Source organism: Ruegeria sp. AM4 (genome assembly GCF_056540665.1).
The window spans coordinates 900,364-955,634 of the sequence record NZ_JBQFXD010000001.1; the positions used below are offsets into that span (position 1 = coordinate 900,364).

Below are 55,271 nucleotides of genomic sequence, written 5' to 3' on the forward strand. Positions count from 1 at the left end.
CAGGTTCTGCGCGTCTATCGGGCGGAACGCCAGATTCCCAATGACAGCTACATCGCGTTCTCGAACTCGTTCAATCAGCAGTTCTGGCCCGTTGGCATCAACACTTTGGACCGCCCGGCCATAGCCACGCCGGTCACGCCCGAGGAACAACCGCAGGCCAGCTTAACCATCCAGCCGTCAGAGGAAACCCGGGCCGAAGCCCTGCGCGGCGAACGTCTGCTGACCGCGCAAGAACGTAAGGACCTGCAAACCGCATTGCAGGCCGCAGGGTTCTACGCCTCGACCATCGATGGTGCCTTTGGCGCTGGAACCCGTCGGTCCATGCAGGAATGGCAGCGATTTAACGGCTATGAGGCAACCGGTGTTCTAACCACCCTGCAACGCAAGGCGCTGATGGACGATTACAACGCGCCGCTGATCAGCGTCGGGATGGGTCGCTATGCCGACACAGATGCAGGCATTTCGCTGGATCTGCCGCTAGAGGTCCTGGCCTTTGACCGGTACGAAGCCCCGTTTGCCCATTTCAAACCCACTTCGGATCTGGACGCAAAGGCCCTGCTTATCAGCCAAGAAGGGTCCCCGGCCACGCTGCGGGCGCTTTACGACGTGATGCAGTCGCTTGAAATCGTGCCGTTGAACGGCCCCCGCGACCTGCGCGGCAACAGCTTTTCGATCGAGGGGCACGGCAATGGGATCGTTTCATACACGCAGGCAGCGTTGGACGACGGCAAGATCAAAGGGTTCACGCTGGTCTGGCCCGAAGGCGACGACGCGCGCCGGTCCCGGGTTCTGGCCGCGATGCGCGCCAGTTTTGCGACCACCGACGCGGTGCTTGATGACGGCGCAGGAGCTGACGCAGAACAAAGCATCGACCTGATCTCGGGCCTGCAAGTCCGCAAGCCGCGTCTATCACGCTCGGGCTTCTTTGCGGATACCGGAGGCTCCGTCCTGACCGTGGCCGAGGCCGCAAACAACTGCGCCCGCATCACTCTGGATGGCGACCAAGAGGTGCAAGTGGCTTGGGCCGACGCTGACTTGGGGGTTGCGGTGCTGCGTCCGACGCGAACGCTGAGCCCGATCAGCGTGGCCGAGTTTAATTCGGAACAGCCGCGCATTCAGTCGGATGTGGCCGTGTCCGGTTTCTCGTATCAGGGGGCTTTGGGTGCACCGACGCTCAGCTTCGGGCAGGTCGCCGATATTCGCGGCCTGAACGGTGAGGCCGGCGTGAAACGCCTGACCCTGTCGACCCAGCCCGGCGATGCGGGTGGACCGGTTTTTGACGGCAGCGGCAATGTTATCGGAATGGTGCTGCCGACACCTTCGGACGGGCGCAGCCTGCCTGCCAGCGTCAGCCTTGCCGCAAACGTGGATCGGTTGACGGAGATCCTTGGAAAGGCAGGAGTTTCAGGTCAGTCCGGTCAAGGCGCAGCCGACATTTCACCAAACGAGCTCAGCCGACGCGCGACAGGTATGACCGTCCTGGTGCATTGCTGGGACTAAACCAAAAGCCATCAGGTAAACGGCGCTGTATTCAACAGCGCCGTTTTTCTTTGGATCAAAGAATATCCGGCGTTACGCGGATCAGTGTTGGCACAGGTGCCGCAAATGCGTCGCGCAAAGCAATTTGCATCTCGTCGAGATTGCTGGGCGCAGCCGAGCGCGCACCGTAGGCCTCGGCGAGCTTGCAGAAATCGGGATTGCGCGCCACCACAGCGTTCGGCGCGATTTGGCCGCGGACCATGCTGTCTTCGATCTCTTTCAGCTTGCCGTTGTCCCAGAGGATGATCGGTAGCGACAGGCCCAGTTCCACCGCCGTTCCCAATTCTTGCACTGTGTACTGAAACCCGTAATCACCTGCGACTACGGCGGTCGGTTTCCCGCGTCGCGCCACCGCCCCGCCGATAGCTGCGGGCAGCGCATAGCCCAGCGTTCCGAACCCCGTCGGATGGTGCCAATGACCGGGGTAAGCCATATCCCAAACCTCTTTCGCGACATACGCAAATTGGGTCATATCTGAATAGATCATGGCGTCCAAAGGCATAGCAGCCCGCAGCGCATCCAGCACGGGGACAATGCCCGGACGTTCGGCATCAATCTCGGCCCGCCAGCGACTGCGGGCCTGTGCGACCTCCTCAGCGCTCCAACCTGTCGCGGGCTTCACCTGATCAGAAGCGGCAAGCAGAGCATGGGCAAAGCTCTCGCTATCTGCCTGCAATTTGATTGTGGCACGGTGACGATCCGACAGCACTTCGGGGTCCAGATCGACGCGAACAAGATTGGCTGCATGCCCTAAATCGGTGCGCCACAGATCCACCTCGGCCAGTTCCGTCCCGACCGCAACCACCAGATCAGCCGAGGCGATCACTTCGGCGCTGCTTGGCCTGGGCAACATGGCTCCAAAGTCCAAGTGATAGCCGGTACCCGTCAGGCCGCGACCGGCATAGGTCGTGAAACACGCAGCCCCCAACAGAGTCAGAATCTGCCGCCAAAGGTTTGACCGTGCACCACCGCCCAGAATGAACAGCGGACGCTTGGAGATATTCAGCATCGACATGACCGGTGCAACATCCAGCGGCAGAACCTTGGTGCGTAACGCGGGTTGGTTTGGAAACGGCGCGGGGTCGGCTTCGGCTTCGAGCTGCGCGATTGGAACCTGAATATGTTTTGGCCTTGGGCGCGATAGCTCAAACTCTTCGAACGCGCGCTCGATCAGGCTGTACGCAGCTTGCGCAGTTTCGGCCTGACACGACCAGTCGGTAACCGTTTCGGCTGCGACCCTCTGATCCTTCATCTGATGCAATCGGCCGCGCTGCGCCTGCGTCTCATCAAGGCAGGACGAGATCACCAGCATCGGCACAGAGTCGCTATAAGCCTGCCCCATCGGCGTCATCGTATTGCACAACCCCGGCCCGGTTATCACATAGGCAACACCCGGCTTGCCCGTCGCGCGCGCGTAGCCATCCGCCATGAACCCTGCACCCTGCTCGTGCCGCGCCAGAACATGGCTAATCCCAGCCTCTTCGATCCCGCGATACATCTCCTGATTATGCACACCGGGAATGCCAAAGATGACATCCACACCGCGTTCTTTCAGCGCGTGAGAGATTTGCGCGCCAAGGGGTCTTTTCATCAGCCTCTCCAGAATTGGACGGTAAAGATTGCGTAAACGGCCAACAGCTCTAACCGCCCGACCAGCATCCCAATGGTCAGCATCCACTTGGCCGTGTCATTCAACCCGGCAAAGTTGCCAGCCGGACCGATCTGGTCACCCAGGCCCGGTCCCACGTTTGCCAACGCCGTTGCCGCGCCGGAAACGGAAGTGATGAAATCCAGACCGGTCAGCGCCAGCGCCCAGGACAGCACCCCCATCGACAGAACGAAGAACATGAAAAAGCTCATGACCGAGGTCAGAACATCGCGGCTGATCGGGCGACCGTCATAGGTAGGTTCAAAGACCCCATGCGGCGTTCTGATCCGGTTGATTTGGGATTTGATGGACGCAATCAATAGCTGATAGCGGAAGATCTTGATTGAACAGGCGGTCGATCCGGCACACCCGCCGATCAGGCCGATCAGAAAGAACACCATGATCGGGAACCCGCCCCAGCCCATGTAGTCAACGCTTGCATAGCCGGTGCCCGAGATAATCGAGGTGATGTTGAACAGCGACTCGCGGAACGCCTGTTCCCAATGGTGCGGAAACACCGAAGTCAGAAACACTGTCATAACGATGACCAGCACCAGGATTGTCGCCAGAAAGGCCCGGATCTGACTGTCACGCAGCAACGATGTGCTGTGCCCGTTAGCAAGCTGCACATACCGCACGAACGGCAGAGCGGCGAGGATCATGAATACCGAAGCTGCATATTCCGCTGGCCCCGAAAACGTACCAAAAGACGCATCATAATTGGAAAACCCGCCCGTCGATATTGTCGTGAACGCATGCACCACGGCGTCAAAAAAGCTCATACCCAACCCGGCATAGACCAGCGCGCAAACTACTGTCAGAAACACGTAGATAAGTGAGATCTGGCCCGCTATCTCCTGCGCGCGCGGCAGGATTTTTCCCATGGTTTCAAACCCTTCCGAGCGGAAGATCTGCATCCCGCCAACCCGCAATTCGGGCAGGAACACCATCGCGACAACGATGATCCCGATACCGCCGAGCCACTGCAATACGCCGCGCCACAGCAACAGCCCGCGCGGCAGGTCATCCAGACCCGAGATTACGGTGGAACCGGTGGTCGTCAGGCCCGACATGGCCTCGAAATAGGCATCGACGAACCGCAGTTCGGTTTCGCCGAACAGAAAGGGAATCGCGCCGAAAACGGGCAGCGCGACCCAGACGCCGGTGGTCAGCAGAAACGTCTGCCGAATGGTCAGCCCCTCGCCTACGCCGTTCGAACAGGCCATCGCCAGGACGGTGCCCGTCAGCATCGTGATGACCGCGCTTTCAAGGAAAACGTGCCACTCCCCCCGGCCCTCGATCAGGTCCGCAAGCATAGGCAGCAGCATGGTCGCCCCAAGAATGGCGACCAGCAGGCCAATCACATATCCGACCGGGCGAAAGTCCATCATCCCGCGAAGGGTTGGCTTGGCGGCCCGGTGGTGTCAAGCGGGTGGGCTTGTATTAATCCCCGGATTTCTCGGTTTGTGTCGGCATTGCCGGCGGTTTCGAGGGCGCGCGGGTCCGGCGGGCCGGTGTCGTGGGCTCGACTTTGGACTGCACCGGTTGCTCGGGCTTGGTTGCGGCAGGTTTGGCCGGAGCTGCGCGTTGCGCTTGCCGGGGGGCCGGTTTTGCTTCTGGTTTGGGTGCCGGGTCCGCAGGTTTGGGTGCCGTCTTTGCGGCGGCAGCGGTTTTCGCTGCGGCGACTGCTTTGGCGGCGGGTGTTGCTGCCTGCGCGCGTGGTTTGGGCGCAGCTTTACGAGCCGGCGCGGGTTTCGGTGCAGGCGCCTGTGCGCGGGCGACCAGAGCTTTGGGCTGTTCTGCGGCAGCCGGAGCCTTCGGTTTTGGTGCAGCTTTGACTTTCGGCGCGGCATCAACCTTGGGCTTTGCCGCAACAGTCGCTTTCGGTTTCGCAGCAACCGGGGGCTTGGCTTTTGGCGCAACAGCGGGCTTCGCTTTGGCCACCGAATTGGGTTTGGTGGCTGGTTTAGCCACCGAATTGCGTTTGGTGGCTGGTTTAGCAGCCGGGGCAGCTTTGGCTTTCGGTGCGACTTTGCGCTCAGCGGGCTTCGGCTTGACCGGAGCGGGTTCGGACGCTGCGGCGTGCAGGGCGTGAACTGGGGCCATCGGCAATTCGATGGCCGAACGCGCCATGATCTGCATGATTTTCAACTGACTGACCATGGCATACCCGGCGACGCGGAATGCAGCGGCCTGAAACTCAAGCGGTTGGGAAATTGGATTCATTGCATGTCTCTCCTATGAAAGCGATGCAGCGGAAATCGGCAAAAAGAACCCCGCCCAACCCGATCGTTCGGGTGGCTTCACAAAATTGCGGACCTGGGCCTTGCACGTACCGGCTTCCTTTCAGGCTGCACCTTAGAATGTCTTCGTGGGACTTGATCATTCAGCGCATTTTGACCGCGGCGCAGCAGCTGCACTCGGCTCACTCATACGTGAAAAATAACGCGGATGCAGCATTTCCCGCTGCGTTGCGGCAATTTTACGCCAATCACTTAAATTTAAGCCTGATTCCAACCGGTTCCGCCGGTTTTTCAGCCGACGTGAAACAGGGTTGTAAACAATCTAGGGTCAACGCTTGCGGCCTCGAATGTGGGGCCTTCGGTCAGAATCGAGATCGCATCATGGCTGTGCAGGCTTTCCTGATGGCTTGCGATCACCCGGAAATCACCGACATGATGATCGGCCTGCAATTCGGCACAGAACAGACGCACCGCATCTTCGACAAAGATCGGGTTGGCGGCGTTCAATTCCGCAAAGGCCTGCTCGTCCTCGCGCTTGACCATGACCTGCGTTTCGGTGGGCACAGCCCTGCGACACAGGGCAATCAGGTCCTCGAACCACAGGCAATCGGCATCACAATCGACGACCACTGAAATTCGCGCGACCGAGCGTTGCGAATGCGGTGTTGCCAACTGCCCACGCGTCGAACGCGCATGTTCGCTCAATTCCAGCGAACACGGGCAGGTCGAGGAATAAACATAGTCCAGATGCATGATCTTCAGACGTTCGCCGCCCTGTTCGACCAGTTCCAACGCGATGTCATAATACTGATATCCCGACAGGCCGGACCGAAGGCTTTCGACCAGATCGGGATAAGAAAAGCGCATCTGGATACGGGCGTCAAAACTGTCGAGATCGGCCTTATAGTCTTCCAGCGCGGCTTCCATAACCTCGAAACTGAATGTGCTTTCGGCATGCTTGTAAAACGACCGCATGATCCGGGACATGTTGATGCCCTTCTTTTCGGCCTCGAGGCTAACCGAACCGGTCACCGAGGTTTCCAGCGTCAAATCCTCGCCATGCTTGCGGTGGAACCGAATCGGCAGACGGAAATTGGAAATTCCCACGTGCTGAATCTGCTGTTTGGCGCCACGGATCAGACTGGACGGCCCATTCTGCAGATCCGGCAACGAGGCTTTATAGGCATCGTCTACACGAAAATCCGCTGGGTACTCACGTGAGAGCGACGGGTAATTGACAGGCGCCAATCCCGGGATCAGGCGCGCAACTGCCGGATCAAGCTGACTGATTTCCGCATCAGACGCAGACGAGGCCCACTTGCGCAAAACCTTAAGCGCAGCCTCGGCCTCATCACGATCGGGGGTATCGTCCAAAGTGCGTGGATGTACGTTCATACGCCAGTGTCCTTGTTTCGCCGCCGGACTATAGGCGGTTTAGCAACTTGTTCCAGTCCCCTCGGATACGCGTAAGATACCTGATCGGATTGAAAAAATCAGCGCAAATCCGACATTCTCGGGCCATGCACGCCCTGCGCGGGATCGAACCCGCCCACGAGCGACCCCTCCGGCGGTCTTGGTTTATTGCTGCGACGCGGTCAAAGCCTGTTGAATATCGGCCAGCAGGTCCGACGCATCTTCAAGCCCGACCGAGAAGCGTATCAGCCCGGGGGTAATCCCCAACTCATCCCTCTGTGCGTCGCTCAGACGTTGGTGAGTCGTGGTTGCCGGATGCGTCGCGATCGACTTGGCGTCGCCCAGATTGTTCGAAATCACCGGAATCGTCAGCGCATTCAGAAACGCAAATGCCGCCGCCTTTCCACCTTTGATATCCAACGACAAAACCGTGCCGCCTTTGCCGCCAAGCTGAGATTGCACCAGAGCATTCTGCGCGTGGGTTTTCAGCCCGGGGAACAATGTGCGTTCAAGGGCCGGATGCCCCTCCAGCGCTTCGGCAATGGTCTGCGCCGTTTCCGCCTGCGCATTGACCCGCAGGGCAATGGTTTCCAGACCTTTCAGCATGACCCAAGCATTGAACGGGCTGAGCGCGCCGCCTGTGTGCTTGAGATAGGGCTCAACAGTGCCGCGAATAAAGTCTTTGGTGCCGATGATGACACCGCCCAGCGCGCGCCCCTGCCCGTCGATATGTTTGGTGGCCGAGTAGACGACCACATCCGCGCCCTGCTCGATCGCGCGCGAAAATACCGGGGTCGAAAAGACGTTGTCGACAATGACAGTAGCACCGACTGTATGCGCCAGGTTCGAAACCGCCTCGATATCGATAACCTCAAGCGTTGGGTTCGACATGGATTCAAAGAACACAGCCTTGGTGTCGGGTCGGATCGCGGCCTCCCACTGCGCCAGGTCGGTGCCGTCGACAAACGTAACCTCGACCCCATAGCGGGTCAGGATATTCTCGAGAATATAAAGACACGAGCCAAACAGCGCCTTGGCCGAGACCACGTGATCGCCAGCCTTCAACATCGAAGCCAGAGCGCCATTGACCGCCGCCATGCCCGAAGCAGTGGCAAAAGCGTCTTCGCCCCCTTCCAGCGCCGCGATACGCTGTTCGAACATCGATACGGTCGGATTGCCATAGCGGGCATAGATGAATTCATCCGGGCCGGATTCGATGAACCGGGCCTCGGCCTGCTCGGCGTTGTCATAGACAAAGCCCTGGGTCAGAAAGATTGCCTCGCTGACCTCTTTGTATTGGCTGCGGCGAGTGCCGCCATGGACGGCTTGGGTGCGCTTGTTCCAGCTCTTGCTCATCTCAATCCTTTCAGCCCCGGTAAGAGGCAAACAAAAAACCCCAGACGCGGCCAAGCGAAAGGGGTCTTTCATCCTGACCTTTTAGCGGTGTTGTTTAGCGTGGCCCGCAATCCGGTAACAAATCGCCACGTAGCTCTGCGTCGGCAATACGCCTCGCGCCGTATGACGTCAAGCCCGCGCTGCGTGTCCGTCACGCTTTCGTAGGCTGACCTTGCCGTTCCGGCAGAAAACCGCATGATCACCTGAACATCAGGAGGACTCATGGCAGACCCGATCGATCTGTATTTCTGGCCCACGCCGAATGGATGGAAGGCGTCCATCGCTTTGGAAGAGATGGAGCTGCCCTACACAACCCATCTGATCAATATCGGCAAGGGGGACCAGTTCGACCCCGAGTTTCTCAAAATCTCGCCAAACAACCGCATGCCCGCCATCGTTGATCCCAATGGCCCGGATGGCGCGCCGGTTTCCGTATTCGAAAGCGGCGCGATCCTGATGTACCTGGCCCGAAAGACCGGTCGTTTTTACGGCCATACCGAGCGTGACCGGATCGCCATCGAGGAATGGCTGATGTGGCAGATGGGTGGTGTTGGCCCGATGGCCGGACAGGCGCATCATTTTCTGAAATACGCCCCGCAACTGGACCCACCGCAGGACCTGCCCTACCCCAAAGATCGCTATCGGGCTGAAGTCGGGCGCCTATACGGCGTGCTCGACCGGCGGCTGGCTGAAAACGAGTACGTGGCGGGTGACTTCTATTCCATCGCCGACATGTCGATCTGGGGCTGGGCCAGCCTGTGGGAGGGCCAGCAACAGGTGCTGGAAGACAAGCCGCATTTCGCCCGCTGGCTTGAAACAGTCAGCGCCCGCCCCGGCGTTCAGGCCGGTCGCGCGCTAAACGCCGAACTGCGCGGTGATCACAGGGACAAGCAGTCGCAAGGGGTATTGTTTAAGCGGTGACGCAGTCGGAACAGTCGCCGGACCACTTGCAATTGGTGATTGCGGAAATCAGAAGCTCAAAGTCCCTGACAAGGCCTCGAATGCTCTCGCCTGCAAACAAAAAAAGGTCAAATCAGTTGGCGATCACGCCTCCAAAGGCTGAACCGCGCGCCGATAGAGGTGCCAGGTGGTATGGCCCAGAATTGGCAAAGTGAAGATCAGGCCCAGAAATGCCGGTATCAGGGACACCAGCATGGTGACCGAGATGATCGCTGCCCAGGACAGCATGACCACCGGATTTTCCGTTACGACTCGGATCGATGTGAGCATCGCGGAAACGAAATTGGTTTCCCGATCCAGCAGCAGCGGCATTGCGATAACGGTTACCGAGAACAAAACGGCCGACAGAAATGCGCCTATGCAGGTGCCAACAGCCAGAAAGGTCCAGCCCTGTGGCGTGAAGAAAACAGTAGTCAAAAACCCGTCAAAATCCGAGAACGATGCATTCTGCAAGATAATCGCTAGCCAAAGCCGCACCTGATAGATCCATACCCAGAAGATGAACAAGGTGACAAAGGCCATCCATCCCATCTCACGCTTGCGTTGATCGGCCATGACGGTGAGGATTTCAGACCAGCCGAATGTCTCTCCAAGCTGTCGCCGCCGAGACATTTCATACAATCCTGCAGCAGCGAACGGGGCGACCAGCGGAAACCCTACGATGGCGGGAATGATCATCCATATCTTGCCCAGCCAAACCAGACACCAGACCATCAGGATCCCGAAAACTGCATAGAACAGACCAAAGAATCCGCTCATGAGGGGCCGCGACAGAAAATCCGAGACCCCGGCTTTCAACGATGCAACGATATCGCCCGCCGTCACTTTGTTGACCTTGAGCTTGACCTGCGGTTGCGGCGTCAGATCTTCCGGCGGTGTGGAACCTGCGGTTTTGGATGTCATGACACACTCCTGCCAAAGCTGGGCTTAGCACCGGTCCGTTTGCCAACGGACCCGGCAATGAAACAGACATCGCGCTTCCGGCTTCAGTTTTGCATCAGACAGCGCACTAGGGCAAGTGCAGCGCCTTTAATCCAGACCCGCCCCATGCGAGACTTCTGCACGCCAAGATGACCGAGGGCGCCCCGAGTTATTCTCCGCCCAAGACCGTCGTAGGTTTTGCACCTGTCCAAAGAAGGTTGCCCCCGGGACCATTGCGGTCATTCGACAGGCTGACGACCAAACGCCAGAACAAAAAGCGAAAATCTCCGCGGAAAGTCTCAGGGCGGCGTGTCGAGTCGCAAATGACACTGGAAAGACCTATTCGCCTTGACTAAGGAAGAAATCGACAATCGAAAAAGGAAGACGCACGCAATGGCAAAGATCACCTATGTCGAGCACGGCGGTACCGAACATACAGTCGAGGTCGCCAACGGACTGACCGTCATGGAAGGGGCCCGTGACAACAATATTCCCGGCATCGAGGCCGATTGCGGCGGCGCCTGTGCCTGCTCGACCTGCCATGTTTACGTCGACCCCGCCTGGGTCGAGAAAATCCCGGCTAAGGACGACATGGAAGAAGACATGCTGGACTTTGCTTTTGAACCCGACCCTGCGCGCTCGCGCCTGACCTGCCAGATCAAGGTCACCGACGCGTTGGACGGTCTGGTCGTACAGATGCCGGAAAAGCAAATCTGATGTTTCACAAAGCGCCGCATCTGCCCGTCTGCCTGTGGCGAAGTTGGGCACGCGGTGCGCTGCTTATGTTGTGCCTATGGATTGCAGAGGCCGATCCCGCCACAGCCGCAGACACCATCACTTCGGCTCGTTTCATCGAACCGACCAAACGATATGCGCATGGCGTGCTTGGGGATGACATCGAATACGGATCTCTCGAGATTACGATTAACAACTCCGCCCTGCCGAAAGACCCGTACACCGGTAATACCGACTACGTAATCAATCCGGTTATCAAGCGGTCAGTCTTCACGATACGCCTACCTGCAGACCGTGTGTTCGAAGACCTGGAACCCCGATTGGTGGACGTTGACCAAAATGGGACTAACGAAGTTATCGTTGTTGAATCTCAACAAGACACCGGCGCTCAGCTCGCCATCTACGACGTACGCGGAAAAAAAATCGCTGCGACGCCCCATATCGGCACCCCCAATCGCTGGCTCGCCCCTGTTGGCGCCGCCGACCTCGACGGCGATGGCCATGTCGAGATTGCCTATGTAGATCGTCCGCATCTCGCCAAAACCCTGCGCATCTGGCGCTTCAAAAACCATAAGCTCAGCGAAATTGCCGCGATCCCCGGCCTCACCAACCACAAGATCGGCGAAGATTTCATATCCGGTGGTCTACGCTCCTGTCGCGCTCGCCCAGTACTTGTGCTTGCAAGCTCTGATTGGTCCCGAATCATCCGGGTGTCATACAATGACAGATGGCAAACCACCGATCTCGGTCCGCTCCAAAAACGCCAAGACCTGACGGCAGTATTCAGCTGCGGATCCGCATCTTCATCTGACTGAAAATATCATGGGGGTGAGGCCGCAGGCCGAAAGGGCAATGCCCCCTGCCCGATCTGCGCTTAAAGCGCCCGCCAGCCGATATCGCGACGATAGAACCCCTCGGGCCAATCGATGCCATCGACCATCGCATAAGCCCGATCCCGCGCAGCAACCAACGAATCCCCCCGTGCTGTCACGTTCAAAACCCGACCGCCCGACGCCACGATCTGCCCGTCCGATGCCTTTGTGCCCGCATGAAACACCATGTTGCTGCTGTCTTCGGGCAAAGCCGACAAACCGTTGATCGCCGAGCCCTTGTCATACGCCCCCGGATACCCGTTGGCGGCCATGACGACTGTCATTGCGTGATCGTCCGCCCAGTTCACTTGTGCATCGCTCAGACGGCCCTCGGCGGCGGCGTGCATCAAATCCATCGCCTGCGCACCAAGCCGCATCATCAACACCTGACACTCAGGATCACCAAAACGGACATTGTATTCCACCAGACGCGGCTGCCCCTCCTTGATCATCAGACCCGCATACAGCACGCCCTGAAACGGCATGCCGCGCCGTTTCATCTCGGCCATGGTCGGGCGCACAATTTCTTCCATCGCGCGCGCTTCGACCTCGGCACTCAGAACCGGGGCCGGAGAATACGCCCCCATGCCGCCCGTGTTCAGCCCGGTATCGCCCTCACCCACGCGCTTGTGGTCCTGCGCGGTTCCGATGGACAGGATGTCCTCGCCATCGCACAGAACAAAGAGCGAGGCTTCTTCGCCCTCCATGAACTCTTCGATGACAACTTCGGCCCCGGCCCCGCCAAATGCACCGCCAAACATGTCGTCGATTGCGTCCAAGGCCGTTTGCTCATCCATCGCCACGATCACACCTTTGCCCGCCGCCAGACCATCGGCCTTGACCACAATCGGCGCGCCCTGCTCTCGGATGTAGGCCCTGGCAGGTTCGGCTTCGGTGAAACGTGCATAGGCTGCCGTTGGCGCGTTTGCAGCGTCGCAAATCTCTTTGGTGAAGCTTTTTGACGCCTCCAACTGCGCCGCGTCCGCAGACGGACCGAAGACCAGAACGCCCGCTTCGCGCAAGCGGTCAGCGACACCTGCAGCCAGCGGAGCCTCGGGGCCGACAATCACGAAATCAATCGCGTTTTCCTCGGCAAAACTGACCACCGCACCGCCATTCTCGATGTCCAGCGCCGCGCAGTCAGCGATCTGAGCAATTCCGGCATTGCCCGGAGCGACGATGAGACGGTCGCATTTGGGGTTCTGCATCACCGCCCAGGCCAAGCTGTGTTCGCGCCCGCCGCTGCCGAGAATGAGGATATTCATGAATGCTCTCCGATCTGCTTGGCCTTGCCTGCGCGGCGTTCTAAGCTGGGCGGGCATTTGACACAAGGCGCTGAAATGTCCGACCTGCTCGATGACCCGATCCCGGGCCAAAATACCCCTGAATACACCGTTTCGGACATCTCGGGCGAGGTGAAACGCACGCTTGAAGGCACGTTTGGGCGAATCCGTGTGCGAGGCGAGGTTGGCCGTGTGTTCAAGGCACGCTCAGGTCATCTGTACTACGACATCAAGGATGACCGAAACGTGCTGGCCTGCACCACGTGGAAGGGGCAGATCTCGGGCCTGTCTGTTGTTCCCGAAGAAGGGCTGGAGGTTGTCGTCACCGGCCGCCTGACGGCCTTTGGTGCGCAATCGAAGTATAACCTGAACGTAGATGAGGTTGCCGTCGCCGGACAGGGCGCTCTGATGGCGCTGTTGGAGAAGCGAAAGAAACAGCTTGAGGCCGAAGGGTTGTTCGCGCCCGAACGCAAGAAACCTCTTCCCTATCTACCGCAGATCATCGGTGTTGTGACCTCGCCTTCCGGCGCGGTGATCCGCGACATCCTGCACAGGTTGCGCGATCGTTTTCCGCGTAAGGTGCTGATCTGGCCGGTCGCGGTGCAAGGGGCCAATTGCGCACCAGAGGTGGCGCGGGCCATCGATGGGTTCAACAAGCTGACGCCGGGCGGCGCGCTGCCGCGCCCCGATCTGATCATCGTCGCAAGGGGTGGCGGGTCAATTGAGGACCTGTGGGGATTCAACGAAGAAATTGTTGCGCGCGCGGCGGCAGGTTCGCAAATACCCCTTATCTCTGCCGTCGGGCACGAGACCGACACGACGCTGATCGATTTTGTCTCGGATCGCCGCGCGCCAACGCCGACAGCGGCGGCAGAGCTTGCGGTGCCGGTGCGGATCGAACTGCTAGCCTGGACCAACGAGCAAGGCGCACGACTGTCGCGCGCCGCGACAGACGCCGTACAGCGCCGCAGCCAACGGCTGAGCGACCTGTCCCGCGCGTTGCCGCGACCAGACAGTTTGCTGAACACCCCCCGACAACGCCTTGACTTGATCGCAGACCGTCTGGCACCGGCGCTTGATCGCGGCGTACAGGCGCGCCGCCTGCAAATGGTAAAATTGTCGGCGCATCTGCGACCTTCGGCGTTGAGAAACCTGGTTTCAACGCGGCAGGAGGCACTACGCAACCTGTCGTCCCGCCTGTCGGTGCGGCCGATACAAAAAGAAATCAAGCTGCGCGACGAGGCATTAGCCCGGTTGGGCGAACGGATGCATACTGCACAAGCCAGTCGCATCGAAAGATTGCGCAGCCAGGTAGACGCAACCGATCGGGTACGGGAAACGCTCGGCTACAAAGCCACCCTAGACCGAGGATACGCGGTCGTGCGGGCAGACGGGAAAGTCGTCACTACCAAAGAGCAGGCGTCAAACCACGCTGCGCTGGAGATCGAGTTTGCAGACGGAACACTCTCAACCGGCGCGCCAGCGAAACCGGTGACAAGGAAGTCCAAGCCGCCGACCGAGGATCAGGGGTCGCTGTTCTGAGGCCGGCATCAAGCGCCGACATCCGGCCCATAGCAGACCATCTCTTCCCCGATCTCCTGTGCCTCATAGAGTTCGGTGGCTTGTGGATCCCCCTCAAACTGCGCGATCAGGCCGGCTCCCGTTTGGGTAAAGACCCAGCATTGCGGATCCAACCGGTCTTCATAGAGAAAACAGATCTGATCTTCCCGCTCGTACCAGATGCCTTCCTTGCAGTCCCCGTCCAAAAATGACCAGATAACGCGGCGATTTGGCAGATAGCGCTCGACGCCGTATACGGTCCCGTTGAAGCCGTAGAACAAAGTTTTTCCTCGCGTATAGGCATCAAACTCGGCGCCCGACAGCGCGGTTTGCGCCGCTGTGGCCTGCGCATTCAAAGCAAGGAGAATCATCAGGTACTTCACCATAGGGTCATAGTGTCAGATGCACGTGAGCAACGCCAATCACATGGACCTTCAGAACTTGCCTCCACGTCACCGTTGAGCCTGATCTTTCGCAAAGCCAATGTTTCGGGAAACGGGGTTTCAAGAATGACGAACGCTCTTATCTGGCTGGCCGCTGGCTGCGCCCTTGCCTACCTCCCGATGTCGCCCCGTGCTGCCAGCAGTCTGCGCACGGCGCTAAAGACCGCCTCGGTCGCAGTGTTGGCCGCCGTCGCTGCGCTTGGCGGCGGCCCCACCTTGCTGGTTCTGGCCTTGTCGCTTTGCGCTCTTGGGGATGCCTTGCTGTCTCGTGAGACCGACCAGACTTTCATGGCGGGAATTGGAGCATTCGCCGCAGGCCATATCGCCTATATCGCCCTGTTTCTGTCCCACCCAAGCAGCAATGCGGGATTCATTTTCGATCGTCCCGGCTATTTCTGGTCACTCATCTTACTGGGCATAATCACCGCGACAGTGCTGGTGCCGCGCGTCGGCGACCTCAAGGGACCGGTGCTGGCCTATATCCCCATCATCTTGGGCATGGGAATCGCGGTACTTTCGCTGCCCGAGGCTGGTGCCTTGCTGTGGGCGTTACCCGCAGCAGCCGCGTTCATTGCTTCGGACCTGATCCTGGCGACTGAGAAGTTTTTGCTGCCACCCAACGATCCGGCCCTGAAATTGACGCCCTTTCTGGTCTGGATACTCTACTGGGCTGCGCAAGCCGGATTACTGATCGCATTCACGGGACCCTTTGCAACCGCCGCAATTCCGCATTAGGTGAAGACAACACCTGCGGAGACCAAAGATGGCTTTTTTATCCAAGCTGAAGGATCGGCTGTTCAAATCCTCGTCCCGACTCGAACAGGGTCTTGATGCCATCGTCGAAGACGGGGGCGAGGAAAGCACACCGGACCCGATCATCCCTGACCCGGACCCCGAACCTCAGCCGGTTGCAGAAACACCCCAACCAGACGTGCCACGCCCGTCCGAGCAGGCAGAGCCCGCGACGACATCGCCCGAACAGCGCAAAGGCGTTCTCGGGCGGATTTTTGGCCGCAGCGAGAACCGCACCGTCGTCCGCCGGGTGTTGGACGACGATATGCTGGAGCAGCTAGAAGAACTGCTGATCGCCTCGGACATGGGGGTTGATACCGCCCTGCGTGTTACTGCCAACATGGCCGAGGGGCGCTTTGGGCGGAAGCTTTCAACCGACGAGATCAAACAGCTGCTGGCGCAGGAAGTGGCCCGCGTGATGGAGCCGGTTGCCAAGCCCCTGCCGATCTATTCCAGACGTCCTCAGGTGGTTCTGGTTGTCGGTGTCAACGGTTCGGGCAAGACGACAACGATCGGCAAACTGGCCAGCCAGTTCAAAGAGGCCGGAAAGAAAGTCGTCATCGCCGCCGGTGACACCTTTCGCGCCGCCGCCGTCGAACAACTGCAAGTCTGGGGCGACCGCGCAGGTGTACCCGTACTCACTGCGCCCGAGGGATCGGACCCCGCCAGCCTCGCCTTTGACGCGCTTACCAAAGCGCAGGAGGAAGGTGCCGACCTTCTGATGATCGACACAGCCGGGCGCCTGCAAAACCGCGCAGACCTGATGGAAGAGCTTGCCAAGATCGTCCGCGTGATCCGCAAGAAGGACGAAACCGCGCCTCACAACACGCTGCTGGTCCTCGACGCCACGACGGGACAAAACGCACTCAGCCAGGTCGAAACCTTCCGCAATCTCGCAGATGTGTCCGGGCTGGTAATGACCAAGCTCGACGGGACAGCCAAAGGCGGCGTTCTGGTGGCGCTGGCGGACAAGTTCGGCTTGCCGATCCACGCCATCGGCGTGGGCGAGCAGATCGACGACCTCGCCCCCTTTGACCCCGAAGAATTCGCCGCCGCCCTTACCGGCGTGACCCAGACCTGATCCGCCCCTTCATCTGGCTTTGAAATCCTCGTGGAGGCCGGGGCAGACAGCCCCTTGACCTCTCTTACGGCGAAAGAACCGACACTTGAGCGACTGGCTGATCTCTCTTGAAGGCACCGACGCGGGTCACAGGCTGGCGCTTGCACTCGCGTTGTCCGCCGCCTTTCTGCATGCGGTATTCGGCGCGCTGCAAAAGGGTCGCCATGATCCCTGGCTGTCACGCGGTGCCATCGATGCAAGCTATTGCCTGATGGCCGCACCTTTCGCGTTTTTCGTAGTTCCCTGGCCCGAGCCCTATATGTGGCCCATCTTCGGGATGGTCTGGTTGATCCACATTGCCTACAAGACGCTTCAGGCAATGGCCTATACCAAAGGGTCCTATACTGTAGTCTACCCGGTTGTTCGCGGGACCGGCCCATTGTTCACCGTCATCGGTGCCTACCTGTTGTTCGGCGAGACGTTTTCAGGCATGCAATGGCTGGGCGTCGCTGTCCTGCTGGCCGGCATTTTCGGTCTGGCGGCCTACAATCTGCGCTATCTGGAAACAAACCGTGAAACACTTGGAATCGCGCTGGTTCTGGCGGTCATCACCGGACTGTTCGTGGCGCTTTACACCACCTACGACGCCTATGGCATTCGCGCCACCGCCGACCCGTTCACCTTTCTGGCCTGGTTCTTCATGATCGATGGTGCCGCGATGCCGATCTATGCCTTTCTCAGATGGCGCGCCATGATCGACCGTCCGACCATCGGGCCGCTGATGCTGCGCGGATTGGCCGGAGGCATCATCGCCCCCCTCTCGTTTGGATCGATTATGCTGGCGACACGGTTGGACAAAGTGGGCGAGGCCGCCGTTCTGCGCGAAACTTCCACCGTCTTTGCCGCCCTCATCGGCTGGCTGGTTCTGAAAGAAACCGTGGGACCAAGGCGAATTGCGCTGATGGCATTGATTGCACTCGGCGCGATAATAGTTGAAATGGGCGGGTAAGCAGCAGGACGCGCGAAATGACAGGCAAGAAAGAAATCAATCCGTTTCTGAAACAGGTGCTGGAATTGGGCCCGCCTCTGGCGTTCTTCTTTATCTACCTGCGTCTGCGGGATGACAGTTTCCAATTCGGCGGCACGGAATACTCGGGCTTTATCGTTGCCACGATCATCTTCGTTCCCCTCATGCTGGCCGCCATGGGCATCCTGTGGTTTCTGACGGGGAAACTCAGCCGGATGCAGATCTTCACCGCTTTCATGGTGATCTTCTTCGGCGGTCTGACCGCCTGGTTCAATGACGAGCGGTTCTTCAAGATGAAGACCACGCTGGTCTATGGCTTCTTTTCAGCCATCCTCGGGATCGGGCTGTTGCAGGGAAAATCCTATCTGGCCTACGTGTTGGACGAGATGCTGCCAATGCGTGACGAAGGCTGGATGATTCTGACCCGACGCCTTTGTGCCTGTTTCGCCATTCTTGCCGTAGCAAACGAATTGGTCTGGCGCACACTGTCCACCGACCTGTGGGTCAAGATCGAAACCTTCGGGTTTCCGATCGCCCTGATGGTGTTCCTGATGCTGCAAATCAGCATGTTGCAAAGCTATATGGACGACCCGGACAAGCAATAAACGGGTGTCAACCTGGTCGCGGTTTCTGCGGTTATGTCTAAAAAACCTTGGCATACTGATGAAGCTGTGAAAAATTAAGGCACCACCCGTCCCACTCAGCAGAGAAGTACGCACCACATGACGGCATTTCCCAATAGCGGATTCCTTTCCGAAGCCTCGGAACGGCTTCGGGCAATGCTTGCCGCGCAGGCAACCGAAGTCTCTTTGGATCGGGGCGAGGTTCTGTTTGAACAAGGTGACGAAGGCGATGCGCTGTTTGCCATTCTCGATGGCTTGCTCGAGGTCTCGTTTCTGGCGATGAGTGGGCGCAAGCTGGCGCTCAATCTGTTGCGCCCGGGCGAGGTTTTTGGCGAGATTGCCCTGTTCGACGATGGCCCGCGCACGGCAACCGTGACCGCAGCCGAACCCTCGCGCGTGCTGAAAGTGCGACAAAGGGATGTGATGGGACAAATCCGCCAACACCCGGACCTAGCGGTCGATATGATCCGGCTGGCTGGTCTGCGGATGCGGATGATGGGTGTTCAGTTGAACGAGCAAGTCTTTTTGCCCATGCCCATTCGCTTGGCGCGCAAATTGCTGCATCTGGCGAACGAGCAGGACGACCCGTCGCAGCGCATCACGCTGTCGCAAAGCGAGCTGGCCGAATTTGTTGGCGCCACACGCGAAGCGGTGTCGAAAACAATCTCGATCTGGAAGCGCAGCAACGTGGTCGAAGCGTCGCGCGGCGGCCTGCAAATCCACGATCTCGACGCGCTACAGCAATTGGCTGAATCCGATCTGATCTGAACCAAACACTTGCAGCCCTATTGTGACCGGGATCACATACGTTGAAACCGGATCGGTCTAAGGTGATTCCTGTTACCGTAGGAGGTCAGCTTATCATCCCCGATATCTGTCCACTGACCTCTCCCTGTACACGAGCCATATGCCTTGCCCGGCATATGGCTCATTTCTTTCGCTCTTCTTTGGGCAACAGCGGCAGAAAAACCCGTAAACCCCTAGGTATCAGCACAATTTACCAAGCGTGCACGGCTGCGTGTTCACTTGCACACGACGAAAGGCTTGAGCCCTATTTAAGTCGTTTTGACAAGTTGCCACCGATGAAATGCGAAGTCGAAGAATAATGCCAAGTTATTACTCGCGATGGCAATGCCTCGTGTTATGCTGGTCTGAAACAAGCATCTAACGATTAAAATATGCATCCACGCTTTGTTGTATTGGTAACGATTATTGTTGCAGCCATAGCAAGTTTTGGCAGCGTTGCAATTGCGTCAGACAATCGTGTCGCACTTGTTATCGGAAACTCCGAGTATGCTCACGTTTCAAATCTGTCGAACCCGGAAAACGATTCCACCGATATTGCAGACGCGCTTGAACGCATAGGTTTCTCCGTAACCCGCGGAATGAATTTGGATGGCCGCGGCATGCGATTGGCACTGCGCGATTTTGCGGAAAAGGCTGACGGCGCATCGATGGCTGTCGTTTACTTTGGAGGACACGGAATTGAGATCGACAATACTAACTACCTGATTCCCGTGAACGCTGAACTCCTAAATGATCGAGATGTTGAGTTTGAGGCGGTACGTCTTGATGCTGTCGTAAATGCGCTCTCCAGCGTCGATGGTATGAAGATCATCCTTGTCGACGCATGCCGCAATAACCCTTTTCTCGCGGATATGAATCGCACATCGGCCACGCGGTCCATCGGTCGAGGATTGGGTCGCATCGACCCGAGGGGCGTGTTGGTGGGATATGCTGCGCGGAACGGAACTCTGGCGCTTGATGGTAAGGGACGCAATAGCCCATATGCGGAAGCCCTCTTGGCACATATGGAAGAGCCCGGACTAGAGCTTGGAAAGATGTTCCGGAAAGTTCGGGACTCCGTTTTCACGCTAACAGAAGGATACCAAGAACCATTCACTTACGGATCTTTGCCAGGGGAAGACATTTTTTTGGTTCCGCCCCTTGAGGTAGCCGCTCTGCCGCCCGTGCCCGAAATTGCTGGCCAACCAGTTAAAATATTGGAACCGCTTGACGATCTGGACTTTCTGGATTTGTGCCATAATTCTACAGAGCCGGCGCATATTATGATTTGTGCAACGCCCGAATTGCTGCTCGAGCAGAAGCGCGTTCAAAGGTTGTTTGACAAGCGTCTTGACGAACTCGGTGGCGGCGACCTTTGGGGGCAATTGCTGCTGACACATTTGGAGTGGGAACAACGTAGAGACGCGTGTGGCGCAGACGTCGAGTGTCTGCTGCACAACTACCGAGGATGGCTCATTAGTTTGACGGACAGTCCGCAAGGGTTGTCAGAGGACGAGCAAATTGTTTTTTCCATTCAAGTGGAACTCAACAGGCTGAGTTGTGGCGCAGGCGAGCCAGATGGAAAACTCGGGCGTAAAACAAAACACGCCATGTCGGAACTGGCAAAGCAATTTAGCACCATGAAGCCACTCTCAACGAGCTTCTCTATCAATACATTGAGCAAGTTGCGGGAACTTCCCAGCTTTGCCTGTTCGGGAATTGTTCGCGGAGCCGAAAATCCGAAAATTCTGAACGGCGCATGGCGTTTGGTCGAGTATTGCCCTGAAGAAAGCCCGTACCCAAATATGACCATCGTTCATTCGTTAACGCTGCGAAATACGTCAGAGACCAACTTTTCCGCAAGGCTTGTACGCACGGGAGGATGGGTCCGTGAATTGAGTGGCGGGATTATTGGTTACGAGTTGAGATTAGCCACTCCGGACGAACATGGCATCAATTACCACTACTACTTGTCACCGACCACTGAGCCTTTTGAGTTTCACGCGACATCAAGAGACAAATGTCACGTTGTCGTATCAAGGGGCTGAATTTCCGTTCTCATTTTCTCTTCGACGGTTTCGGCGAGACCCGGCACACCACTAACCGTTAAGTCCGTTCGCGGAGAAAGCAGATTGAACTAGAGAGCTAGATGAAGCGGAAGAGCTTTGCGTTAATTGTCTGCGCCTGCTCGGCCGCGGGAACGCATCTAGAGGTTATGCCACGCAGACCGGTCGCTTTGAAACGACAACACCTCCGCAAAACTCGGAGGTGTTGCCGCGCCAGTTGTACCAGCGCTTTTGTTTGAACATGCTCCATTTTGATAAGCAATCGACGTCGTGTCGCTTCCAGCCAGGAACCACCTACTCTTCTAAGCTAAGCGCTACGAACCGCGGTTCTCCGCCGCGGCGGACCAGAAGCAACAGGGATTTGCGGCCAGCCTCACGGGCTTCTTCCATGCGTGCCTCAAGATCTTCGATCGTGGTGACCTTTTGTTGCCCGGCTTCCGTGATCAGATCCCCCGCACGCAGGCCCTTGGCAAACGCCTCGGACGCCTCGTCGACGTTGGACACCACCAGCCCTTCGGCATCTTCGTCCAAACCCATCTCTCCACGCATCGCGTCAGTCAGCGGTGAGATGGTCAGGCCCAGGATGTCGGTGTTTTCGGCTTCCTGATCTTCGTCAGTAGCCTCTTCCTCGCCGGCTTCGGCGCGCTCTGCATCTTCGCGGCGTCCCAGCGTCACCAGAACGGTCTGGGTTCCACCGTCACGGTGGACGACAACGCGCACCGATTTGCCAACCGTGGTTTCGCCGACCTGACGCACCAGGCCGCGCGTATCCTCGACCTCGACCCCGTCAAAGCTGAGGATCACGTCACCGGCCAGCAGCCCGGCATCCTTGGCTGGGCCATCCGGTACATCGCTGATCAGCGCGCCGCCAGGCTTGTCCAGGCCCATCGCCTCGGCCATGTCCTCGGTCACATCCTGAATGCGCACACCCAGCCAGCCACGGCGCGTTTCGCCAAACTCACGCAGCTGGTCGACAACCTTGGTGACCACGTTCGAGGCCATCGAAAATCCAATCCCGATCGAGCCGCCATTCGGGGACAGAATCGCGGTGTTCACCCCGATCACCTCGCCATTCATATTGAACAGCGGGCCGCCCGAATTGCCACGGTTAATGGCGGCATCTGTCTGGATGTAGTCGTCGTAAGACCCGCTCAACGCCCGGTTCCGCGCGGACACGATCCCGGCCGAAACCGAAAAGCCCTGCCCCAGCGGGTTGCCCATCGCGATGACCCAGTCCCCCACCCGCGCGGTGTCGCTGTCGCCGAACTGGACGTATCTCAGCGGCCCGGTTGCTTCGACTTTGAGCAGCGCGATGTCGGTTTTTTCATCCGTGCCAATCACCTTGGCAGGCAATTCCTCAGCCGGTTGGCCGTCGCCCGGAAAGAACTCGACCAGAATTTCATCCGCCTCGGCAATCACGTGGTTGTTGGTGACGATGTAGCCATCCTCGGAGATCACAAAACCCGAGCCCAGCGCATTGCTGCGGCGGGGTGGCCTGTTATCGTCACCGTTACGGTCCTGAAACTCGCGAAAGAAATCCTCAAACGGCGAACCTTCGGGCACAATCCCCTGCGGACCGGTCTGGCCTTCGACCAAGGTCGACGTGGTGATGTTGACAACCGCGGGGCTGATCTGCTCGGCCAGCGGTGCAAGGCTTTCACTACGCGCCTGCGCTGCCACGCTTTGCGCCAGAACCAGCAGCATTCCGACAAAGGCCAGCCACATCAATCGAACCATGACACTTACATCGTCCCGCCGGACGGAAATACTGCGCGCTTTTGCCTGCACCTGGGCTCTCCTTGTCGACATCTCTTATGGCGGCGGCCCTCGGGCAGCCGGTCTTAGAAACCAATGTAGTCAGTTTGGCCAAGCTAGCAACTCAGGATCGCGGGGAAATCACCCGCGCGTGAAGCCCTTGCGGTCAAAATCCGAACTGATAGGCCAGCCAGACAAGGATCAGACCGCTGACCACACATAGCAACCCCGCAAGCTGTCTTGCCTGCACCGGCAACGACCGCAGCGCCTCGAGCATACGTTCGATAAGCGAAGGGGCCAGCGCATAGGCCAGCCCCTCTACGATCAAAACCAGCCCGATGGCCAGAAGGATCAGGCCCATTACTGACGGGCCTGTCCGGTTGGTGACTTGAGATAGTTGAAGAACTCGGAATCCGGGGTCAGAACCAGCGAGCTGTTTCCGCCCTGCAAGGCGTTCTCATAGGCCGAAAGCGAGCGGTAGAATTCAAAGAATTCAGGGTCTGCGCCGTAGGCTTCGGCAAAGATCGCGTTGCGTTCGGCGTCGGCCTCACCACGGATGATTTCTGCTTCGCGATTGGCGTCGGAGACGAGTTCAACCACGGTACGATCCGCCTGCGCACGGACACGCTGCGCAGCTTCGTTACCACGAGCACGCTCATCGGTTGCCTCACGTTCCCGCTCGGCCTTCATCCGGTCAAAGGTCGCTTCGAGGTTTGCCTGCGGCAGATCGGTCGCCTTTAGACGCACGTCGATGACATTGACACCCAGCGCGCGCGCCTCGGCAATCGCGCTGTTACGAATGCGTAGCATCAGTGCCGCCCGGTCAGAACTCAGGATGTCGCGGGACGATACCGAACCCAAGACTTCGCGGGTTTCGGCGCGCAGAATACGGTCCAGACGATCCTCGGCCACAGGGATGCCGCCAACACCAACGGCCTGACGGAACTGCTCAAGATCGGAAATCCGATAACGGGCAAAGGCATCAACCACCAGACGGCGATCATCCAGAGGCGTCACCTCCAACGGCTGAACGTCGATCGACAAGATACGGTCGTCATAGCGGACAACTTCTTGAATCAGTGGGATTTTGAACGCCAGTCCCGGTTCTTCCTTAACCGCCACGACGCGGCCAAATTGCAGAACCAGCGCACGCTCACGCTCATCCACGATGAAGATCGAGGACAGAAGGCCGACTATCGCGACAAAAATGATCGGCAGGATAATTGTCGTTTTACGCATCAGTTGCCCTCCTGACCGGAATTGCGGCGCAGTTCGTTCAGCGGCAGATACGGCACAACGCCTTGCCCCGATCCTGTCGAGTTTTCGTCCAGAATGATCTTGTCGACGTCACCCAGAACCTGCTCCATCCGTTCCAGATACAAACGCTTGCGAGTTACATCCGGCGCTTTGGAATACTCTTCCAAAACCGCGCTGAAACGGCTGGCTTCACCTTGTGCGCTGTTGATCTGCTGCGCGCGGTAAGCTTCGGCTTCTTCCAGAACCTGCGCTGCCTCACCTCGGGCTTCCGCCAATACGCGGTTGGCATAGGCATCGGCGACGTTTTGCAGGCGGTCACGTTCCTGCGCGGCAGCCTGAACGTCGCGGAACGCGGCAATTACGTCCTGCGGCGGGTCGGCCTTGTCAAAGTTAACGCGAACGATGTTCACGCCCGAATCATAGCTGTCCATCGTCGCCTGAATCAGCTCCTGTAAGCGTTCGGCAATGATGCCGCGGTCCCGGTTCAGGATCGGTGCCAACTCACTCTGCGCGATAATCTCACGCATCGCTGATTCTGATACCGCTTGAATGGTCTGGCGCGGATCACGCAGGTTGAACAGGAACTTCGCCGGATCGTTGATGTTCCAGACGACCTGATAGTCGATGTCGACGACGTTTTCGTCGCCGGTCAGCATCAGGCCGTCGTCGCTGCCGCGTGCGCCGCCCATGTCCTCGTTCTGTTCGCGCGTGACCGGAATGACTTCGGCCGTCACGAATGGCCAAGGCGCAAAGTTCAGACCGGGATTTCCAACCGCCGAAAATTCACCCAGAAACAGCTCAACCGACTGCTCTTCGGGCTTGACGGTGTAAAAGCTTGCCAGCCCCCACAGCACCGCAGCCGCTGCCAGGCCAATCGCGATCGTCCCCTTGGTGAATGCCGGACCATTTCCGCCGCCCTTGCCATTGGTCCCACGGCCACCGCCGCCGCGACCGCCCATCAGGACGCGCAGCTGCTCCTGGCCCTTTTTCATCAGCTCATCGATCTCGGGGATTTGCGGGCCGTCGCCTTCGGGGGGCTTGCGCCCGTCCCCGTTGTTACCCCGATTTCCTCCGCCTCCGGATGAGCCTCCGCCCCCCCAGGGGCCACCGCTGTTGCCCGCCATATTTTTCGATTCCTTCGTTTAGGCCCGTGTGATCACGGGGTCCCTTGTAACTTGTGTGCGCGCGGTTGCAAATCAAGCCGTGCGAACAGGTTGCCGCATTGTCACCAGTTCCTCGGCCATTACCGGGTGAACTGCAACCGTGCGGTCGAAATCCTCTTTAGTTGCGCCCATCTTGACGGCGATTCCGGCCAGCTGAATCATCTCGCCCGCGCCGGGGGCCACGATGTGGCAGCCCAGAACCTTGCGCGTCGCCTGGCTGACGATCAGTTTCATCAGAACCCGCTGGGTCCCGCCTGCAAACGCCTTTTGCATCGGTTTGAACGAGGTCGCGTACACTTCGACCGGTTCCTGCGCGGCAGCCTCTTCTTCGCTGAGGCCCACTGTGCCGAACTCCGGCTGGGTGAAGATCGCCGTTGGAATTAGCTCGTGATCCACCGGCGTAGGGTTACCTTTGAAGACGGTTTCGACAAAGGCCATGCCTTCGCGGATCGCAACCGGAGTCAGGTTCACCCGATCGGTCACGTCGCCGATCGCGTAAATCGAGGGCACCCCGGTCTGGCTGTATTCATCCACGATGATCTCGCCCTTGCGCCCGCGCTCGACACCGACAGCCTCCAGTCCCAGATCATCCGCGTTTGGCGCGCGCCCGGTGGCATACATCACCCCATCAAAGCAATCATCGGTGCCGTCCGTGGCTTTTACGCGAATTTGGTCGCCATCTTTGGTCATCTCAAGGACATTTGTACCCAGCCGCACGTCGATACCGTTCTGGCGCATCTCTTCACAGATCAGGCCCCGCGCTTCTTCATCAAAGCCGCGTAGGATCTGCGCGCCACGATAGAACTGAGTCGTCTTGACCCCCATCCCGTTCATGATCCCGGCAAACTCGCTGGCGATATAGCCGCCACCAACGATCAGGATATTTTCAGGAAGTTTCTCCAGGTGGAAAATCTCGTTCGACGTGATCGCCAGCTCCGAGCCCGGAAACTCGGGTACAACTGGGCGACCACCGGTGGCAATCAGAATATGCTTGGCGGTCTTGCGGGTGCCATCGGCCAACTCGACCGTATGCGGATCGACCACACGTGCGCGCTGATCAAAGCTTTCGACGCCATTGTTCTTCAGTATATTGCGGTAGATGCCTTCCAGCCGGTCCAGTTCCGCCACCAGCTTGCCGTGGAAGGTACTCCAGTTCAACGCACCGGGCTGAAAATCCCAGCCATACTGCTGCGCATCGCCGACCATCCCGGAAAACTCGCTGGCAAAGACCATCAGCTTTTTGGGAACACAGCCACGTATGACACAGGTCCCGCCGTAACGATCCTCTTCCGCAAGCGCCACTTTGGCACCCGTTTCTCCTGCCGCCACGCGCGCGGCCCGAACCCCGCCCGAGCCGCCACCAATGACGAACAGATCATAGTCAAAGCTCATGCCGGTTTCCTTCGTTCAACCTGAAATTGCCCTGCATATCTACGTAAGAAAACCTGCCTGCCAACCCCCCGGGCCGGGAAAAAGCGTATTTCCTCTGCCATTAGCAGGCGCGATTGGATCAGAACTTAGTCGGCCAAATCCGAGAATAGGTTTTCGCCACTGCTGGCTTCACCCATTTCGACCGTGCCTTCGTTCAGGTCGCGCAGCTCTACACGACCGTCGCCATGGCCGATGACCACCTTGTCGCAAATGTCGATAAACAGCCCGTTTTCAACGACTCCGGGGATCTGGTTCAACACCAAGGCCAGCTGCCGCGCGTTGCCGATGCGTTTGAGATGCAGGTCCAGGATGTGATTGCCTTCGTCGGTCACCTTGGGCGCTTGACCATTCATGCGCAGCGTTACCGAAGTGCCCAGCACGTCCATGGTGTCCAGCGCCTCTTCGATCAGGGTGCGGGTGGTCTGCCAGCCAAAGGGAATGACCTCGACCGGAAGGGGAAATGCACCCAGCGTTTCCACCTCTTTTCCGGCGTCGGCGATGACGACCATCTGATCGCTGGCGGTGGCGACGATCTTTTCCTGCAACAAGGCTGCGCCGCCGCCCTTGATCAGGCTGAACTCTCGGTCGAACTCATCCGCGCCGTCGATGGTCAGGTCAAGCCATCCCGCTTGATCCAGCGAAACGACCTCGATCCCCATTTCGCGTGCCAGTTGCGCAGTTGCGGTCGACGTCGGCACGCCTTTGATCTTCAGCCCTTCCTCCTGCACCCGCTCGCCCAGTCGGCGCACCAACCACGCGGCAGTCGATCCCGTACCCAGCCCGACACGCATTCCGTCCTGCACCAATTCGGCGGCACGGTTGGCAGCAACGTATTTTGCCTTTTCTATCGGTGACATTTCCCCGGTCATGGCAGCATCCCCTTGGTCATTTGTCGGATATATACGGAAAGCAAGTCGCAACTGCGAGGCCCAATCGCGTCTGCACATGTGTTAACATGTCGCTGAAATACGCGTTTCCGATGGGAATCGTCGCAATCGAGTATTCGCCCAGCGTCCGGACCGCCTAGATAGATCGCATGGAAACGCCGTATCGCCTGCACTATGCCCCCGACAATGCCTCGCTGGTCATCCGACTGGTGCTGGAAGAGATGGGACTGCCGTATCAGACCGTTCTGGTCGACCGCAGCCGCAATGAGCAGGACAGCGCAGCGTATCGCGCGTTGAACCCAAACGGATTGATCCCGGTGCTGGAAACAGAACAGGGTCCGATTTTCGAAACCGCCGCGATACTGTTGTGGCTCGCCGATCGGCACGGCCAAATGGCACCGGCTGCAGACAGTCCGGACAGGGCGGCGTTTCTGAAATGGCTGTTCTTTGCATCCAACACCTTGCACGCTGATCTGCGCATCAATTTCTACGCCGAGAAGTACATCGAGGCCGCGCAGGCGGGAACGCTGCGCCTGGGCATCCAGCCTCGGCTGCGGCAACACTTGCAGAACCTGGATGCCGTGGCGCGCGCAAAGCCCGCTTGGCTTGACGCCGATCAGCCCTCGGTTCTGGGCTATTACATCGCGTGCATGATGCGCTGGATGGCGCTTTACCCTGCGCGCACGGATCGCAGCTGGTATCAGCTGGCCGATACACCTTATTTGCAGGACCTTTTGATGCAGCTTGAAATGCGACCTGCCACCCGCACCGCCACCACCGCCGAGGGGCTGGGGGTTACGCCCTTTACCTCTCCGACTTATGCCAATCCTCCAGAAGGGTCAGCGATCTGACATGTTTCTTTCAGTCTTCGATATGTTCAAAGTGGGCATCGGCCCGTCCTCGTCTCACACCATGGGCCCAATGGTGGCCGCCGCGCGGTTTCTGGACCTGATGCGCGCTTCGCCGTTCGAGTTTTCGGGATTGCGCGGGTCGCTGCACGGGTCGCTGGCGTTCACCGGCGTTGGTCACGCGACGGACCGGGCAACCATTCTGGGACTGGCAGGGTTTGTGCCCGACACTTATGACAATGAAAGGGCCGAGGCCGCATTGGCCGCAATAGCGGAGACGCACACCGTCTCGCCGGAAGGGTTGCCGACGCTTGGCTTTGATCCCAAGACCGATCTGATCTTTGATTTCGACAACAACCTGCCCGGTCACGCCAACGGGATGATCCTGATGGCCACCGATGCGCAGGGCGATGTGATCTTGCGGCAGGTCTATTATTCGATCGGCGGCGGCTTTGTCCTGACCGAAGAAGAACTGGCCGAGGGCAAGGCGACCGACGAAGGCGCGCCGGTCCCCTTCCCGTTCAAATCCGCCGTCGAGATGCTTGATATGGCCCGCGCCAGCGGCAAGAATATCGCCCAGATGAAGCGCGAGAACGAGATCGCGCGGGGTTGCGCCGACAGTTTCGCCAAAGGAACGGCGCGCCTGTGGCAGGTGATGAATGATTGTATCGAACGCGGTCTGACGACCGACGGCATACTGCCCGGCGGTCTGCATGTGCGCCGCCGCGCCAAGGGCATCCACGACGCCCTGCAGGCCGAGCGCGGCATGAACCTGAACGCCCCGCACACGATCAACGACTGGATGAGCGTCTATGCGATGGCGGTGAACGAGGAAAACGCTGCCGGCGGTCAGGTCGTCACTGCCCCGACCAATGGTGCGGCAGGTGTGTTGCCGGCGGTGTTGCGCTATTACCTCGATCACGTTCCAGGCGCTTCGGAAAGCCGGATTGAAGACTTCCTGCTGACTGCCGCCGCCATCGGCGGGCTGGTCAAGTACAACGCCTCGATCTCAGGCGCCGAAGCGGGATGTCAGGCCGAGGTCGGCAGCGCCTCGGCCATGGCGGCTGCGGGTCTGTGCGCCGTAATGGGCGGCACGCCCGAGCAGGTCGAAAACGCCGCCGAAATCGCGCTGGAGCATCATCTGGGCATGACCTGCGATCCGGTTGCGGGACTGGTGCAGGTTCCCTGCATCGAACGCAACGGTCTGGGGGCGATCAAGGCGGTCTCGGCCGCGTCGCTAGCCCTGCGCGGCGACGGACAGCATTTCGTTCCGCTGGACGCTGTGATCGAAACCATGCGCCAGACCGGGCATGATATGCATGAAAAGTACAAGGAAACCTCTTTGGGTGGATTGGCGGTGAACATTCCCAACTGCTGACCCGACCAAAGGCGAGCTGCGCGAAAGGAACGACATGCAGGGACATTGCCTATGCGGCGCCGTCCGATACGAGGTGGACCCGCCCGTTCTGTCCTGCGTCAATTGCCACTGCGACAGTTGCCGCCGTCAATGCGCGGCCCCGATGACGACCTATTTCGGTGTCCGGGACGGCCAATGGCGATGGACCGGGGAAGAGCCAAAGCGGTTCAAGTCCTCGCCCGGGGTCGAGCGCAGTTTCTGCCCCAACTGCGGGACGCCAATCTCGTTCCGCTCGACCGCTATGTCGGATGTGCTGCACCTTTACGTGGCGACGCTGGAAAACCCCGAAGAACTGGAGCCAACGCTGAATGTGGCGCATGAGGAAAAGCTGCGCTGGCTGAAACTGGATGACGGGCTGCCCCATTGCATCGGACCGGATTATACCAAGGTCCAACCCATAGATTGATTTTGGGACACAGACGGCTTTCCAGTGCCGTCGCGACCCGTTAGCGTCGCGGTCATGACCCATGACCGTCCCGTTCTAGGTATCTCGCTGATGCTTGGCTTTTGTCTGCTCGCCCCGCTAGGCGATGCGATGGCCAAGTTGTTGGGCGAGACCACGCCGCTGGGGATGCTGGTGTTTGTGCGGTTTGGTATCCAGTCCGTAATCCTGATTCCGCTGATCGCCGCAACGGGCCGACCCTGGCGCTTGCGGGGACGGGTTCTGCGATTGACCGTCATTCGCACCGCCTTGCATATCGTCGGCATCGCCGCGATGTTCAGCGCGCTGCAATATCTTCCGCTGGCCGATGCCGTTGCGATTGCCTTCGTCATGCCGTTCATCATGCTGCTTTTGGGGCGCTATGTGCTTGGCGAAGTCGTTGGCGTGCGCCGGCTGATGGCTTGTATCGTCGGGTTCATCGGTACGCTTTTGGTGATCCAACCCAGTTTCGCAACGGTTGGTGCCCCGGCGCTGCTGCCGCTGATCGTCGCGGTGGTCTTTGCACTGTTCATGTTGGTGACACGACAGATCGCAAAGGAGACCGACCCGATTGCCTTGCAGGCGGTATCCGGTGCTATGGCAACGGCCTTTCTGTTTCCGCTTTTGCTGCTGGGAACCTATTTCTCGATTTGGGAGGTCTCTCTGATAGTCCCCGCACAGCAGTCCCATTGGCTGCTGTTGGCGATCGGGGTCTTGGGAACGGTCGCACATCTGTTCATGACTTGGTCACTACGTTACGCGCCATCGGCCACACTTGCCCCGATGCAGTATCTCGAAATCCCCGTGGCCACCGTGGTCGGATGGTTGATCTTTCACGACCTGCCCAACGGGTTGGCGGCGGTTGGGATCCTCATCACCATTGCCGCTGGCCTCTATGTCATTCTGCGCGAGCGGGCCACTGCCCGGTCTGGCCCGACAGAAACGCCTGCATGACCTGAGCCAAAGCGTCGCGTGGCAGCATCACCACAAGACCGGGGCCGTCCAGCTTCAGCTCGATCGCGCCTAGCGCTCGGTTCGACGTCCCCACCTGACCATCGGGTTCCAGAACCAGCCCATCGATTGGCCATTCCAGGCCCCGGCTGCGCCCGCACACGCGCCGAAACGGGAACAGCGACACGGTCTGGCCCGGTTCCATGGACAGGGCAATCTGCGGTGGTGCATGAAAGATCACCTCACGCTCGCCCAGCAGAAGGCAGGGCCGGTCCTGCATCCGGACCAGCGTATTGAGAACGGCCAATTGATGGTCGACCCGACCGCCAAGGAACCCGACCCCCAGGACCAGCGGAGCCTGAATATGGCGCAGCGCCTTGTCGAAATCGGTGCTGTCCTGTTCGCGAATCCGAAATTGCCGGTCGTCGGGTATGCGGTCGCGGTAAATCTGCCCAAGTGAGTCGAAATCACCGATTACGGCGTCGGGAAGGTGCCCCGAATCGACCAGAATCGCCGCACCTCCGTCTGCCGCGACAATGCCATTGACGCGGTTTAGCGCCAGATTCAGGTCGTCAGAACCGATTTGACCGCCCCCAAACAGCGCAATTGGCCCCTCTGAACGTACAATTGGCTCATTTTTCACAAGATTGACCATATTTCCCGGTTTTGGACATAATGAGACCACAAAATGATAGACTCATGGACAAAGTTCAGAGTCGATTGTGGGTGGGCTGCGCCCGCAATGTGACTTGGTAGTTTGTAGAGGACGTGTGTCTGATGGTACAGAACAACAAGGTATTGACCGTTTCCTACGGTACATTCTCCTGCACATTGGAAGGTTTTGACGACTCCTTCGAGACGATGAAGGCGATCGCCGAATATTTTCGTGATCTTGCAGCGGATGACCGGTATTTCGGGTCGGAACCCCCCCAGCCAGACGCAGAAATGTTGACCCGTATTGCACAGCGCGATCAGGCGCAGCGGGTCGAAGCCAGCCGAAATGACAGCGGCTTACTGCTGCGCGCAACGGATGAGGTCCCGACCCCCGCCTCGCCCGCTGCGCCTGCAGTGCCATCGGACGCGCCCATGGCCGCTCCGTCGGACACCGCGGCAGAGTTCTTTGCCAAATCCGAAACCGCCGAGCCCGCGGCTGCGGACAGCATCGCAGCCAAATTGCAGCGCATTCGCGCGGTGGTGTCACACTCAGACGAAGCTCCCGCGCGCTATAGCGAGGATGAGGACGAAAGCGGTGGATTCGTCGCCCCTGCTCAGCCCAAAGTCGATGCCATCTCGGCCGCGTTCGAAGCCGGTGCGCTGAAACCTGAAGATCTGCAGCCGCAAGCAGATGAGGCCGAGGAAGACGATCAGCCGACCGCTGAGTTGCCGACGCCCACCCCGGCGGTTCAGGCCGAATCTGCCGAAGAACTGGCCGAAGTGGAAGAAACCGAAGAGGTATCCTCGGAAGTTGAAGAAGCATCGGTCGAACCCGAAGACGTACCGACCGAGTTGGAAGGGGCTGAAGTCTCGACCGACGACGTCCTGTTTACCGATATCGAGGACGAAGCCGAAGCCGACGCCGAACCTGATGAGATCGTCAATATCCTAAACGATCAGACGGAAGAGACCGAAACAGCGGAAGAAGCCGAAGAAGACCTTCAGGTTCTCAGCGCTGCCGACGAAGCAAAGCTGCTGGATGAAATTACCTTGGTGGAATCCGAGCTGGCCAAACGGACCTCGCAACACCTGCCTGAGACGAACGACCTTGAAGAAGACGTCTCACGCCTGATGGAGTCAGCGGGTGAACGTATGGACGACCCGGAAACCTCGGGCCAGCGCGAAACCTACTCGCATCTGCGCACTGCCGTGGCAGCCACCGAAGCAGAGCGGTCCGAATCGCAGGATGACGCCGCAAAATCACGCGATCAGGATTATCGTGGCGATCTGCAATCCGTTGTCAGCCCGCGCCGCCCCGAAGTTCAGGTCACCAGCGCCCGTCCCGGAGCGGAGACTGCACCGCTGAAACTGGTGGCGGAACAGCGTATCGACACCGACGACTCAGACGTCGGTCCAGTTACACCTCGCCGTGTGACTGCGGATCAGGATGATGCAGAAGACGAAGAAGGTGGCTTTGCCCGCTTTGCGCAGGAACAGGGCGCACAGTCGCTGCCGGATCTGCTTGAGGCCGCCGCCGCCTATCTGGCCTTCATCGAAGGTCAGGAACAATTCTCGCGCCCGCAACTGATGAACAAGGTTCGCTCGCTCAAGCAGGATGCGTTCAACCGCGAGGAAAGCCTGCGCACCTTCGGGCAACTGTTGCGCGACGGCAAGATCGAGAAGGCCGGAGGCGGTCGTTTTGCTGCCTCGAACCAGATCGGTTTCCGCCCCGACGACAAGCGCGCCGCCGGATAATCAGCACCAAAAAGAACATTTCCCCCTCACACCTTGGGCCAGAGCTGTCTCTGGCCCTTTTTCGTTGTGAGTCACGCGTATTCACATGCCGCGAAGCACCGAATGCTCGGCGTCGGCGGCTCGCTAATGCAAGTGCCGCTTAGCGATGGGAATACTGACAGCCCTCAAAGGGCAAGACGGCGTTTGGATCAGTCTGCGTTCTGATCAGGGTCTTCTTTGCCGACCCCACGGAACACGAACTTGAATGGCAGCGCCCACACGATGCCTAGACCGACATAGATCAGCAATTCGACCCAGATCGGCGGGCGGTTCAACAGGTTCACCACGGTCACGACCGCCACGATATAAAGCGGCAGGCCGATCACGAGAATGATCAGAGACCAGCGCCGCCGCGCCTTGTAGCTGAGTCCGGGCTTGCGCTCTTCGGTCATCAGTCGGCAAACGGGTCGGTCACCAGGATGGTGTCGTCCCTCTCCGGGCTGGTGGACAGCAGGGCCACCGGGCATTCGATCAACTCCTCCACCCGGCGCACATATTTGATCGCATTCGCCGGAAGGTCCGCCCAGCTGCGCGCACCTTCGGTGGATTCGCTCCAACCAGGCACTTCTTCATAGATCGGAGTGCAACGTGCCTGTTGATCGGCCGCCGTAGGCAGATAGTCCAGACGTTCGCCGTCTAGCTCATAGCCGGTACATATCTTCAGCGTCTCGAACCCATCCAGAACGTCCAGTTTGGTCAGAGAAATGCCGTTCACGCCGCTGGTGGCGCAGGTTTGGCGCACAAGGCAGGCATCGAACCAGCCGCAACGGCGTTTGCGGCCCGTGGTTGTCCCGAATTCGTGGCCGCGCTCACCCAGGCGCTGGCCGTCAGCGTCATCCAGTTCGGTTGGGAACGGCCCCTCTCCGACCCGGGTGGTGTAGGCTTTGACGATGCCCAGGACAAAATCAACCGACCCAGGACCAATACCAACGCCAGTCGCCGCCTGACCCGCGATCACATTGGACGAGGTCACAAATGGATAGGTACCGAAATCGATGTCCAGCAGCGCCCCTTGCGCGCCTTCGAACAGGATGCGTTTTCCAGCCTTGCGCTTTTCGTTCAGCACTTTCCAGACCGGCGCGGCAAAGGGCAGGATCTGGGGCGCAATCTCTTTTAGCTGAGCGACCAGCGCATCCCGGTCAACGGGCTCGATCCCCAGGCCTTTGCGCAGCGGATCATGATGTTGCAAGGCACGGTCGACGCGCGCCTCAAGGGTCGCGTCATCCGCCAGATCCGCCACACGGACCGAACGGCGGCCAACTTTGTCCTCATAGGCCGGTCCGATACCGCGCCCGGTGGTTCCGATCTTGGTGCCTTTGCTGGCGGCCTCTTCGCGCGCCCGGTCCAATTCACCATGGATCGGCAGAATTAGCGGCGTATTCTCGGCTATCATCAGCGTTTCGGGAGAGATATCGACACCCTGCGACCGAATGGTCTCAATCTCTTTGATCAAGTGCCACGGGTCGAGAACAACACCATTGCCGATCACACTCAGCTTCCCGCCACGCACAACGCCCGATGGCAGAGCATGCAGCTTGTAGACCGCGCCGTCGATGACCAGAGTGTGTCCGGCATTGTGACCGCCCTGAAAGCGCGCGATCACGTCTGCCCTTTCGCTCAGCCAGTCGACAATCTTGCCTTTCCCCTCGTCGCCCCACTGGGCGCCGACAACAACCACGTTGGCCATATCCGGTCCTTTTCGTGCTGAGTGATCAAACCCGGCTCGTATAGCGACGTAGAAACGACAGGGAAACCGCTATTTCGCCGCATCTGAAAATCGCGCGTTCGGGGCAATGCCTCCAGCGCGGATATTTTTGGCCAGATGAAGAGCGGAACCCCTGGCTTCAACAGGCCGAAAACATCCTAGGGGGGGGCTCCCGAAACGGGCGGCGGGGGTTGACCCCTCTACTCTTGCGGCAAGCGAACAGGCTTGCCATGCGGAGTGGTCAGATACGCCTGTTCCCAAGCCGCGCGCAGGGCGCGAATATCACGCGGATCGGCGGCACCCTGCTCGGCCATAAGCGCCTCCAGCGTTTCCAGCCATGCATGGAAATAGTCGTCGCCGCCATCCAGATCGCGGTCCAGGCCGTGACGCTTCAATGTTGCAGAAAACCGTGCTGCCCAGTCTGGCCAGCTGAACTGCCCGATTTCATGCAGCGCGACGGTGACGGCGAACAGTTGCGCGTGCCAGGGGTCGGCGAAAGCAGGTTCCGGGGCAGAATGGAATTCACGGTTGCTCATGCCGGTGCCAGATAACTTTGCCACAGGTCCAGCACGACCTCGTCGTCAGGATGCTCGGGCGCGGCCCAGAGCTCTGAGGCCGGAAATGCGACCGCGTAAAGGGGTTCTGGCGCTTCACCCAGCCCGTGCGCATTTGAGTCCGGCAAGACATGGGTCCCGTGCAGGCGCAGGATTCGACCTCTGGCACCTGCGGCATAGGCAGGAAGACGCGTGTGGCCGCCATCGACAAGACGGTTCGCCGCTGAACGGCTCGTGACAACCGCCTGCCCGGCCGTGAACCGCGCTGCAACGTCCGAAGGCCGGTCCGCCGGCCCACCCTTTGCCAACGCGGCAGCTACGGCGTCTGCCTTTAGCATTCTTCCGGCAAGGGCGTGCGCGCCGCCGCCTCCTTCACGCCGCAAATCATCCAAGGTGAGGACGTCGTTTTCGACCAAAAGATCGGCCAGACCGGAGATCCATTTTTCGTAGTAGGAAAACCGAGTGTAGTCCTTGGGCGACAACCTCTCGCGGGCGTGGCGAGAGACATCGATGTTCCACTGCCCTAGAAACCCCGAAGCGAGCGTGACCGCCAGCGCCCGAGCGTGCCAGTCCTGATCAAAGACCGGGGCATCTTCAGATTCGGGATTGACCGCGCCATCCCCGAAACGACCACCCATGTCATGCACGCGGGTCATGAGGGCTCCTTTGGCAGACCCGTACCAATCATGCTGTCACGGGTGACCAGCGCGGCCAGCTGATCTTCGGACAAACCTTCGGTGTTTTTGGGTCGCATGGGCAGGACGAGGTAGCGAATCTCGGCCGTTGAGTCCCAGACGCGAACCGATGTTTCAGTGGGCAAAGTAACGCCAAATTCGGCCAGAACCTTGCGCGGCTCGCGCACGGCGCGGGCGCGGTAGGCGTCGGATTTGTACCATCCCGGCGGGATTCCCAGAAGCGGCCACGGATAGCAGCTGCACAGCGTACATACGATCATGTTGTGCCGTTCGGGCGTGTTTTCGACGACCACCATATGCTCGCCCTGTCGGCCGTAGTAACCCAGATCGGCAACGACCGGTGTCGCATCTTGGAGCAGAGCGGCCTTGAAATCCGGATCGCTCCACGCCTTGGCGACGACGCGCGCACCATTTTGCGGGCCGATCTTGTTCTGATAGGTGTCGATGATCTCTTCCAGAGCCGCCGGATCAACTAAACCTTTGCGGACAAGAATCGTTTCAATTGCCTTGACGCGCAATGCAGGTTCAGGTGGCAACAAGGCGTGCGGGTGGTCGGGATCGTCATGTGGCATAGCCCGCAGACTGCGACATTCACGGCCACCGAGTCCACTCTCATTGACGTGATGGGATACATCAGCAGAGTTGATGGCAACTCCTCCCTTGCCCCCGCTGGCAAACTTGCATAAGTACCACGCGATACACGCCACGCCCTACAGGAACACCATGGAAAACGTCGTTCTCATTATCCACCTTCTTTTGGCTCTGGGCCTGATTGCCGTTGTCCTGATGCAGCGGTCCGAAGGCGGTGGCCTTGGTATGGGCGGTGGTGGCGGTGGGGCCATGACTGGCCGTGCCGCAGCGACCGCTTTGGGCAAGCTGACCTGGATCCTGGCGGCATGTTTCATCGTGACGTCGATCACGTTGACCATTCTGGCGGCGCAGAAATCATCGGGCAGCTCGGTGATCGACCGTCTGGGCGTTCCGGCACCGGCTGCAACCGAAGACGCGAATCCGGCGGTTCCTTCGGCAGATGACCTGTTGCCACCCGCACAGGGCGACAACGCGCCACTGATCCCGCAGGCCGACTAAGCCACAAAACCTAGAAACCTGAAAGAGAGCTGCAACAGCATCTTGCGGTTCTCTTGCGCTGTTGGCGCGAATCCTTTATATGTGAAGTCCCGTGGTGCTGCGGTTTTTTCAAGCCGCCGGGCAGCAGATAATGACGTCTCACGGGAGCAGCCGAAAAACATGGCGCGTTTTATTTTCATCACTGGTGGTGTGGTTTCGTCCTTGGGCAAAGGACTGGCTTCTGCAGCGTTAGGGTCGCTGCTGCAGGCCCGGGGATATTCGGTGCGTTTGCGCAAACTTGACCCCTACCTGAACGTCGATCCCGGCACCATGTCGCCGTTTGAACATGGCGAAGTGTTCGTGACCGATGACGGGGCCGAAACCGATCTGGACCTTGGTCACTATGAGCGTTTTACCGGCGTGGCCGCGCGCAAGACCGACTCGGTCAGCTCAGGCCGGATCTACTCCAACGTGCTGGAAAAAGAGCGCCGTGGCGACTATCTCGGCAAAACCATTCAGGTGATCCCGCACGTCACCAACGAGATCAAGGATTTCATCGCCATTGGTGAGGATGAGGTTGATTTCATGCTCTGCGAAATCGGCGGCACCGTAGGCGACATCGAAGGCCTGCCCTTCTTTGAAGCGATCCGTCAGTTCAGCCAGGATAAGCCGCGCGGACAGTGCCTGTTCATGCATCTGACGCTGTTGCCTTACATCAAAGCCTCCGGCGAATTGAAAACCAAACCGACCCAGCACTCGGTCAAGGAACTGCGCTCGATCGGCCTGGCACCCGACATTCTGGTCTGCCGGTCCGAAGGCCCGATTCCGACCAAGGAACGCGAGAAACTGGCGCTGTTCTGTAACGTCCGCCCGGACAGCGTGATTGCGGCGCAGGACCTGTCCACCATCTACGACGCGCCGCTCGCCTATCATCGAGAAGGTCTGGATCAGGCGGTTCTGGACGCGTTCCAAATCAGCCCGGCCCCCAAGCCCGATCTGGCCAAGTGGGAAGACGTCAGTGACCGCATCCACAATGCCGAGGGCGAGGTCAAAGTCGCCATCGTCGGCAAATACACCCAGCTGGAAGATGCCTATAAGTCGATCGCCGAGGCCCTGACCCATGGCGGCATGGCCAACCGCGTCCGCGTCAAGATCGAATGGGTTGATGCCGAGGTCTTCGACACCGAAGACGCCGCCCCGCATTTGGAGGGTTTCCACGCCATCCTCGTTCCCGGCGGGTTCGGCGAACGCGGAACCGAGGGCAAGATCAAGGCGGCGCAATACGCGCGCGAACATAAGGTTCCCTATCTGGGTATCTGTCTTGGCATGCAGATGGCGGTGATCGAGGCTGCGCGGAACGCAGCGGGCATCACCGAGGCGGGTTCGGAAGAGTTCGACCACGAGGCCGGAAAAAAGCGTTTTGAGCCCGTAGTTTACCACCTCAAGGAATGGGTGCAGGGCAACCACAAGGTCGAACGCAAAGTCGGCGATGACAAGGGCGGCACCATGCGTCTGGGCGCTTATGATGCGGTTCTGGCGGATGGATCGAAAGTGGCCGAGGTTTATGGCGGCACCGCGATTGAAGAGCGCCACCGTCACCGGTACGAGGTCGACATCAAATACCGCGACAAACTGGAAAAGGCGGGCCTAAACTTCTCGGGCATGTCCCCCGATGGTCGCCTGCCCGAGATTGTCGAATGGTCCGACCACCCGTGGTTCATCGGCGTTCAGTACCACCCGGAACTGAAATCCAAACCCTTTGAGCCGCACCCCCTGTTCCGAGAGTTTGTACGCGCTGCGAAAGACACCTCGCGGCTGGTCTGATCTCGGGCCACGTACAGGATTGTACCAGTCGGTGCGAAATGTCTTTACGCACCGACAGTTTGCACGGTTAACTGCCGCCATATCAGCGACAGGAGACCGGCCATGACCGATCAAACCACCCGCGCAGAAGCCTTTGCTGCCCTTCACAAAAAGGGCGATCCGGTCATCCTTTACAACATCTGGGACGCCGGCAGTGCCGCTGCCGTGCGCGACGCCGGCGCCAAGGCGCTTGCGACGGGCAGTGCTCCGGTTGCGATGGCGCAGGGCTTCGCGGACGGCCAGAATATCCCCTTTGACCTGGCGCTGGACAACGTCCACCGCATCGTCGATGCGGTGGACCTGCCCGTCTCTATGGACCTTGAAGGAGCGTATGCCGAGGACGCATTCGGTATCGCGGCCAATGTGCGTCGCGCGTTAGGTACCGGCGTCATCGGCTTTAACTTCGAAGACCAGATCGTTGGAACAAAAGACCTTTATGACATCGAAACACAGACTGCTCGGATCGCCGCGATGCGCGAAGGGTGTGACGCAGCTGGTGTTCCGGCCTTTATCAACGCCCGAACGGATATTTTTCTGAAAGCCGCCCCGGAAACACACAGCACAGCGATGCTGGATGAGGCCATGGCCCGCGCCAAAGCCTATGCCGACGCCGGTGCCAGCGGTTTTTTCGCCCCGGGCCTTAAGGATGAGGCAATGATCGGCCGCTTGTGCGAAGCGACCGAATTGCCGGTCAACATCATTGCTCTGCCGGGGACGCCCGACACCACGACTCTGGCCGCGCTTGGGGTCGCACGTATCAGCTATGGGCCGGTCCCATATCGGCAGATGGTTGCGTGGTTGCAGGATAAAGCGCGCGAAGCGTTGCAAACCGGAGCATGATCCACTTTTAGGGGATTGCATTCTGTCCTGTTCCTCCGCACCTTGCAGCTGATTGCGCAGGAGGAGAGCCAATGCCCAAAGGATATTGGGTTGCCCATGTCGATGTAGACGATCTTGAAACCTACAAAGACTATATCGCCGCCAATGCCGCCCCATTTGCAGCTTATGGTGCGCGATTTCTTGTGCGTGGCGGTGGACGCGAGGTAAAAGAGGGCAAAGCCCGAGCCCGCACCGTCGTAATCGAGTTTCCGAGCTATGAGCAGGCGCTGGATTGCTATGAAAGCGCCGAGTATCAGCAAGCCAAAGCCCTGCGCGATCCGGTTGCGACCGGCGATCTTGTGATCATACAGGGCTATGACGGGTAGACCTGGCTTGGCGGACCACAAAATATGGAATAACCTGACCCCATGTTGAAAAAGCTCTTTCAGGCATTTCGCCCACCGCAGCACGACAATCTGCCAGACCCGGACGCTGAATTGGCCCTGGGGGCATTGATGGTGCGCGTTGCGCAGGCAGATCGCGACTACAAGCTGGAAGAAATCAGCTTGATCGACCGTATCCTCGCCCGGCTCTACCAGCACAACGCGATTGAGGCCGCAAAGGTCCGCGCGACCTGTGAGAAGTTGCATGCGGCCGCCCCCGAAACCGATACGTTCGGCAAGCTTATCCGCGAAACGACCGGCGAAAAGGAACGGCTGGCCGCTTTGGACGCGCTGTGGGAGGTTGTGCTTGCCGATGGCAACACCGACGAAGGCGAGGTCAAGATCGTTGAAGAGGCCCGTATTGCCATGGGGCTGAGCTTTAATGACAGCAAGGCCGCGCGCGAGCGTGTGCAATCGCGCTTGGAAGCCGGCTAAGCCGGGCTTATATCTTACGCATGTTCAGTGATTTCCTGTCCCGGCTCACGCAGCCGCAGCCCGATCCGCTTGTCGAAGACGACGCCCGTCTGGCCCTGACCGCCCTGCTGGTTCGAATAGCCCGATCCGACAACGACTATGCCGATACCGAGATGGCGCGGATCGACCGTATTTCGGCCGAACGCTATGGCCTGTCCCCGTTCGAGGCCGCCGCTTTGCGCGCCCGTGCCGAAGACCTCGAATCCGAGGCCCCCGACACCGTCCGCTTTACCCGTGCCATAAAAGAGGCCGTGGCCTATGACGACCGTCTGGCCGTGGTTCAGGCCATGTGGTCAGTGGCTCTCGCTGATGGACACCGGTCCGAGGAAGAGGATTCGCTGCTGAGGCTGGTCGTCAGTCTGCTGGGTGTCAGTGATGTGGATTCGGCTCTGGCCCGGCAAAAGGCCGCCAAACCGTGATCGCCGCATTGGGCATGTACGATATGCCCGCGACGCAGGAGGTCAATGATCGTTTTTGGTCACTGATCCGCGACGCGCTGGGGTTCGGCCCCGATCATTTGACCCGCGACCGCGATGTTTGGGACATTTGGCAAGACCCGTCGCTGATCTTTGCGCAGACCTGCGGAATGCCCTACCGAACGCGGCTGCACGGGCATGTCCAACTGGTTGGGACCCCCGATTACGGTCTGCCCGGATGCCCGCCGGGCCACTACCGTTCGGTCTTTGTGGCCCGCCAGGACGATGCCCGCGATCTGCAAGGCCTGATCTCGGGTGTTTTTGCCTATAATGAAGGCATGTCCCAGTCCGGATGGGCCGCGCCGATCACGCATCTTGCCGAACTGGGACTTAGGCCCAACCGGCTGCTGGAAACCGGCGGACATGCGCTTTCGGCGCAAGCCGTGGCAGACGGGCGCGCTGACGTCGCGTCGCTGGACGCGCTGACTTGGGCATTGCTGTGTGAACACACACTGTTGGGCGAAGAACTGCACGAAGTTGAAAGCACCACGCCCACCCCCGCCCTGCCCTATATCACAGGTTTGGGTCAGGATGCTGTGCAGGTTGCGCACGCCGTTGATACCGCCATAGACGGTTTGTCGCCAGCCGACCTGCGAGTGTTGCACCTTAAGGGGCTGGTGGAGATAGCGCCGGAAAAATACCTCTGCATCCCCAATCCGCCCGATCCAAAGGCAATTACGTCGTCAAACTGACGGTTTTGATCAGACGGTTTGACCAATTCGGCGGATTCGACCCTTGATCTTGTCATTTGCGCATTGCATTGGTCCGTTTTTTCAGCCCTAGTACCGCACCAATACCAACCAGCCCGAGACTGCCCGTGACAGAAACCGCTCCCGTCATCGAGATCAAAAACCTACACAAAAGCTTTGGACATCTCGAAGTCCTCAAGGGCGTGGATATCACGGCACATCGCGGCGACGTGGTCTCGTTGATCGGATCATCCGGTTCCGGAAAATCGACGCTGCTGCGTTGCTGCAACCTACTGGAAGACAGTCAACAGGGCGAGATTCTTTTCAAGGGCGAGCCGGTGCAATGGACCGGCAGTCATCTCAACCGTCGTCCCGCTGATCCCAAGCAGGTGCTGCGCATCCGCACCAACCTGTCGATGGTGTTTCAGCAGTTCAATCTGTGGGCGCATATGACCATCCTGCAAAACGTGATGGAGGCCCCCGTGACAGTCCTTGGCCGCGACAAGGCAGAAGTCGAGGACAGCGCCCGCAAGTATCTGGAAAAAGTCGGCATCGGCGACAAATGCGATGTCTACCCAGCGCAGTTGTCTGGTGGCCAACAACAGCGCGCCGCCATCGCGCGCGGTCTGTGCATGGAACCCGAGGCGCTGCTGTTTGACGAACCCACCTCAGCGCTTGATCCCGAGCTTGAACAGGAAGTGATCAAGGTAATCAAAGATCTGGCTGCTGAAGGGCGCACCATGATCATCGTGACCCATGACATGAAAATGGCCGCCGATATTTCCAGTCACGTTGTCTTTCTTCACCAGGGCCTCATTGAAGAAGAAGGCCTGCCGGAAGACATCTTTACCACCCCTGAATCCGAGCGGCTTCAGGGTTTTCTCTCCGCCACTCAGGCGGCATAACATCAGGACAGAACCAAACTGGGGAGTAACCAATGAAAAACCTGATTCTGACCACCGCAGCATTTGCGCTGACCGCTGGCATGGCCATGGCCGACACCGTCCGCATGGGCACCGAGGGCGCCTACCCTCCGTACAACTTCATCAACGACGCCGGTGAAATCGACGGATTCGAGCGTGAAGTGGGTGATGAGCTGTGCAAACGCGCCAGCCTGGACTGCGAATGGGTCAAGAACGACTGGGATTCGATCATTCCGAATCTGGTCTCGGGAAACTACGACACCATCATCGCCGGCATGTCGATCACCGATGAGCGTGATGAGGTCATCGACTTCACCCAGAACTACTTCCCGCCCGCAGCATCGGCCTATGTCGGCGCATCGGATGGTGTGGACCTGAGCGGCGGTATCATCGCAGCGCAGACCGCTACCATTCAGGCCGGTCACGTTGCTGAATCGGGCGCAACTCTGGTCGAGTTCGCGACCCCGGAAGAAACCATCGCTGCTGTCCGCAACGGCGAAGCAGACGCTGTGTTTGCGGACAAGGACTTCCTGGTTCCGATCGTCGAGGAATCGAGCGGCGAGCTGGTCTTCGTAGGCGATGACGTACCGCTGGGCGGTGGCATAGGCCTTGGCATCCGCGAATCCGACGCAGAACTGCGCGGCAAATTTGACGAGGCCATCACCTCGATGAAAGCGGACGGCACGCTGAACGAATTGATCGTCAAGTGGTTCGGCGAAGGCGTTCCGACATATAACAGCGACGGCTCGGTCGTTACCAACTAAGCCTTCCGACCAATGGTCCGGCGCGTCATCGCGCCGGACATGCCGGGCCTGAGGCCGGGCCAGACGTTCGAAAGACGCCTAATGTTCTCATACTGCGCTGATCCTGACACGCTGGGCACGTTCCGCTGGTTCTCGTGCTATCTGACCAATGGCGTCCACTGGTCATTCTATCTGTCTTTCCTCAAGGTTCTGGGCCTCCTGGCCGTCACCGCGCCAGTGGCGCTCGGCTTTGGGTTTGCAGGGGCAATGGCTGCCCGGTCGCATTTCCCGCCGCTTAGCTGGCTGGGCAAAACCTATATTGCCATCGTGCGCGGCGTGCCCGATATCGCCTTTTTCCTGTTCTTCGTGATCGCCCTTGATCAGGGCTTTGAATGGCTGCGCCACAAGGTTCTCTGCCCTGACTGGACCGATCCTGTCCGGCAAGGCAATGATTTCATCGTCTGTCAGGCGGCCAAGTTGCCATTGGGAACCTCGCCGGAATGGGTGCATGAAACCTATGGCTTCTTCCTTGCGGTCATCACTTTCTCGATCGTCTTTGGGGCTTTTGCCGCCAACGTCCTGTTCGGCGGCATGCGCGCGGTTCCCCATGCGCAGCTGGAAACGGCCGAGGCCTACGGCATGACCCGCCGCCAGACCTTCTGGCGTATTCTTGTGCCGCAGATGTGGGTCTATGCTCTGCCCGGCCTGTCGAACCTTTGGATGGTGCTTATCAAGGCCACGCCGCTGCTGTTTCTGTTGGGGATCGAAGACATCGTCTATTGGGCGCGCGAACTGGGCGGCACCAAAACCTCGCGCTTCACCGACTATCCCCATGGCGACTGGCGCATGTGGTATTTCCTGGCGCTGCTGATCTTCTATCTGGGCATGACACGGGTTTCCGAGATTGGCCTTGAAAAACTGATGCGCCGCCTGTCCCACGGTCAGGCCACTTCGGGCGGAGAGCTTTTGCGCAAGGAGACCACCGCATGAGCTGCCTCCAGACGATCCAGGATTACGGCCTACGGTCGCTTGGCTTTGGCGAACGCCTGCTGCCCAAAACTGACTTTACCCTGTGCGAGCATTTCACGCTGATCGGCTCGGGCATGATCTGGAATATCTATTTCGGCATCATGGCGATGGTCACCGGCTTCTTTCTGGCCACCGCGCTGGCAGTCGGAAAGGCGTCGACGAACAAATGGCTGCGCAAACCGTCCGAGTGGTTCATCTTCCTGTTCCGCGGGTCGCCGCTCTTTATCCAGTTCTTCTTCGCCTATTTCTTCTTCCTGTCGTTGAAGAAACCCTATCCGATGTTCGACGCCTTCACCTCGGCCTGGCTGGGGGCGCTAATCGTTCTGTTCCTGAACACCTCGGCCTATTCGGGCGAGATCTTCTATGGCGCGCTGCGGTCCATCCCCAAAGGCGATATCGAGGCAGCCGATGCCTATGGCATGACCGGCTGGTCGCGGTTCCGTCGGATCGTCTGGCCAACGATGCTGCGCCTGGCCTGGCCCGCCTACACGAATGAGGCGATCTTTGTTTTCCAGTCGACGACTCTGGTGTTTTTCTCGGCCTTTCCGGCCTGGCAGCAACGGGGCGACGCGCTGTATTATGCCAGCTATTTCGCTGACAAGACGTTCAACCCATTTGTTCCCTACCCGATCCTGGCGTTCTACTTCATCCTGCTGACACTGGTGATTGTCTGGGGCTTCGGCATGGTTAACAAACGCCTGAACCGTCACTTGCCCGCTGAGCGCAAAGCAAAGATGCGGTTCCGGCTAAATCTGGCGCGCTAAGTCCAGTCGACCGGGTTCAGACGGAACAGTTTCGAAAGCTGGTCATAAACTTCGGGCTCCTCGTGCTTCAACGCGCGAGGACGTTCAAAGAACACCTCGACCGAAACCGCAAAGAACTCTTCATGTCCGGTCGCGCCGTAGGGGTCGATGACTGTATGCCTGCCATCTTCAACAGCCTGAACATGCGCGTTATAGGCTGTTAGAAACACCCGCTCCCACTCGGCAAAGCTTTGTCCTTCGCTTAGGATCGGTACTCCGTTTGTGCCACCGGACAGGTCGTCAATCTGATGTGCGAATTCATGGAACACCACGTTCTGGCCGTCGTGATCGTTCAAGGCCCCCTGTTCGCTGTGCGCCCATGACAGAATGACGGGCCCCCGATCCCAGCTTTCGCCCGTGCGCACGATCTCTTTCTCTGTCACCACATAGCCCGAGCGTCTTTGCTGTCGGGATTTGAATGCGTTCGGGTAAATCAGCACGGTCGTCAGATTGTCATACCAGAGGTCGCTGTTGACGATCAGCAAGCAAGCCTGTGCAGCAATGGAAAGCTGCATCTCTTCAGTGACTTCCAAACCGTCGCAGCCGTAAAACTCGACCTGATCGAGAAACAGGTTCACCTTGCCGTCCAGTTTGGCTCTCAGGTCGGCAGGCAGCTTGCGCAGGATTGGCACACTTGTTTCGATGATCCCGCGCTCCCGGTTCGTCAAAGGCGTTGACAGCAGGCGCGACCGGGTTTGCGATCTGGACCAAAACCGGTAACCCAGATACCCGGCGCCCAGCAAAATGATGGCAATTAGAATGTACATGCTGTGAACCTAGGCGAACCACGCCCGGCATGGAATTCAATAGTCGGAATTTCTTGTTCATAGAAACATCGCGCGTTCGGGTCAGACAGATTTCCGAATTTGCGACAGTTTGGTGAATTTTCGCCCAAGCGCTGAAACAGGGCTTGGCTTGTTTGGTAGCTGGCTTTATATATTCCAAATATAAAATTCGGGAAAACCAAATATGACGCTTCCTCCAAACGTTCATGACGCCGAACCCATCCCCGCAGCAGCCCGCGACGCCATTGATGCCCTGATGCAGTCAGGTGACCTGTTTCGCTACACCGCGCCGCAGGATGCACCGGTCGCCTTGCTCGAGGCAGAATTTGCCGAGCTGTTGGGTTCAAAATACGCGCTGGCGGTTTCATCCTGCTCGGCGGCTTTGTTCCTGTCGCTCAAAGCACTTGGTCTGCCGCGCGACGCCCGTGTTCTGATCCCCGGCTTTACCTTTGCTGCGGTGCCGTCCTCGATCGTGCACGCCGACTGCATTCCGGTGCTGTGCGAGGTCGGATCGAACTATCGCATCGACATGGCAGATTTTGAGGCCAAGCTGGACGGTGTTCAGGCCGTGATCATCAGCCACATGCGCGGCCATACGTCGGACATGGACGCGATCATGGAACTGTGCGACGGCCGCAATATCCCTGTGATCGAGGACGCGGCTCATTCGCTGGGCACCACGTGGCATGGTCGCAATATCGGTACCATCGGCAAAGTGGGCTGCTTTTCGTTCCAGTCCTACAAGATGATCAATGCCGGCGAAGGCGGCATCATGATCACCGACGACGCCGATCTGATAGCGCGTGCCGTGATCATGTCCGGCGCGTATGAGCACAACTGGAAGAAGCACAAAGGCCCGCATGGTGACAATTCGCCAGAGTTGGAGCGGGCATTCGGAAAGTGGCAAAACCAGTTGCCACTGTACAATCTGCGCATGAGCAATCTGAGCGCAGCTGTCATCCGCCCTCAGATCCCCGAACTTGCCCGCCGCGTGCGGGACGGTTTGGCCAATCACGACTATGTTGCGGATCGCCTGAACGGATCGCCTCATATCGACGTCCCGGCCCCGCTTGCCCCCGAGCAGCGCGCGCCCGATTCCATCCAGTTCAATCTGGTCGGTATGGATGAGGCCGAGATCCGGTCCTTTGTTGCTGCCGCCGAAGGGCGTGGGGTCAAGGTACAGGTCTTTGGTCTGAGCGAGGACAATGCCCGCGCCTTCTGGAACTGGCAGTTCCTGCCAGAGCAGGTCGAGCTGCCGAACACCCGGGCGATGCTGATGAACGCTTGCGATGTACGCTTACCCGTGCGTCTGACCCGCGAAGAACTGGACGTGATTGCGGATATTCTGCTGGCCTCGGTTGCCGAAGTGACCGGCCCCATGCCGGTTTATGGCACCTGAAAACTACCGTTCACTTAGATCGAATAGTTCCGTCGAAAGAAACATCGCGTTGATCCCCTCGGGGGTCGGCGCGATGCGTGACAGAATAGCGGCCACCGCCGGTCCAGTTCCCGTCTGAACCAAAAGCGGAGCGCCGGAATCGCCCATCATGACCGGGCAAATGGCGCTGATCAGGTCGGTCGACATGGGTTCGGGCATGCAGGGCGGCGTGCGGCTTAACACATGCGATCGCAATCCCGGATAGCCCGCGACAAATGCCGGTTCGCCATCTGGCCGTAATATCGGCAGATACCCGACCTCCTGCCCAATCGGCTCCTGCAGTTCGAGAACTGCCCAGTCTCTGCTCGCCCGATTGTCAAACCTATTGCCCTGCCCCTGATCCGCAGCCACCCGGTAGGATTGGACCGCCGAGAACGCAGCATATTCACCGCGTTGATACCCGGCGGCAAAGCGCAGGCTCGTAGGTGGAACCCATCGTTTGCGCGCTTCGTTGTACAGGCAGTGTGCTGCGGTCAGAACAAGCCTGTCCGATACCAGAACACCAGTGCAATGAGATCGTCGGCTGTGACCGGCAAAATTCACCCGGCCAATGGCCCGCCAGGGTGCTGCGGACGCATCAAGGATGTCGCGAGCCCTAATGTCTTCGCATCCCGCCGCCGCGTTACTGCCCATCGTACAAACGGGTTCCCAAACCGTCGAGAACTGACCCTGTGCTGACGCTGTCGCCGACCAAAGCGACGCGGCAATCAGGGCCAGGACCCGCATGGTATTCCTCAGCTCAGCTTGGACAGCTTCTGCTGCAACTCGGCCAGTTGTTTCTTGATGTCGTCCAGGTCTTCCTTGGGCTCGGCCTTTTCCTCGGCCTCGTCGTCCGGGCCGGACCAGTTGGCGGATAAGCCGCCTGTCATGGCCTTCAAAAATGCCCGCTGCTGCGCCTGCATCGCGTCAAACCCCGGCATCTGAGACATCGGGTTAATCGCATTCATGTTTTCCATCATCTTGTTCTGGCTTTCCCGCAGCATCTCGAACGAGCTTTGCAGGAACTGCGGCATCATCCCGCCGCCGGGCACCATATAGCTGCGCACCAGATCATTCAGCACGTTGACCGGTAGTACGTTTTCGCCCCGGCTTTCGTGTTCGGCGATGATTTGCAGCAGGTATTGCCGTGTCAGGTCGTCGCCCGATTTCAGGTCGATGATCTGAACCTCGCGCCCGTCACGGATGAACCGGGCGATGTCTTCAAGCGTGACATAGTCGCTGGTTTCGGTGTTATACAGCCTGCGGCTGGCATACCGTTTTATCAACAGCGGTTTTTCGTCTTCTGCCACCGTTTACCCTCCCCAAGGATGATGCATTGCGGCAGAGATTATGCGAGTGCAGAACAAAAAGAAAGGGCAGGTCAAAAGACCTGCCCAATGCGATGGCACCCGGTGGGAGGAACAGGTGCGGATCGCGGACTTACCTTACTTGGCAGTTGCTGCTTTCTTGGCGGCAGCAGTCACGTCGTTGGTGGCTTTTTTGACGGCTGCGGTTGCGTCTTCTGCAGCGTCTTTGCCAGCCGCCATCAGCAGCTCAACGGTTTCGGTCTGAACTTTTTTCGCGATTTCAGCGAAAGCAGCCAGGTTTTCAGCAGCAACTTCGGCCGACGCGCTTGCGAAGTCGGTTGCGGCTTTTGCATAGTCGGCAGGCTCTGCCTTTGCTTTCGAGATTTCGTTCAGCTTGGCCAGGGTTTCCTTGGTCCATTTGTTCGAGATCTCAGCCGATTTTTCAGCTGCGTCCAGAGCTACGCCCGACAGCTTTTCGTTCAGCGAAGCGGTCGATTTGAATGCGTCTTCCAGAGCGGTCGTGTCAACCGGGAACGCGCCCATCATGTCTTTCAGGGTCGCGGTGAAGTCTTGGGTCTTTGCCATTGTTCTAATCCTCTTAGCTGGTCCGGGCCCACCCCGGGTTTCTTCAGCTTGAGGGCAATATGATTGCTGCGTCGCAGCATTACAAGTTTTTTCTTGCTGCACCGCAGAATAATTTTGGTTTCATTTTGAAATCAATCGGTTGCCTTGACCTGAACATAGGTTCCTGGTGCTGATGCCAGCCGGGGATGGTCCGAATCGCCCGTATCGCGTGCAGGTATTTGTTTGCCGGACCGCTTTTTTAACCAGGCTTCCCACATCGGCCACCATGACCCGTCGTGGAAATCAGCGGCCTTTAGCCAGCCATCCGCGTCCGACTTCATGTCTGGGTTGGTATAGTGGCCGTATTTCTTCTTGCTCGGCGGATTCACGATGCCGGCAATATGGCCTGATTCCGACACGACGAACGTTTTGGTCTTTGCCCCCATCTGTTGTACGCCGCGGTAGCAATCTTTCCAGCGGGCGATGTGATCCGTCTCGCAGGTGATGGCCATTACCGGAACATCCACATCCTTGATGTGCAGCTTGTGCCCCAGCAGATCAAACCCGGTGCCGACGAAATCGTTGTTTTGACACAGGCCGCGCAGATACTGGATTGCCATTTTGCCGGGCAGGTTGGCTCCGTCACCGTTCCAGAACAACAGGTCGAACGCCGGCGGGGTTTCCCCCATCATGTAGCTGCGGATTGCGGGTGTATAAATCAGATCGCGTGAGCGCAGGAACGACATGGTCCGCCCCAGAATCCAAGCTTGCAGGATTCCGTCTTTGGCAATCTGCTGTTCGATGCCGTCGACAAAATCGTTTTGCAAGAAAGGGGTGAACTCTCCTTGCTCGCCAAAATCCGTCAGGGTCGTGAAGAAGGTTGCGGATTTGACCGACTTGTCGCCCCTCTGTTTCAGCAACGACAACGTCAGGCTCAGGGTCGTGCCAGCGATGCAGTACCCGACCGCATTGACCTGTTTGACCTTGCAGATTTTCTTGGCCTCTTCGATTGCAGTTAGGAAACCTTCCTGAATATAGTCTTCCATCCCAACATCAGCGAAAGACGCATTGGGGTTGACCCAACTGACGACAAACAGGGTATAGCCCTGCTCGGTCACCCATTTGATCAGGCTGTTTTGCGCCTTGAGGTCCAGAATATAGAACTTGTTGATCCAGGGCGGGAACAAGACGATCGGTGTTTCGTGAACCGTTTCGGTCACCGGCTTGTATTGGATCAGTTCCATCATCCGGTTGCGGTACACGACATCGCCGGGCGTCGTGGCGATGTTGCCGCCGATCTCAAAGGCTGAGTCATCTGCAAGTTTGACCACCAGCTCGCCATCGTTGGCCTCAAGATCCGATACCAGGTTTTCAAGACCCCGGATCAGCGACTGGCCCTCGGTCTCGACCGCCTTTTCCAGCGCGTCGGGATTGGTCGCCAGGAAATTCGTCGGTGCCATCATGTCGACGATCTGCTGCGAGAAATACTTGAGCCGCTGCATATCTTTCTGATCCAGATCATCGACCGAGGCGACAGCCTGCTCGATTGCCTGCGCATTGGTCTGGTACTGCTGGCGGATAAAGCGAAAGTAGGGATTGGTTTCCCACAGCGGATTGGCAAAGCGACGGTCGCGGGGGGCAGTATCGGCCTCGTCAACCTCGCCCTTGGTCAGCGCTTGCTGCGCTTCGGCGAAGTTCATGACCGACTTTCCCCAGAACTCGATTTGTTGTTCCAGAAGTTTGGCGGGATTCTGCAACGCTTCGGACCAATACGCCGTCGCTGCCTTTGCAAAAAGCTCTTGATTCGGGCCGTCCAACGCGGGGGTATGCGTCTTTTTTCCGGCCATAACCTCGATCAGGCGCTTCGACAGCACCTCGACCTTCTCCATATTTTCTTTAAGTCGTTCAATATGTTCGTCGGTCATTTCGGGCGTCTGGCCTTCACTAGTTGTCATTTTAACAATTCCCGCTTAACTTCGCTGCCATGCAGAATAACGTCGTGGGCGTCGGGGGGCAAAGCGACGAATGGTCCGAACTCTCAGGCTGACACTTAGGAGGCCCCTTTCATGCGCTACATGATGACCTACGACCTGATGGAAACCATTCGAAACACCAACCAATGGCTTGGTGCTACGGCTGGTGCCATCGCGTCCTACCCGCAGTTTTCGATGGTCCCGAACCCGGCCTTCAACTGGATGGCGGCCTGGGGCGAAGTGACCGAACGCACCTTTCAGCGCATGATCGTCAAGCCCGATTGGGGCATCCGCACCTTCACCTGCGAAGACGGCAAAGACCATCTTGTCGACATCACCACCGTGATCGAACGCCCGTTTGGCGATTTGGTGCATTTCCGTGTCAACGGACGCGAGGAACAGCCCCGCAAGGTTTTGTTGGTGGCGCCAATGTCCGGGCACTACGCGACCTTGTTGCGCTCGACCGTCAAAAGCCTGCTGGTCAATTGCGAAGTTTACATTACCGATTGGCATAACGCGCGTGACATCCCTGTGTCCGAGGGTAAGTTCGATGTCGAGGACTATACCCTATACCTTGTAGATTTCATGAAAGAATTGGGCCCGGATACACATGTTGTCGCCGTGTGCCAGCCGGTTCCGCTGACATTGGCCGCCACCGCCTATCTGGCCGAGGTTGAACCAAAGGCGCAACCCAGCACGCTGACATTGATTGGTGGACCTGTCGATCCGGACGCCACCCCGACCGAGGTTACCGATTTCGGTCGCCGCGTCACCATGGGGCAGTTGGAAGAAACCATGATCCAACGGGTCGGCTTCAAGTACAAAGGCGTCGGGCGCATGGTCTATCCCGGTCTTCTGCAACTGGCCTCGTTCATGTCGATGAATGCAGAGCGCCACAGCACCGCATTCTCGAACCAGATCCACCGCGTCATTCAGGGTGAAGCCTCGGACCATGACGCGCACAACCGGTTTTACGACGAATACCTCGCCGTGATGGACATGACTGCCGAATTCTACCTGTCGACGGTCGAACGCATCTTCAAGAACCGCGAAATCGCCCGGAATGAGTTCGTTGTCGCCGGTCACAAGGTTGATATCGGCAAGATCACCGATGTTGCCGTCAAGACCGTCGAGGGGGCGAACGACGACATCTCGGCACCCGGTCAATGCATCGCTGCGCTGGATCTGTGCACCGGTCTGCCAGACAGCAAGAAGGCCAGCCATGTTGAACCCGGTGCCGGGCATTACGGCATCTTCGCAGGCCGCAGCTGGCGCGACAACATCCGTCCGCTTGTCATTGATTTCATGAACGAAAACAGCCGTAAACCGCGCCGCCGCGCGGCCAATAACAACAAGGTTGCCTGACGGGTATGGGCAAGGATCAGACAACTGACCTTGCCTTTTCCTGCACCTGCGGCGCAGTTCAGGGTCGCATCACTTCAGCGGGCGTAAAATCAGGCACTCATGTGGAGTGTTTTTGCCACGATTGCCGCGCTGCGCAGATTTACTTTCAACAACCCGATCCGGCCCCCGGCCCGGTCGACATTCTTCAGACCACACCTGAAGATATCGTGTTCGACTCAGGGGTCGAGCATCTGGGGCTCATGCAGCTCAGCCCCAAGGGCATGCTGCGCTGGTATGCGACATGCTGCAACGCGCCGCTGGGTACAAGCACGCAGAGCCCGAAATTTCCCTTTATCGGTTTCATCACCAAACGCCTGCGCAACCCGGAAAAGCTCGGGCCGGTGCTGGTCCGCGGGTTTGTTCCCGGGCCGGAAGGCAAACAATCCCATCACGGGCTGCGGCACGGCATTGTTGGACTGTTCTCGCGCGTCGCCAAGTCGCGCCTCTCTGGGCGCTGGAAGCAAACCCCGTTTTTCGACCATGAAACCGGCGCGCCCGTTGCAACCCCCGTCATTCTGACCAAAGAACAGCGCGCGGCGCTCTACGACTAGCGAAAGCGCACCGGTATCTGCAACCAACCTTCGATCGCGTCGCACACGGCCGCGGGGGTTTCCAACGTTGGCAAATGCCCGGCATCGTCGAGCACGACCAGACTGGCGTCGGGGATCAACTCAGCCATGAACGCATGTTTCTTAGGCGGCGTCAGCGTGTCATGAGCGCCGCACAGGATCAGGGTGGGCGCGTTGATTCGGCGCAGCGTTCCCTGTTGATCCGGCCGTTTTTGCAGTACGCGCATCTGACGCACAAAGTGATCGGCGCCGAACTCTTTGGCCATGCGCAACACGTCGTTCAGAATTGGAATACGTTGGGGGCCGGGTGCCAGAGTGTCCGACCCCACAGCCTTGCGCATTACGTCTTCAAGCCGCCCCGCCAATGCGCCAATGATCAGGTCTTCTCGTCCAGCAGCCATATGGGGCGTATCCGCCTGCCCGTCAGTCGCAATCAGACCCAAACGCGTGATCCTGTCCGGTGCACGCCGGATCAGTTCCAAAGCCACCATCCCGCCCAGCCCTTGGCCAGCCAAGGCAAAGCGATGCGGCAGAACATCCAAAAGGCCCGAGGCGATCTCTTCCACCCGATCGCCTTCCAGCAAAGGTGCGATCATGACAGACCGACTGCGCGACAAACGCTCGATCTGTGGGCGAAACAGCCGCGCGTCGCTCATGAGTCCGGGCAGCAGAACCAGCGGCTCGATCACGCTGAACCTCCGAAATCTGACGTCTCTTGCGTCCTTGTTACGTAGCAGGATGAGAGTTTTGCGCCCGATGGGCAAGGGAAAGTTCAGGGGTATTCAAGCCCTCGAACCTCCGGGAAATCCGCGTATCGGGCTTGCCGCAATTCCACCGCTTCGTCGGGCTCATCGCCCGGGCGCAGCAAACATCCGCGTGGCGCAATATAGCTGTCGATCCGGCGCAGAGGCTTTGGCCGCCAAACAAGATTGAACGCGCACAGCTTGGGGAAAAACCAGATCTCGGAATAGTCGAGATGGTCGTGCATCCACCAGGCCAGATCCCGCCAGTCGCGCCCCTGTTC

Annotated in this window: 57 protein-coding genes and 1 riboswitch (2 of these 58 only partly in view); of the genes, 30 read left to right on the forward strand and 27 right to left on the reverse strand. The window is 58.8% G+C overall.

What is annotated here, in order from left to right; translation table 11 throughout:
• Positions 1-1,500, forward strand: partial view of a serine protease gene (locus tag ACR0JA_RS04480; protein ID WP_480570540.1) — the 3' portion only. 231 nt of this gene lie to the left of the window's left edge; the window shows 1,500 of its 1,731 coding nt (coding positions 232-1,731); its start codon lies off the left edge, out of view; the stop codon is at positions 1,498-1,500.
• 55 nt (positions 1,501-1,555) lie between these two features.
• Here the strand turns inward: ACR0JA_RS04480 and ACR0JA_RS04485 are convergent, their stop codons facing one another.
• The 5 genes from ACR0JA_RS04485 to metZ form a co-directional block, all read right to left on the reverse strand.
• Positions 1,556-3,130, reverse strand: a complete 1,575-nt coding sequence (locus ACR0JA_RS04485) for a thiamine pyrophosphate-binding protein (RefSeq protein WP_480570543.1) — start codon at positions 3,128-3,130, stop codon at positions 1,556-1,558.
• A complete protein-coding gene (locus ACR0JA_RS04490; protein ID WP_480570545.1) occupies positions 3,130-4,578 on the reverse strand; it encodes a TrkH family potassium uptake protein in 1,449 nt (482 codons plus the stop codon). The genes ACR0JA_RS04485 and ACR0JA_RS04490 overlap by 1 nt, the downstream gene beginning before the upstream one ends.
• Before the next feature lie 52 nt (positions 4,579-4,630).
• Positions 4,631-5,413, reverse strand: a complete 783-nt coding sequence (locus ACR0JA_RS04495) for a hypothetical protein (protein ID WP_480570548.1) — start codon at positions 5,411-5,413, stop codon at positions 4,631-4,633.
• Positions 5,414-5,721: 308 nt separating this feature from the next.
• Positions 5,722-6,825, reverse strand: coding sequence for a GTP cyclohydrolase FolE2 (folE2, locus tag ACR0JA_RS04500; RefSeq protein WP_480570551.1), 1,104 nt, complete (start codon positions 6,823-6,825; stop codon positions 5,722-5,724).
• 183 nt (positions 6,826-7,008) lie between these two features.
• Entirely contained in the window at positions 7,009-8,199 is a 1,191-nt protein-coding gene (gene metZ, locus ACR0JA_RS04505; RefSeq protein ID WP_480570554.1) for an O-succinylhomoserine sulfhydrylase, read from the reverse strand.
• Between the two features lie 61 nt (positions 8,200-8,260).
• Positions 8,261-8,338: riboswitch (SAM riboswitch) on the reverse strand.
• Between the two features lie 122 nt (positions 8,339-8,460).
• On the opposite strand from metZ, the gene ACR0JA_RS04510 reads away from it, so the two are divergent.
• Positions 8,461-9,159, forward strand: a complete 699-nt coding sequence (locus ACR0JA_RS04510; protein ID WP_480570557.1) for a glutathione S-transferase N-terminal domain-containing protein — start codon at positions 8,461-8,463, stop codon at positions 9,157-9,159.
• A gap of 123 nt (positions 9,160-9,282) precedes the next feature.
• Here ACR0JA_RS04510 and ACR0JA_RS04515 read toward each other — a convergent pair whose 3' ends face one another.
• Positions 9,283-10,101 (reverse strand): DUF2189 domain-containing protein, encoded by an 819-nt coding sequence (locus ACR0JA_RS04515; protein ID WP_480570560.1) that lies wholly within the window; start codon positions 10,099-10,101, stop codon positions 9,283-9,285.
• 411 nt (positions 10,102-10,512) lie between these two features.
• On the opposite strand from ACR0JA_RS04515, the gene ACR0JA_RS04520 reads away from it, so the two are divergent.
• Together ACR0JA_RS04520 and ACR0JA_RS04525 are read left to right on the forward strand one after the other, a co-directional pair.
• Entirely contained in the window at positions 10,513-10,836 is a 324-nt protein-coding gene (locus ACR0JA_RS04520; protein WP_480570563.1) for a 2Fe-2S iron-sulfur cluster-binding protein, read from the forward strand.
• Entirely contained in the window at positions 10,836-11,669 is an 834-nt protein-coding gene (locus ACR0JA_RS04525) for an FG-GAP repeat domain-containing protein (protein WP_480570566.1), read from the forward strand. Before ACR0JA_RS04520 ends, ACR0JA_RS04525 begins: the two co-directional genes overlap by 1 nt.
• A 59-nt stretch (positions 11,670-11,728) precedes the next feature.
• On the opposite strand, the gene purD is transcribed toward ACR0JA_RS04525, so the two are convergent.
• Positions 11,729-12,991: a phosphoribosylamine--glycine ligase gene (gene purD, locus ACR0JA_RS04530; RefSeq protein WP_480570569.1), complete on the reverse strand. Its 1,263-nt coding sequence runs from the start codon at positions 12,989-12,991 to the stop codon at positions 11,729-11,731.
• A gap of 75 nt (positions 12,992-13,066) precedes the next feature.
• On the opposite strand from purD, the gene xseA reads away from it, so the two are divergent.
• Complete coding sequence (xseA, locus tag ACR0JA_RS04535) at positions 13,067-14,551, forward strand: exodeoxyribonuclease VII large subunit (protein ID WP_480570572.1); 1,485 nt, start codon at positions 13,067-13,069, stop codon at positions 14,549-14,551.
• An 8-nt stretch (positions 14,552-14,559) separates the two neighbouring features.
• Here xseA and ACR0JA_RS04540 read toward each other — a convergent pair whose 3' ends face one another.
• Positions 14,560-14,940 carry a hypothetical protein gene (locus tag ACR0JA_RS04540; RefSeq protein WP_480570575.1) on the reverse strand — a complete coding sequence of 127 codons (381 nt, stop codon included), beginning with the start codon at positions 14,938-14,940 and terminating at the stop codon, positions 14,560-14,562.
• A gap of 138 nt (positions 14,941-15,078) precedes the next feature.
• On the opposite strand from ACR0JA_RS04540, the gene ACR0JA_RS04545 reads away from it, so the two are divergent.
• The 6 genes from ACR0JA_RS04545 (at position 15,079) to ACR0JA_RS04570 (ending at position 21,348) form a co-directional block, all read left to right on the forward strand.
• On the forward strand, positions 15,079-15,747 hold the full coding sequence (locus tag ACR0JA_RS04545) for a lysoplasmalogenase family protein (RefSeq protein WP_480570577.1): 669 nt from the start codon (positions 15,079-15,081) through the stop codon (positions 15,745-15,747).
• Between the two features lie 28 nt (positions 15,748-15,775).
• Positions 15,776-16,885, forward strand: coding sequence for a signal recognition particle-docking protein FtsY (ftsY, locus tag ACR0JA_RS04550; protein ID WP_480570580.1), 1,110 nt, complete (start codon positions 15,776-15,778; stop codon positions 16,883-16,885).
• Positions 16,886-16,970: 85 nt separating this feature from the next.
• Positions 16,971-17,873 (forward strand): EamA family transporter, encoded by a 903-nt coding sequence (locus ACR0JA_RS04555; protein WP_480570582.1) that lies wholly within the window; start codon positions 16,971-16,973, stop codon positions 17,871-17,873.
• Between the two features lie 17 nt (positions 17,874-17,890).
• Positions 17,891-18,496, forward strand: coding sequence for an inner membrane-spanning protein YciB (locus ACR0JA_RS04560; RefSeq protein WP_480570584.1), 606 nt, complete (start codon positions 17,891-17,893; stop codon positions 18,494-18,496).
• Between the two features lie 117 nt (positions 18,497-18,613).
• On the forward strand, positions 18,614-19,282 hold the full coding sequence (locus tag ACR0JA_RS04565) for a Crp/Fnr family transcriptional regulator (RefSeq protein WP_039531374.1): 669 nt from the start codon (positions 18,614-18,616) through the stop codon (positions 19,280-19,282).
• A gap of 410 nt (positions 19,283-19,692) precedes the next feature.
• Positions 19,693-21,348 carry a caspase family protein gene (locus ACR0JA_RS04570; protein ID WP_480570587.1) on the forward strand — a complete coding sequence of 552 codons (1,656 nt, stop codon included), beginning with the start codon at positions 19,693-19,695 and terminating at the stop codon, positions 21,346-21,348.
• Positions 21,349-21,660: 312 nt separating this feature from the next.
• On the opposite strand, the gene ACR0JA_RS04575 is transcribed toward ACR0JA_RS04570, so the two are convergent.
• The 6 genes from ACR0JA_RS04575 to rpiA form a co-directional block, all read right to left on the reverse strand.
• Entirely contained in the window at positions 21,661-23,103 is a 1,443-nt protein-coding gene (locus tag ACR0JA_RS04575) for a Do family serine endopeptidase (RefSeq protein ID WP_480571151.1), read from the reverse strand.
• A 184-nt stretch (positions 23,104-23,287) separates the two neighbouring features.
• Positions 23,288-23,482: a DUF2065 domain-containing protein gene (locus ACR0JA_RS04580; RefSeq protein ID WP_480570590.1), complete on the reverse strand. Its 195-nt coding sequence runs from the start codon at positions 23,480-23,482 to the stop codon at positions 23,288-23,290.
• Positions 23,482-24,360, reverse strand: coding sequence for a protease modulator HflC (gene hflC / locus ACR0JA_RS04585; protein ID WP_480570594.1), 879 nt, complete (start codon positions 24,358-24,360; stop codon positions 23,482-23,484). Before hflC ends, ACR0JA_RS04580 begins: the two co-directional genes overlap by 1 nt.
• Positions 24,360-25,502, reverse strand: a complete 1,143-nt coding sequence (hflK, locus tag ACR0JA_RS04590; RefSeq protein ID WP_480570597.1) for an FtsH protease activity modulator HflK — start codon at positions 25,500-25,502, stop codon at positions 24,360-24,362. Before hflK ends, hflC begins: the two co-directional genes overlap by 1 nt.
• A 72-nt stretch (positions 25,503-25,574) precedes the next feature.
• Positions 25,575-26,933, reverse strand: coding sequence for a glutathione-disulfide reductase (gene gor, locus ACR0JA_RS04595; protein ID WP_480570600.1), 1,359 nt, complete (start codon positions 26,931-26,933; stop codon positions 25,575-25,577).
• Positions 26,934-27,058: 125 nt separating this feature from the next.
• Positions 27,059-27,841, reverse strand: a complete 783-nt coding sequence (rpiA, locus tag ACR0JA_RS04600; RefSeq protein WP_480570603.1) for a ribose-5-phosphate isomerase RpiA — start codon at positions 27,839-27,841, stop codon at positions 27,059-27,061.
• 167 nt (positions 27,842-28,008) lie between these two features.
• Here rpiA and ACR0JA_RS04605 point away from each other — a divergent pair, with 167 nt between their 5' ends.
• Genes ACR0JA_RS04605 through ACR0JA_RS04620 form a run of 4 tightly spaced genes read left to right on the forward strand, consistent with a single transcriptional unit; the run spans position 28,009 to position 31,499 of the window.
• Positions 28,009-28,710 (forward strand): glutathione S-transferase family protein, encoded by a 702-nt coding sequence (locus ACR0JA_RS04605; RefSeq protein ID WP_480570606.1) that lies wholly within the window; start codon positions 28,009-28,011, stop codon positions 28,708-28,710.
• Position 28,711: 1 nt separating this feature from the next.
• Positions 28,712-30,085, forward strand: coding sequence for an L-serine ammonia-lyase (locus tag ACR0JA_RS04610; protein ID WP_480570609.1), 1,374 nt, complete (start codon positions 28,712-28,714; stop codon positions 30,083-30,085).
• Between the two features lie 34 nt (positions 30,086-30,119).
• The gene (locus ACR0JA_RS04615) at positions 30,120-30,530 is read left to right on the forward strand and encodes a GFA family protein (protein WP_480570611.1); all 411 of its coding nucleotides are present in this window, start codon (positions 30,120-30,122) and stop codon (positions 30,528-30,530) included.
• A gap of 54 nt (positions 30,531-30,584) precedes the next feature.
• Positions 30,585-31,499: a DMT family transporter gene (locus ACR0JA_RS04620; protein WP_480570614.1), complete on the forward strand. Its 915-nt coding sequence runs from the start codon at positions 30,585-30,587 to the stop codon at positions 31,497-31,499.
• On the opposite strand, the gene ACR0JA_RS04625 is transcribed toward ACR0JA_RS04620, so the two are convergent.
• Positions 31,444-32,139, reverse strand: a complete 696-nt coding sequence (locus tag ACR0JA_RS04625; RefSeq protein WP_480570616.1) for a thiamine diphosphokinase — start codon at positions 32,137-32,139, stop codon at positions 31,444-31,446. The genes ACR0JA_RS04620 and ACR0JA_RS04625 overlap by 56 nt on opposite strands.
• Positions 32,140-32,273: 134 nt before the next feature.
• Here ACR0JA_RS04625 and ACR0JA_RS04630 point away from each other — a divergent pair, with 134 nt between their 5' ends.
• On the forward strand, positions 32,274-33,905 hold the full coding sequence (locus ACR0JA_RS04630) for a hypothetical protein (protein ID WP_480570618.1): 1,632 nt from the start codon (positions 32,274-32,276) through the stop codon (positions 33,903-33,905).
• Positions 33,906-34,093: 188 nt separating this feature from the next.
• Here the strand turns inward: ACR0JA_RS04630 and ACR0JA_RS04635 are convergent, their stop codons facing one another.
• From ACR0JA_RS04635 to nthA, 5 genes are all read right to left on the reverse strand, one after another.
• On the reverse strand, positions 34,094-34,336 hold the full coding sequence (locus ACR0JA_RS04635) for a DUF2842 domain-containing protein (protein WP_480570619.1): 243 nt from the start codon (positions 34,334-34,336) through the stop codon (positions 34,094-34,096).
• Positions 34,336-35,631, reverse strand: coding sequence for an adenylosuccinate synthase (locus ACR0JA_RS04640; RefSeq protein WP_480570621.1), 1,296 nt, complete (start codon positions 35,629-35,631; stop codon positions 34,336-34,338). The genes ACR0JA_RS04635 and ACR0JA_RS04640 overlap by 1 nt, the downstream gene beginning before the upstream one ends.
• 218 nt (positions 35,632-35,849) lie before the next feature.
• Entirely contained in the window at positions 35,850-36,185 is a 336-nt protein-coding gene (locus ACR0JA_RS04645) for a nitrile hydratase accessory protein (RefSeq protein ID WP_480570623.1), read from the reverse strand.
• Positions 36,182-36,859, reverse strand: a complete 678-nt coding sequence (nthB, locus tag ACR0JA_RS04650; protein ID WP_480570625.1) for a nitrile hydratase subunit beta — start codon at positions 36,857-36,859, stop codon at positions 36,182-36,184. Before nthB ends, ACR0JA_RS04645 begins: the two co-directional genes overlap by 4 nt.
• Positions 36,856-37,470: a nitrile hydratase subunit alpha gene (gene nthA / locus ACR0JA_RS04655; RefSeq protein ID WP_480570627.1), complete on the reverse strand. Its 615-nt coding sequence runs from the start codon at positions 37,468-37,470 to the stop codon at positions 36,856-36,858. The genes nthB and nthA overlap by 4 nt, the downstream gene beginning before the upstream one ends.
• 151 nt (positions 37,471-37,621) lie before the next feature.
• Here nthA and secG point away from each other — a divergent pair, with 151 nt between their 5' ends.
• From secG to ACR0JA_RS04710, 11 genes are all read left to right on the forward strand, one after another.
• Positions 37,622-37,987, forward strand: coding sequence for a preprotein translocase subunit SecG (gene secG / locus ACR0JA_RS04660; protein ID WP_480571154.1), 366 nt, complete (start codon positions 37,622-37,624; stop codon positions 37,985-37,987).
• A gap of 159 nt (positions 37,988-38,146) precedes the next feature.
• Complete coding sequence (locus ACR0JA_RS04665) at positions 38,147-39,790, forward strand: CTP synthase (protein WP_480570629.1); 1,644 nt, start codon at positions 38,147-38,149, stop codon at positions 39,788-39,790.
• A 102-nt stretch (positions 39,791-39,892) separates the two neighbouring features.
• Positions 39,893-40,669 carry an isocitrate lyase/PEP mutase family protein gene (locus tag ACR0JA_RS04670; protein WP_480570631.1) on the forward strand — a complete coding sequence of 259 codons (777 nt, stop codon included), beginning with the start codon at positions 39,893-39,895 and terminating at the stop codon, positions 40,667-40,669.
• A 71-nt stretch (positions 40,670-40,740) separates the two neighbouring features.
• Positions 40,741-41,034 carry a DUF1330 domain-containing protein gene (locus tag ACR0JA_RS04675; protein ID WP_480570634.1) on the forward strand — a complete coding sequence of 98 codons (294 nt, stop codon included), beginning with the start codon at positions 40,741-40,743 and terminating at the stop codon, positions 41,032-41,034.
• Positions 41,035-41,076: 42 nt separating this feature from the next.
• Positions 41,077-41,526: a tellurite resistance TerB family protein gene (locus ACR0JA_RS04680; protein ID WP_480570637.1), complete on the forward strand. Its 450-nt coding sequence runs from the start codon at positions 41,077-41,079 to the stop codon at positions 41,524-41,526.
• A 20-nt stretch (positions 41,527-41,546) separates the two neighbouring features.
• Positions 41,547-41,984 (forward strand): tellurite resistance TerB family protein, encoded by a 438-nt coding sequence (locus tag ACR0JA_RS04685; RefSeq protein WP_480570640.1) that lies wholly within the window; start codon positions 41,547-41,549, stop codon positions 41,982-41,984.
• Entirely contained in the window at positions 41,981-42,733 is a 753-nt protein-coding gene (locus tag ACR0JA_RS04690) for a phosphate/phosphite/phosphonate ABC transporter substrate-binding protein (RefSeq protein ID WP_480570643.1), read from the forward strand. Before ACR0JA_RS04685 ends, ACR0JA_RS04690 begins: the two co-directional genes overlap by 4 nt.
• A gap of 125 nt (positions 42,734-42,858) precedes the next feature.
• Positions 42,859-43,635: an ABC transporter ATP-binding protein gene (locus tag ACR0JA_RS04695; protein ID WP_480570646.1), complete on the forward strand. Its 777-nt coding sequence runs from the start codon at positions 42,859-42,861 to the stop codon at positions 43,633-43,635.
• A 32-nt stretch (positions 43,636-43,667) separates the two neighbouring features.
• The gene (locus ACR0JA_RS04700; RefSeq protein WP_480570649.1) at positions 43,668-44,417 is read left to right on the forward strand and encodes a transporter substrate-binding domain-containing protein; all 750 of its coding nucleotides are present in this window, start codon (positions 43,668-43,670) and stop codon (positions 44,415-44,417) included.
• 81 nt (positions 44,418-44,498) lie between these two features.
• Complete coding sequence (locus tag ACR0JA_RS04705; RefSeq protein WP_480570652.1) at positions 44,499-45,386, forward strand: ABC transporter permease; 888 nt, start codon at positions 44,499-44,501, stop codon at positions 45,384-45,386.
• A complete protein-coding gene (locus tag ACR0JA_RS04710) occupies positions 45,383-46,189 on the forward strand; it encodes an ABC transporter permease (RefSeq protein WP_480570655.1) in 807 nt (268 codons plus the stop codon). The genes ACR0JA_RS04705 and ACR0JA_RS04710 overlap by 4 nt, the downstream gene beginning before the upstream one ends.
• Here the strand turns inward: ACR0JA_RS04710 and ACR0JA_RS04715 are convergent.
• Entirely contained in the window at positions 46,186-46,995 is an 810-nt protein-coding gene (locus tag ACR0JA_RS04715) for a M90 family metallopeptidase (protein ID WP_480570658.1), read from the reverse strand. The genes ACR0JA_RS04710 and ACR0JA_RS04715 overlap by 4 nt on opposite strands.
• 202 nt (positions 46,996-47,197) lie before the next feature.
• Between ACR0JA_RS04715 and ACR0JA_RS04720 the strand changes: the two genes are divergently transcribed.
• Positions 47,198-48,412: a DegT/DnrJ/EryC1/StrS family aminotransferase gene (locus ACR0JA_RS04720; RefSeq protein ID WP_480570661.1), complete on the forward strand. Its 1,215-nt coding sequence runs from the start codon at positions 47,198-47,200 to the stop codon at positions 48,410-48,412.
• 3 nt (positions 48,413-48,415) lie between these two features.
• Here the strand turns inward: ACR0JA_RS04720 and ACR0JA_RS04725 are convergent, their stop codons facing one another.
• The 4 genes from ACR0JA_RS04725 to ACR0JA_RS04740 form a co-directional block, all read right to left on the reverse strand.
• Entirely contained in the window at positions 48,416-49,177 is a 762-nt protein-coding gene (locus ACR0JA_RS04725) for a trypsin-like serine peptidase (protein ID WP_480570664.1), read from the reverse strand.
• An 8-nt stretch (positions 49,178-49,185) separates the two neighbouring features.
• The gene (gene phaR / locus ACR0JA_RS04730; RefSeq protein WP_480570667.1) at positions 49,186-49,740 is read right to left on the reverse strand and encodes a polyhydroxyalkanoate synthesis repressor PhaR; all 555 of its coding nucleotides are present in this window, start codon (positions 49,738-49,740) and stop codon (positions 49,186-49,188) included.
• Between the two features lie 135 nt (positions 49,741-49,875).
• Entirely contained in the window at positions 49,876-50,322 is a 447-nt protein-coding gene (locus ACR0JA_RS04735; protein WP_480570670.1) for a phasin family protein, read from the reverse strand.
• Positions 50,323-50,453: 131 nt separating this feature from the next.
• The gene (locus tag ACR0JA_RS04740) at positions 50,454-52,256 is read right to left on the reverse strand and encodes a PHA/PHB synthase family protein (protein WP_480570673.1); all 1,803 of its coding nucleotides are present in this window, start codon (positions 52,254-52,256) and stop codon (positions 50,454-50,456) included.
• Positions 52,257-52,367: 111 nt separating this feature from the next.
• Between ACR0JA_RS04740 and phaZ the strand changes: the two genes are divergently transcribed.
• Complete coding sequence (phaZ, locus tag ACR0JA_RS04745) at positions 52,368-53,639, forward strand: polyhydroxyalkanoate depolymerase (protein ID WP_480570676.1); 1,272 nt, start codon at positions 52,368-52,370, stop codon at positions 53,637-53,639.
• A 5-nt stretch (positions 53,640-53,644) separates the two neighbouring features.
• A complete protein-coding gene (locus ACR0JA_RS04750) occupies positions 53,645-54,229 on the forward strand; it encodes a DUF6151 family protein (protein ID WP_480570679.1) in 585 nt (194 codons plus the stop codon).
• Here ACR0JA_RS04750 and ACR0JA_RS04755 read toward each other — a convergent pair.
• A complete protein-coding gene (locus ACR0JA_RS04755; protein WP_480570681.1) occupies positions 54,226-54,936 on the reverse strand; it encodes an alpha/beta fold hydrolase in 711 nt (236 codons plus the stop codon). The genes ACR0JA_RS04750 and ACR0JA_RS04755 overlap by 4 nt on opposite strands.
• A gap of 83 nt (positions 54,937-55,019) precedes the next feature.
• Positions 55,020-55,271 carry the final stretch of a hypothetical protein gene (locus ACR0JA_RS04760; RefSeq protein ID WP_480571157.1) on the reverse strand. The gene runs 363 nt beyond the window's last position, so 252 of the gene's 615 nt are visible here — the last part of the coding sequence; its start codon lies beyond the right edge, outside the window; its stop codon occupies positions 55,020-55,022.

What these genes read in the sequence shown, in the direction of transcription:
- phaZ (WP_480570676.1), top strand. Translation starts at nt 52,368, where the DNA reads ATGCGCTACATGATGACCTACGACCTGATGGAAACCATTCGAAACACC.
- ACR0JA_RS04575 (WP_480571151.1), bottom strand. Translation starts at nt 23,103, where the DNA reads ATGGTTCGATTGATGTGGCTGGCCTTTGTCGGAATGCTGCTGGTTCTG.
- nthA (WP_480570627.1), bottom strand. Translation starts at nt 37,470, where the DNA reads ATGCCACATGACGATCCCGACCACCCGCACGCCTTGTTGCCACCTGAA.
- ACR0JA_RS04525 (WP_480570566.1), top strand. Translation starts at nt 10,836, where the DNA reads ATGTTTCACAAAGCGCCGCATCTGCCCGTCTGCCTGTGGCGAAGTTGG.
- ACR0JA_RS04670 (WP_480570631.1), top strand. Translation starts at nt 39,893, where the DNA reads ATGACCGATCAAACCACCCGCGCAGAAGCCTTTGCTGCCCTTCACAAA.
- ACR0JA_RS04510 (WP_480570557.1), top strand. Translation starts at nt 8,461, where the DNA reads ATGGCAGACCCGATCGATCTGTATTTCTGGCCCACGCCGAATGGATGG.
- ACR0JA_RS04750 (WP_480570679.1), top strand. Translation starts at nt 53,645, where the DNA reads ATGGGCAAGGATCAGACAACTGACCTTGCCTTTTCCTGCACCTGCGGC.
- ACR0JA_RS04630 (WP_480570618.1), top strand. Translation starts at nt 32,274, where the DNA reads ATGGTACAGAACAACAAGGTATTGACCGTTTCCTACGGTACATTCTCC.
- ACR0JA_RS04540 (WP_480570575.1), bottom strand. Translation starts at nt 14,940, where the DNA reads ATGATTCTCCTTGCTTTGAATGCGCAGGCCACAGCGGCGCAAACCGCG.
- ACR0JA_RS04635 (WP_480570619.1), bottom strand. Translation starts at nt 34,336, where the DNA reads ATGACCGAAGAGCGCAAGCCCGGACTCAGCTACAAGGCGCGGCGGCGC.
- ACR0JA_RS04705 (WP_480570652.1), top strand. Translation starts at nt 44,499, where the DNA reads ATGTTCTCATACTGCGCTGATCCTGACACGCTGGGCACGTTCCGCTGG.
- ACR0JA_RS04515 (WP_480570560.1), bottom strand. Translation starts at nt 10,101, where the DNA reads ATGACATCCAAAACCGCAGGTTCCACACCGCCGGAAGATCTGACGCCG.
- metZ (WP_480570554.1), bottom strand. Translation starts at nt 8,199, where the DNA reads ATGAGCAAGAGCTGGAACAAGCGCACCCAAGCCGTCCATGGCGGCACT.
- ACR0JA_RS04545 (WP_480570577.1), top strand. Translation starts at nt 15,079, where the DNA reads ATGACGAACGCTCTTATCTGGCTGGCCGCTGGCTGCGCCCTTGCCTAC.
- ACR0JA_RS04715 (WP_480570658.1), bottom strand. Translation starts at nt 46,995, where the DNA reads ATGTACATTCTAATTGCCATCATTTTGCTGGGCGCCGGGTATCTGGGT.
- ACR0JA_RS04580 (WP_480570590.1), bottom strand. Translation starts at nt 23,482, where the DNA reads ATGGGCCTGATCCTTCTGGCCATCGGGCTGGTTTTGATCGTAGAGGGG.
- secG (WP_480571154.1), top strand. Translation starts at nt 37,622, where the DNA reads ATGGAAAACGTCGTTCTCATTATCCACCTTCTTTTGGCTCTGGGCCTG.
- hflC (WP_480570594.1), bottom strand. Translation starts at nt 24,360, where the DNA reads ATGCGTAAAACGACAATTATCCTGCCGATCATTTTTGTCGCGATAGTC.
- ACR0JA_RS04680 (WP_480570637.1), top strand. Translation starts at nt 41,077, where the DNA reads ATGTTGAAAAAGCTCTTTCAGGCATTTCGCCCACCGCAGCACGACAAT.
- rpiA (WP_480570603.1), bottom strand. Translation starts at nt 27,841, where the DNA reads ATGACCGGGGAAATGTCACCGATAGAAAAGGCAAAATACGTTGCTGCC.
- ACR0JA_RS04565 (WP_039531374.1), top strand. Translation starts at nt 18,614, where the DNA reads ATGACGGCATTTCCCAATAGCGGATTCCTTTCCGAAGCCTCGGAACGG.
- ACR0JA_RS04570 (WP_480570587.1), top strand. Translation starts at nt 19,693, where the DNA reads ATGCATCCACGCTTTGTTGTATTGGTAACGATTATTGTTGCAGCCATA.
- ACR0JA_RS04685 (WP_480570640.1), top strand. Translation starts at nt 41,547, where the DNA reads ATGTTCAGTGATTTCCTGTCCCGGCTCACGCAGCCGCAGCCCGATCCG.
- ACR0JA_RS04605 (WP_480570606.1), top strand. Translation starts at nt 28,009, where the DNA reads ATGGAAACGCCGTATCGCCTGCACTATGCCCCCGACAATGCCTCGCTG.
- ACR0JA_RS04620 (WP_480570614.1), top strand. Translation starts at nt 30,585, where the DNA reads ATGACCCATGACCGTCCCGTTCTAGGTATCTCGCTGATGCTTGGCTTT.
- ACR0JA_RS04485 (WP_480570543.1), bottom strand. Translation starts at nt 3,130, where the DNA reads ATGAAAAGACCCCTTGGCGCGCAAATCTCTCACGCGCTGAAAGAACGC.
- ACR0JA_RS04560 (WP_480570584.1), top strand. Translation starts at nt 17,891, where the DNA reads ATGACAGGCAAGAAAGAAATCAATCCGTTTCTGAAACAGGTGCTGGAA.
- xseA (WP_480570572.1), top strand. Translation starts at nt 13,067, where the DNA reads ATGTCCGACCTGCTCGATGACCCGATCCCGGGCCAAAATACCCCTGAA.
- ACR0JA_RS04725 (WP_480570664.1), bottom strand. Translation starts at nt 49,177, where the DNA reads ATGCGGGTCCTGGCCCTGATTGCCGCGTCGCTTTGGTCGGCGACAGCG.
- folE2 (WP_480570551.1), bottom strand. Translation starts at nt 6,825, where the DNA reads ATGAACGTACATCCACGCACTTTGGACGATACCCCCGATCGTGATGAG.
- ftsY (WP_480570580.1), top strand. Translation starts at nt 15,776, where the DNA reads ATGGCTTTTTTATCCAAGCTGAAGGATCGGCTGTTCAAATCCTCGTCC.
- ACR0JA_RS04645 (WP_480570623.1), bottom strand. Translation starts at nt 36,185, where the DNA reads ATGAGCAACCGTGAATTCCATTCTGCCCCGGAACCTGCTTTCGCCGAC.
- ACR0JA_RS04700 (WP_480570649.1), top strand. Translation starts at nt 43,668, where the DNA reads ATGAAAAACCTGATTCTGACCACCGCAGCATTTGCGCTGACCGCTGGC.
- ACR0JA_RS04720 (WP_480570661.1), top strand. Translation starts at nt 47,198, where the DNA reads ATGACGCTTCCTCCAAACGTTCATGACGCCGAACCCATCCCCGCAGCA.
- purD (WP_480570569.1), bottom strand. Translation starts at nt 12,991, where the DNA reads ATGAATATCCTCATTCTCGGCAGCGGCGGGCGCGAACACAGCTTGGCC.
- ACR0JA_RS04665 (WP_480570629.1), top strand. Translation starts at nt 38,147, where the DNA reads ATGGCGCGTTTTATTTTCATCACTGGTGGTGTGGTTTCGTCCTTGGGC.
- ACR0JA_RS04490 (WP_480570545.1), bottom strand. Translation starts at nt 4,578, where the DNA reads ATGATGGACTTTCGCCCGGTCGGATATGTGATTGGCCTGCTGGTCGCC.
- hflK (WP_480570597.1), bottom strand. Translation starts at nt 25,502, where the DNA reads ATGGCGGGCAACAGCGGTGGCCCCTGGGGGGGCGGAGGCTCATCCGGA.
- ACR0JA_RS04640 (WP_480570621.1), bottom strand. Translation starts at nt 35,631, where the DNA reads ATGGCCAACGTGGTTGTTGTCGGCGCCCAGTGGGGCGACGAGGGGAAA.
- nthB (WP_480570625.1), bottom strand. Translation starts at nt 36,859, where the DNA reads ATGACCCGCGTGCATGACATGGGTGGTCGTTTCGGGGATGGCGCGGTC.
- ACR0JA_RS04735 (WP_480570670.1), bottom strand. Translation starts at nt 50,322, where the DNA reads ATGGCAAAGACCCAAGACTTCACCGCGACCCTGAAAGACATGATGGGC.
- ACR0JA_RS04610 (WP_480570609.1), top strand. Translation starts at nt 28,712, where the DNA reads ATGTTTCTTTCAGTCTTCGATATGTTCAAAGTGGGCATCGGCCCGTCC.
- ACR0JA_RS04615 (WP_480570611.1), top strand. Translation starts at nt 30,120, where the DNA reads ATGCAGGGACATTGCCTATGCGGCGCCGTCCGATACGAGGTGGACCCG.
- ACR0JA_RS04740 (WP_480570673.1), bottom strand. Translation starts at nt 52,256, where the DNA reads ATGACAACTAGTGAAGGCCAGACGCCCGAAATGACCGACGAACATATT.
- ACR0JA_RS04520 (WP_480570563.1), top strand. Translation starts at nt 10,513, where the DNA reads ATGGCAAAGATCACCTATGTCGAGCACGGCGGTACCGAACATACAGTC.
- ACR0JA_RS04710 (WP_480570655.1), top strand. Translation starts at nt 45,383, where the DNA reads ATGAGCTGCCTCCAGACGATCCAGGATTACGGCCTACGGTCGCTTGGC.
- ACR0JA_RS04675 (WP_480570634.1), top strand. Translation starts at nt 40,741, where the DNA reads ATGCCCAAAGGATATTGGGTTGCCCATGTCGATGTAGACGATCTTGAA.
- ACR0JA_RS04495 (WP_480570548.1), bottom strand. Translation starts at nt 5,413, where the DNA reads ATGAATCCAATTTCCCAACCGCTTGAGTTTCAGGCCGCTGCATTCCGC.
- gor (WP_480570600.1), bottom strand. Translation starts at nt 26,933, where the DNA reads ATGAGCTTTGACTATGATCTGTTCGTCATTGGTGGCGGCTCGGGCGGG.